The sequence below is a fragment of the Glutamicibacter sp. Je.9.36 genome, from assembly GCF_051129975.1.
Taxonomy (GTDB): Bacteria; Actinomycetota; Actinomycetes; order Actinomycetales; family Micrococcaceae; genus Glutamicibacter.
Genome location: NZ_JBCPSN010000003.1, coordinates 115,344 through 173,014, shown reverse-complemented (window position 1 = coordinate 173,014; position 57,671 = coordinate 115,344). Strand labels below are relative to the sequence as shown.

Genomic DNA, 57,671 nt, shown 5'->3' with positions numbered 1-57,671 from the left:
TCAGCATCTCGGGGCCTTCACCATGTCGTGATTTGAAAGAGAAGTGGCTGAATTCCTTTTCATCGCCTCGTCGACATGGCATTCTCAATGGATGACCCTGGAACACAGTGCGCCACGCAAATCCATCGAGGCTGCCTTGACTGCGGGCGAGGATCCGACGCGCAAAGCCCGAAGCTTGAAGTCCCTGCATCAGCTCTGGGCCGAAGGTGCGTGCATCCCTGAAGTAGTGCGGCCAGTGGTGGCTCGTTCATGGTCCAGGGCCGGCAAGCTTGGAACAGATATCGTTCCTTTGGATACTTCTGAAATACGCGAGCGCAGGCAGGCCAACGAAGAACTCAACGGACTGGTCGAGCTCTTCAAGGAGCGTTTGCTCTCCTTGGCCACCCAGGCGGGAAACCAGCTGGTCATCTCCGACGGGCAAGGATTCGTGCTCTGGGTGCTCGGGCCCTCTGCGGTACGCCGCCGAAGTGACGGCATCGGATTTGTCGCCGGTGCACGCTGGCGCGAAAGCGACGTGGGCACTAATGGGATCGGCGCGGCAATGGCCGAGCGTGCCCCGGTGCAGATTTTCGGCCCGGAGCATGCCCGGGAAGAACAGCACAACTGGGTCTGCACATCGGCGCCGGTCATGAATCCTGCCACCTCGGCTCTGATTGGCACGATCACGCTGGCAGGCTCGTTCCGCACGGCGCATCCGCACTCCTTGGCTCTGGTCTCATCCGTGGCCCGAGAAGCAGAATTATTCCTGCAAACCGAGCATGCCTTAAAAATGCAGAAGCTCCAGCTTTCCACCCAGCTGCCCGAAGGCGAGTACGTCCTAGTTGACGTGCAAGGCTCCATAGCCGCCGCCCAAGGCTACAGTGTTGGATCCAAGCTCAATTTGCCGATGTCCATGGAAGAAGGGCGGAACTGGATTTCCGGGCTGGGATCAATTGATGCGCGGCGGACACCGGGAGGCTGGCTGCTGCAAAGGGCAGAAGGCCAGGTGAGCCTCCAGCTGTACGCAGGAGCTTCTCTGCAGGCTATTGTCCATTCGCCCGGTGGGGCGACGCGCATCAACTTGAGCGCGAAGCATTGGCAGATCCTTGAGCTGCTGGCTGCGAACCCTCACGGAGTGAGCTCAGCGCAGTTGGCGACCCTGTGGCCTGCGGATACGCCGAACGTCACCATCCGTGCCGAGATATCCCGCTTGCGCTCCAAGCTGCGTGGCCTGATCGCCTCACGTCCCTACCGGATCGTGGTCCCGGTGAGCAGCCACTAGCAATCCCGGAGCAACTGCAACCTATTGCAACGGTTTTCTTTTGTGACGCAGATCATATTCTTTCATTAGTCGCGGAGGGCCCGAACGGCCATCCATTGAATCCCGATGAAGAGATGAGATGCAAATGCCTGACAACGATTGGTTCTTGCAAGCCCGGAGCTGGTTCCATTCCTTGCAGATAGCGTTGGAAGCGGGTGACGCGCCAGCAGCTGTGCAGCTATTTTCGGAGGAGTGCTACTGGCGGGATCTGGCCTCGATGACATGGAACCTTCACACCAGCGAGGGCCGTGACGGGATCGAGAAGATGCTGCTTGGCGTTGAACGAGGCGCGTGGCCGCGGAACATCGAAGTCACCAGCGCACAAGAGGCTGACGGCGTCATTGAAGCCTGGTACACGTTCGAGAACGACGCATTCAACGGGCTTGGATTACTCCGCTTGCGCGATGGGAAGGCCTGGACCCTGCTGAGCACCGCGCAGGGCCTGCGCAAATTCCCTGAACCTGCTGGACCGCGCCGCGAACTGGGCGCCGAGCACGGCGTAGCGATGAGCAAGGAAAACTGGCTTGATCGACGCACCGCGCAGCAGCAGTCCCTGGGGATCACCGACCAGCCCTACACGCTGATTGTCGGCGGCGGCCAAGGCGGCATAGGCTTGGCCGCTCGGCTCAAGCGCATGGGTGTTCCTGCCTTGGTCATCGATAGGCATCCGCGTCCCGGTGACCAATGGCGTTCGCGCTACCATTCCTTGGCGCTGCACGATCCGGTCTGGTATGACCATATGCCCTACATTGATTTCCCCGACCACTGGCCGGTGTTCACGCCCAAGGACAAGATGGGGGATTGGCTGGAAAGCTACACCAAGCTCATGGAGCTGGACTATTGGTCACTGACTGAAGCGACCAGCGCCCGGCAGGATCCGGAAGGAGAGGGGTGGATCGTCGAGGTAGTACGCGACGGAGTACCGTTGACCCTGCGTCCCACCCAGCTGGTGCTGGCCACTGGCATGTCCGGTATTCCGAACATTCCCCAGTACCCGGGAGCCGAGATCTTCAAAGGCGAGCAGAATCATTCCTCCAAGCATCCAGGCGGCGAACGGTACGCGGGCAAGAACGTCGTGGTTATCGGCGCCAACAACTCCGCACACGATATCTGCGCGGATCTGGTGCAAAACGGGGCCAAGTCGACTATGGTGCAACGTTCCAGCACGCATATTGTGCGTTCAGAATCGCTGATGAAGCATGTGCTGGGCGGACTGTACTCGGAAGAAGCCCTCGCTGCCGGCATAGACCACAACAAGGCAGACCTGATCTTCGCCTCCATCCCGTACAAAGTCCTCCCGGAATTCCATAAGCCGGTCTTCGAGAAAATCCAGCAGGAAGATGCGCAATTCTACAAGTCGCTGGAGGATGCGGGATTCGAGCTGGACTTCGGCGACGACGGTTCAGGGCTGTTCCTCAAGTACCTGCGCCGCGGCTCGGGGTACTACATCAACATCGGTGCCAGCGAGCTGGTGGCCGACGGATCGATTGCTTTGGCCCATGGCGAGGTATCGCACTTGACCGAAGAATCGGTGGTGCTGGCCGATGGCACTCGGCTGCCGGCGGACGCGGTGGTCTACGCCACCGGTTACGGGTCGATGAACGGATGGGCGGCGAAGCTCATCTCCCAGGAAGTCGCGGATGAAGTCGGAAAATGCTGGGGCCTGGGGTCGGGAACCGCCAAGGATCCGGGTCCATGGCAGGGGGAACTGCGCAATATGTGGAAGCCCACCAAGGTCAAGAACCTCTGGTTCCACGGAGGCAACCTGCACCAGTCCAGGCATTATTCGAAGTATCTGGGCTTGCAGATCAAGGCACGGTACGAGGGCATCGGAACTCCGGTGTATGCGCTCGCCGAAACCTATCATCAATCCTGATAAAACCGTTTCCCTGCCCGTGAATCGGCTTCCTGGACCCGGAGCAAGCGCTGTATGGCGCTTCCTCCGGGTCACCCGCGCGTCTGCCACGTGGCGGTTTTCGAGCCTTATCCGGACGTTTCGTTCAACTGCAACGGCATGGAAATCGCACAACGAATTGAACGGAAAGCCGGATGAACCATGATTCCCATGCTCCTGGCACCTGCGCAGTTATTGAATCGGCGCAGATCGAGGATGCCGCAACAGCGCCGGTGCACCTGCCAGCGCGCCGCAGCCAAGCCAGCTGCACCATGCTTCCGCGTAAGCCCCGCCATGGGTGCTGGCAAGTACAAATCGGCGGGGAACTGGCACCCGACTGGGATGTCCTTTGCTGGCAGCGACTCAACGAAACAGAACCCTGCAGCGCCCACCATCTATCCAGGGGCCCGCATCCGGCCCCGGGCACGCAACACGATTCCGCGCAAGCCCTTGAATTTATTGGGAAGTGGCCGAAAGCTGTAGCATTGATTAAGGCCAATTTTGCGGCCAAAACCCATTTGATTTTGCATAGCTAGTCGGCATCCGAAAATATTTCTGAAGTCGACGGACGGAAAAGGACACCCCGAGTGGTTTTGAAGCTTTCCACTACCTTCTTGCGCACCTTGCGTGAAGATCCGGTTGACGCCGAAGTCGCCAGCCACAAGTTGTTGGTACGCGCCGGTTACATCCGTCGTGCGGCCCCGGGCATCTACACCTGGTTGCCGTTGGGTTTGAAGGTCCTTGCGCGCGTTGAAGCTATTGTTCGCGAGGAAATGAACGCTATCGGCGGCCAGGAAGTCCACTTCCCAGCGCTGCTGCCACGTGAACCTTACGAACAGACCGGCCGTTGGACCGAATACGGCGAAGGCCTGTTCCGTCTCAAGGACCGCAAAGATGCAGACTACCTCTTGGCACCAACCCATGAGGAAATGTTCACGCTGCTGGTGAAGGATCTGTACAACTCGTACAAGGATCTTCCGGTCTACCTTTACCAGATCCAGAACAAGTACCGCGACGAAGCACGTCCACGCGCGGGCCTGCTGCGTGGCCGCGAATTCATCATGAAGGATTCGTACTCCTTCAACATCGATGATGAAGGCCTGGACGAAGCCTACATGGCTCACCGCGGCGCCTACCTGAAGATCTTCGAGCGCCTGGGACTGGAAGTTATTCCGGTCTTCGCGCAGGCTGGTGCCATGGGCGGCTCCAAGTCCGAGGAATTCCTGCATCCAACGGCTATTGGCGAGGATACCTTCGTCCGTTCGGCCGGCGGTTACGCAGCCAACGTGGAAGCTGTCACCACCGTAGTGCCAGCGTCCATCGATTACGCCAACGCGCCTGCGTTCGATGTTGTCGATACCCCGGATACCCCGACCATCGAGACGCTGGTTGCCGCGGCCAACGAGCTGCGCCCACGCGAGTCCGGTGCTTGGGAAGCCAAGGACACCCTGAAAAACGTTGTCCTGGCGGTGACCGATCCAGAAGGCAACCGCCAGTTGGTAGTCATCGGTGTTCCAGGCGACCGCCAGGTGGACCTGAAGCGTGTCGAAGCTACCGTGGGTGCCCCGCTGGGCATCATCGGCGAGGTCCAGGTTGAAGCCGCTAGCGGTGAAGACTTGGCCAAGCACCCGGAATTGATTGCCGGCTACATCGGCCCAGGCAACGGCCTGGATCAGGCTGTTCTGGGTACCGAAGGCACCAGCGGCATCACCTACCTGGTTGATCCTCGCGTAGTATCCGGTACCTCGTGGATCACCGGCGCCAACGAAAAGGGCAAGCACGTTTTCGGCTTGGTGGCCGAGCGCGACTTCGGCTTTGACGGCACCATCGAGTCGGTCAACGTGCTAGAGGGCGACCCGGCACCGGACGGCTCCGGCCCATTGCGCACCGAACGCGGTATCGAAATGGGTCATATCTTCCAGCTTGGCCGCAAGTACGCTGAGGCTCTGGATCTGCGGGTCCTGGACCAGAACGGCAAGCTGAAGGTTGTCACCATGGGCTCCTACGGCATTGGCGTCACCCGTGCGGTAGCAGCACTGGCCGAGGCTTACCATGACGAAAACGGTCTGGCATGGCCAAAGCAGGTTGCTCCAGCCGACGTCCACATGGTCGTTACCGGCAAGGGCCCAGAGCTGCTTGAGGCTGCTGCGAAGTTGGCCTCAGAACTTGAATCGGCCGGTTTGGAAGTTATCTTGGATGACCGTCCAAAGGTTTCCGCGGGCGTGAAGTTCTCGGATGCAGAACTGATCGGCATTCCAACCATCGTTGTTGTGGGCCGTGGACTTGCTGAGGGCGTAGTTGAGGTCAAGGATCGTGCCACCGGCGAACGCCGCGATGTCAAGGTCGAGGACGTTGTCGCTGAGCTGAGCGCCTAAAAGGCTGTAGCCAATAACTGAATAGGGGAGTAGCGCGGTGCAAGAGATCTTGGAATTGCTGTCCGTCAACGGTGAACCCGTCTCCTTCTGGCCCCTGGTGCTGCTGCTTCTTGCAGCCTTGGGCGCTGGATGGATTGACGCGGTAGTTGGCGGTGGCGGCCTGATTCAATTGCCCGCGCTGCTTCTTTTCCCCGGCATCACGCCGGTGCAGGCGCTGGCCACGAATAAGCTGGGCTCAATCTTCGGAACGGCTACCAGCGCGGTGACGTACTACCGGCGCACCAGCCCGGATTTGAAGACCGCTATTCCGATGGCATTGACTGCCATGCTCGGTGCCTTCGGCGGAGCTGCGCTGGCCACAATTCTTCCCTCTGGAGCCATTCAGCCCATCATTATCGCAGCGCTCATTGCGGTGCTGCTGTTCACGATCCTGAAGCCCAAAGCCGGAGAGCTGTCACGCCTGCGCTACGCCGGGCATGGGCATTATCTTCGAGCCATCCTGATTGGGCTGCTGATTGGCGGCTACGACGGGATGATCGGTCCCGGGACTGGATCGTTCTTGATCATCGCCATGGTGACAGTGCTGGGCTACAACTTCTTGCAGTCCTCCGCCAAGGCGAAGATCGTCAACCTTTGCACCAACGCAGGTGCTCTGCTGCTCTTCATCCCCACGGGGCACGTCCTAGTCGCATTAGGCCTGGCCATGGGCGTGATGAATATGCTCGGAGGCTATCTCGGGGCGCGCATGGCGATCTCAAAGGGCAGCGCCTTTATTCGCATTGTTTTCGTGATCGTCGTTTCGGCACTGATCATCAAGCTCGGCTCTGACCTGATCCTCGCCGGCAAGTGATAGCTTTAGCGGCCGCTAGCTGCTGATGTGTCGATTGGCGGGTATCCGGCGTAGTGCTGGACATGCTGGGGTTCAATGGCATGGACCATGGAACTCGTCGCCATTTGCGCGATCCTGAAAGTCAAGAAGCTGGAACCCATTGCAGTTTTGTAGAGTTGGGAAACCGTAGTGTGGCTTGCCAGCGGATCTACAACCTTCAACGCTGTGCAACCGATGGATACATACAGGAACCACAAATCGTTGTTCTCCGGATCGAGAGTAGCGATCAGAGCTGGCGGCTGGTGCGCGGCCACGAGCGACATGACGTCGTTGACTGTTTCCTCAGGTTGCGCAATGACAATAGGCATTCCTTGGACCCAACCATGTGAACTGAGTTGCGCCCGACCTTGCCTTGAACCGATCACTTCGCTGACCAGTTCTGCTGTCTTCGAACGCATGAATCGACCTGACATTACCCAACCTCCAATTGACGACCTAGCCACAAGTTGTTAGTTCCCCAATAAGTGGAAGAAAGCGGAGAATTCCGCTCCGTGTTATGGGAGCCAAATTCCGTATCTCAAGCACTTGTTATTCACGATAGCCCCTTTCGGCGCGAATATCGAGAGCAAGTGAATAGGAACGAGATTCATATATCTTTGAAATCATTCCATGGCAGAGGAAATGGTGGTCGTTGATAAATTGGTTTCGAGTAATATCGCGCAAAACCCGCATGCCATATGCCGGTTATATCTTATGGCGCGGATGGAAATTACGGACCATCCGTGAATTTTGGTGCGCCTTGCGCTGTTTTGGCTCTACCTGAGCCCGTTCTCTATTTCGGCTCAGGGCAATTAGCAGTCGTGATTATTTCGTGATAATTCAACGAAACGTGAAATACGGCTAAATTCCAGTTGAATCCAAAACTATTTCCCGACTTCGCCAGTCTCCAAGATGCGGTATTCATCATTCGATCCCTGCTGGCCATTGAGGGCCTGGAAAGCGACGGCGGAAATTTTTGCGCCGGCAGCTCCATCGCTAACGCCCGCTGCTACGACCAATGCATCAGCAAAATCCCCTTCGGCTTCCGCGGATAGGGCAGCCAGGTCTTCGAGGCCGCCTTCGGGTAGCGCATAGGCGGGTTCACGCAGGTCTGCGCACTGTTCGTCAACGGCCGCACGCAGGCCGCGAAGCTGGCGTCCCAGCTCGCTGCGTCGAGCTTCGACGGCTTCCTTGGCGCTGTCGGCACCACGTGCAGCCGTGAGCTGCAGAAGGAAATCCAGTGCATAGCCGCGGTCCAGGGCCCGGGCGACGGCCGTTGGTTCGATGTTCTGCGCTTCGGTGATTTCCTTCGCGGGGTCCAGCAGCTCCTCATTAGGCAGGCAGGCTACTGGCTGGTCTTTCTGCTCTTCTTCACCCGAGACTGCACTCAGTGGCAAGGCCAAGTCCACATCACGCTCTTCTCCCAAAGATGCAACAGCACTGCGGGCGTCCAGGTTGATCTGGAAAGCAATCTGGGCCAGCTTCGAATCCCTGGACAGCGACGGTTCTGCAAAGGCAGGCATCGCTGACGATGCGTCGGCGACATTCGTGGCAAGCGCAACCAGCGCGTCGGGGGAGAAGCTTTGCGGCAATGCCGCAGGCTCTTGGTCGTCGAAGCGCAATTCACCGAGCACCGCTGACCCCTGCGACAAGGAAGTCGCCAGTGCGGATAGCCTCGAAGCGTTATCCTCGGGTGCCAGCTCGGCCAAGGCTTGGGCCTGAGATGCCAGATCTGCCAGCTTTGCTCCGTATTCCCACATCATGCGGGCATCGGCGCTGGCCTCATTGACCTGTTCGGGCAGGCCCCGCTCCACCAGGGCGCCTCGGAAGACGGTGCTGCCAATGCCCCACGTCACGGCAAGGGCAACTGCACCAGCCAGTACCGGAGCAATCCAGCCTGGAGCGCGGCGTACTTGCCTGTCGGTGCGACGGGCGGAATGGGGCGATTTTTCAGTCATAGCGTTTCGATCATGCCATGATCAATGCAGGTAAAGAGGGCAATAGCGGTGTCGAGCGCCACGATGGATAGAAAATGGGCGTGAGTTCCTTCACCTGTGCCCGTTTAGATGTTCTCAATGAGCGGAACGCAATATAGGCTTAACGGACAACATCGAATAGCGTGGGAGGATATCCATGACCGGAATGCCGGCCGATACCGAACAGGAAGCGCAGCGTCTGACTGCATTGCTCTCCAAGGAAGTAGAATCCCACGGGCTTCTCCTGGAGGAAGTCGCCTTGCGTCCCTCCGGCAAGCAGATGATCGTGCAGATCATCGTCGACAAGGCCGACGGTCACGAAACGCTGACTCTCGATGAACTTGGTGAAGTTACCACCACCATCTCCAACGCTCTGGACAAGGACGCCGTCTACGCATCGTCGGCTCCTTACGAACTCGAAGTCAGTTCCCCAGGACTCTCCCGCCCATTGACTGCCCAGCGCCACTGGACCCGCGCCCTCAACCGCATGGTCAAGATTTCGCTGGCCGACGGCACGAAGCTTCGCGGGCGCTTGCTTGAGGTCAACGACGGCGACGTGTTGATTGCTGAGCACCGCGAGCCGGCCAAGAAGGGCATGAAGGTCAAGGTGCTCGATCCTGCGGCCTATGCCTTTGAAAATATCCGTAAAGCTGTTGTCGATCCAGAGCTGAACTTCGATGACGCACTATTTGACACTGCCGATACTGAAGATTTGGAGGGCTAAGCGTGGATATCGATCTGAATGCGCTGCGCATCCTGGAAAAAGACCGCGACATCCCAATGGATATTTTGATTCCGACCATCGAGTCGGCACTGCTGCTGGCTTACAACAAGACCGAAGGCGCCATGCCTGGCGCCCGCGCGCACATTGAGCGCAGCAACGGCCATGTGGCGATCCTGGTAGAGGACCGCGACAACGCCGGCGTGCTGCTGGGCGAATTCGACGACACCCCGCACGGTTTCGGCCGCATTGCCGCCTCCACCGCCCGCCAGGTAATCATGCAGCGCCTGCGTGAAGCTGAAGATGCGCAGGTTGTCGGCGAGTTCGCGGCCCGCGTTGGCACCCTGATCTCCGGCGTCATCCAGCAGGGCTACTCCTCGCATATGGTGCAGGTCAAGATCGGTGATCTGGAAGCGCTGCTGCCACCAGTTGAGCAGTCCCCAGGCGAGAAGTACCAGCACGGAAACCGCCTGCGCGCCTACGTTGTTTCCGCTGAGCGCGGCAACAAGGGCCCAGCCGTTACCCTGTCCCGTTCCCACCCGAACCTGGTTCGCCTGCTGTTCGAAATGGAAGTTCCAGAAATCGCTGACGGCACCGTCACGGTCGAGGCACTGGCTCGTGAAGCTGGCCACCGTACCAAGATTGCTGTGCGCGCAACCAAGGCCGGTGTCAACGCCAAGGGCGCTTGCATCGGTGAAATGGGAACCCGCGTGCGCGCCGTGATGAACGAACTGAACGACGAGAAGATCGACATCGTTGACTACAACGAGGATCCAGCGAAGTTCATCGCCGCGGCCCTGTCTCCATCGAAGGTCGTCTCGGTAGAGATCCTGGACGAAGCCGAACGCCGTGCTCGCGTGGTTGTTCCCGACTCCCAGCTCTCGCTGGCAATCGGCAAGGAAGGCCAAAATGCTCGCCTTGCTGCCAAGTTGACCGGCTGGCGCATTGACATCCTGGCTGCCTCGGGCGGCAAGGAACCGCAGCTCTAAGCAGCTGCGGGAAATAATTCCAGTTCAGCGTGTTGGAAGCCTAGCTGCGTGTGAGCCACAACTCATGCGTGCTATGGCGTCCAAACGCGCTAGACTAGTAGATGGCTCGTAATAACTAGGGAAGGTGGCGACGGCGCTCGCATGAAGCTGCATCAGCAACGCACGTGCATTGGCTGTCGAACCGTAACCAGTAAAAATGAGCTGCTCCGTTGGGTCCTGAAAGACGGTACACCGCTGCATGCGGTGAGTTTGGATCAACAGGGTTCCGCTTCAGGGCGGGGCACTTGGACCCACGGGACCGAAAAGTGTGTGCAGCAAGCGGTGCAGCGCCGGGCGTTCGCGCGGGCCTTCAGGTCTGCGGTAGACGATTCGCAGGTGCTGCAGGAATTCACTGCATACGAAGATCAGCTGGCAAGCAACCAGCTATCTGGCAAACATGATGAAAGCGGGTCAGAAATCTGATGGCAACCCGATGAGTCGGCAATGCTGAGCGCACAACGATGAACAATCAGTTCTGCGTGATCCACCGTGCGACGGAAGAATTTCACGAATTACACAGCTGATCTGCCAGACCGCTGATCTAAAGATTTATCTTTTGATACCGGGGTTTGAGCAGATCACATCGACACAGGAGAGATGTGGCTAAACCCCGCGTTCACGAGCTCGCTAAAGAGCTCGGAATCACTTCAAAAGAAGCACTAACCAAGTTGCAGGACATGGGCGAATTCGTTCGCTCGGCATCCTCGACCGTTGAACCGCCAGTAGCGCGCAAGCTGCGCGACGCATTCCCAGGTTCCAACGGTGCCGCTAAGCCAGCAGCTGCTGCCAAGCCAGCCGCCGCCAAGCCAGCGACCCCTGGAGCACCGAAGTCGGCTTCCAAGCCGGCTGCTACCCCAGGTGCCTCGGCCCCGAAGCCAGGCGTTAAGCCAGCTGCGGCAGCTCCGGCTCCTGCAGCCCCAGCTGCCCCAGCCGCACCTGCGGCTCCTGCAGCTCCGGCCGCGAAGGCAACCCCTGGCGCTCCATTGCCAGGTGCAGCCCCGGCACCGAAGCCAGGTGCCAAGCCAGCTCCGAAGCCAGGCGCTCCACGCCCAGGCAACAGCCCGTTCTCTTCCCAGCAGGGTATGCGCGGCGCTGAGTCCGGCGAACGCCGTGGTGGCGGCAACCGCGAAGGCGGTCGTGCCCCACGTCCAGGCGCACCTCGTCCGGGCGGTCCACGCCCAGGCAACAACCCGTTCTCCTCGCAGCAGGGTATGCGCGGCGAAGGCGGCCAGGGCGGTCCTCGCCCACCACGCGACGGCCAGCGCGGTCCACGCCCAGCTGGTGCCGGCGGTCCACGTCCGGCTCGTGACGGCCAGGGCGGTCCACGTCCGGCACGTGACGGCCAGCGCGGTCCACGCCCAGCAGGTGCCGGCGGTCCACGCCCAGCAGGCCAGGGCGCTCCACGCCCAGCCGGTGCAGGTGGCCCACGCCCAGCAGGTGCCGGCGGTCCACGCCCAGGCGCTGGCGCAGGTACCACTGCAACCCCGCGCATGATGCCTAACCGCACCGATCGTCCAGCGCCAGCAGGCGGCGGACGTCCAGGTGCAGGTGCCGGCGGCCGCGGTCGCCCAGGTGGCGGCAGCGGTGGCGGCAGCGGTACCGGTGGCGGCTTCCGCCCAGGTGCACCACGCGGTCGCGGTGGCGTTGGCGGTGCTTTCGGCAAGGGAGGCGCCGGTCGCGGCAAGCAGCGCAAGTCCAAGCGCGCAAAGCGCCAGGAATTGGAGCAGATGAGTGCTCCGTCATTGGGCGGCGTGAATGTTCCACGCGGCAACGGCGACACCGAGATCCGTCTGCGCCGCGGCGCGTCGATCACCGACTTCGCCGACAAGATTGGCGCGAACCCAGCAGCACTGGTGACCGTACTGTTCCACCTCGGTGAAATGGCTACCGCCACGCAGTCGCTGGATGAGGCAACCTTCGAGGTACTCGGCGACGAGCTGGGCTACAAGGTGCTTGTCGTCTCCCCTGAGGACGAAGACAAGGAACTGCTCGAAGGCTTCGGCCTGGACCTGGATGCCGAACTTGAGGCTGAAGGCGAAGACGTGCTTGAAGAGCGCGCCCCAGTCATCACCATCATGGGCCACGTCGACCACGGTAAGACCCGACTGCTGGATGCTATCCGCAAGTCGAACGTTATCGAGGGCGAGCATGGCGGCATCACCCAGCACATCGGTGCGTACCAGATCAACCACATCCATGAGGGCCGCGATCGCGCAATGACCTTCATCGATACCCCGGGCCACGAGGCGTTCACCGCCATGCGTGCCCGTGGTGCCGAGGTCACTGACGTGGCCGTGCTGGTTGTCGCCGCGGATGACGGCGTCATGCCGCAGACCGTGGAAGCACTGAACCACGCACAGGCTGCCGGCGTGCCGATCATCGTCGCAGTGAACAAGATCGATAAGGAAGGCTCCAACCCTGACAAGGTCATGGGCCAGCTGACCGAATACGGTTTGGTTCCAGAAGAATACGGTGGCGACACCATGTTCGTGAAGGTTTCGGCACTGCAGAAGCAGGGCATCGACGAGCTGCTGGACGCTGTCCTGCTGACCTCGGACGTGCTTGAGCTCAAGGCCAACCCGGACAAGTCCGCTCGTGGCGTGGCCATTGAAGCGAACCTGGATAAGGGCCGCGGTTCGGTTGTTACCGTCCTGGTCCAGTCCGGCACCCTCTGCGTTGGCGACACCATGGTGGTGGGCACCGCCCACGGCCGCGTGCGTGCAATGTTCAACGAGAACGGCGAAAACCTCGACGTGGCACTGCCATCGCGTCCGGTACAGGTCCTGGGCATGTCCTCGGTCCCGCGTGCTGGCGACGGCTTCCTGATCACCGAAGACGAGCGCACCGCCCGCCAGATCGCTGACAAGCGCGAAACCGCAGAGCGCAACGCAATGCTGGCCAAGCGCCGCAAGCGCATCACCTTGGAAGACTTCGACAAGGCTGTTGCCGATGGCAAGATCGATACCCTGAACCTGATCCTCAAGGGTGACGCTTCCGGTGCTGTTGAAGCACTGGAAGACTCGCTGATGAAGATCGAGGTCGGCGACGATGTGCAGCTGCGCGTGATCCACCGCGGTGTCGGTGCGATCACCCAGAACGACGTCAACTTGGCAACCGTGGACAACGCCATCATCATTGGCTTCAACGTCCGCCCAGCCGAGCGCGTGGCAGAACTGGCCGACAAGGAGGGCGTCGACATGCGCTTCTACTCGGTCATCTACTCCGCTATCGACGACATCGAGAATGCGCTCAAGGGCATGCTCAAGCCGGAGTTCGAAGAAGTGGCCCTCGGCACCGCCGAGATCCGCATGGTCTTCCGCTCCTCGAAGTTCGGCAACATTGCCGGTTCGATCATCCGCTCGGGCACCATCAAGCGCAACACCAAGGCTCGCCTGGTACGCGACGGCAACGTCGTGGGCGACAACCTGAACATCGATTCGCTGCGCCGTGAAAAGGACGATGTCACCGAGGTCCGCGAGGGCTTCGAATGCGGTATCGGCCTGGGGTCGTTCAACGACATCAAGGAAGGCGACATCATCGAGACCTTCGAGATGCGCGAAAAGCCACGCGACTAATTGCCGACAAGCAATTAGCAGTGTGACTCACTGATTCGTGGGCGTTTGACCGATAAGCTTTGGTCAAGCGCCCACGAGTTTTGAACCATTAGGAGAAAACCATGGCTGATTCAGCCCGCGCCGCACGCCTGGCTAAGCGCGTACAGGTCCTCATGGCCCAGTCGCTGCGCAACGTCATCAAGGACGAGCGCATTGACAACGTCACCGTGACCGACGCTCGCGTCACCAACGACCTGCAGCACGCTACGGTGTACTACACCGTCTTTGGCGATGACGAGCTGAAGAAGGACATCGCTACCATGCTGGAAAAGCGTGGCGGTGCCCTGCGCAAGGAATTGGGCCGCAATCTGACCATCCGCCTGACCCCGACGCTGGCATTCGTCGCCGACGAAATCCCCGAGGGTGCCTCGCATCTGGAGGAATTGCTGGCCAAGGCCCGCGAGAAGGACGCCGAGGTTGCAGCTCTGCGCGAAGGCAAGGACTTCGCCGGAGACCAGGACCCGTACAAGAAGGACGAGGACGCCGAAGAAGCCTAAGGGTTTCTGGGCTTCATCCTGACTGGAGCAACGCCCCGGCCAGCACGCATTGCGTGCTGGCCGGGGCGTTATGCGTTGGCCTCGATTACCCTCACAGCGAAGCGCGAATCCCTGCCGAAGGCTGGTCGCCGGGAAGATGGTGGGATAGCGTGATCAGAAACCGCCGGATCCGACCAAAGGTGCAGCACATGCCAGAATTCACCACAACATTGAGCGCAACCGGCGGGAACAACGTGGGCATCGTGGTTCCCGATGGCATCGTGCTCGGATTCGGCCGCGGCAAGCGTGTGCCGGTCATCGTGTGCATTGACGGGGACTACACGTACCGGAACAGCATTTCCTCCATGCACGGGCAATTCCTCATTTCCTTCAGCTCCGAGACCCGTGCTGCCACGGGCAAGGGTGCGGGCGATGAAATCAGCGTGAGACTCGAACTGGACGAGGAACCGCGCACCGTCGAAATCCCCGAACCGCTGGCCGTGCTGCTCTCCGCCGAGCCCGAGCTGCTGGACGCCTGGAACAAGCTGTCCTACAGCAAGCAGCGCGGCCATGTGGACCCCATCGTGGCTGCCCGCGGCGAGGACACCAGGACGCGCCGGGTCGAGAAGGTCATCAAGACGCTGCGCAGCCACTAGCCTGCCGGGGCCATGCCCGCTGAGCCAGCAGGCCAGCCAGCCCCGGTCGCAGTCGGCAGCAGCGTGAGCAACCCACCGGTGCCCCGGAGCTACTGCACGGTGAATTGCAGGCGCTGCCAGCCGCTGGCGCCATTGGGCACCGGGTTGGCTTTCTCGCTGGTCTGCAGCTTGCCCTGTGCATCATAGGCGCGGACGGTTGCCGAGTGCGTTCCGGGTGCTGCGTCCTTCCATACGAAGCGCCACTGCCGCCAGGTATCCAACGAGGCTTCGGTCGCCAGTTGGGCATCTGCCCACGGTCCGTCATCGATCTGCACCTGCACACGCGAAATGCCCCGGGTCTGCGCCCATGCAGTTCCGCCCAAGACGACTTCTCCGGCAGGCACCTGGGCGAACGGGCGAGGGGTATCGATGCGGGAAGACATCTTGATTGGACCGCGTTCGGACCAGCCGCGAGTAGTCCAGTAGGCCGCCTTGTCCTGGAACCGCGTCACTTCCAAATCGACCACCCATTTGGTGGCCGACACGTAGCCGTAGAGACCTGGCACCACCATGCGCACCGGGAAACCATGCTCGAAAGGCAGCGGCTCGCCGTTCATGCCGATGGCCAGCAAAGCCATCCGGTCGTCGGTGAGCGCTTGGAGCGGGGTGGAGGCGCTGAAACCGTCATGCGAAGTCGAAAGCACCATATCCGCGCCGGCCTGCGGAACCGCGCGCTCCAGCAGCTTACGCAGCGGGTAGCCCAGCCATTTCGCGTTGCCTACCAGATCGCCGCCGACGGGATTGGACACACAAGTGAGCGTCAGATAGGTTTCCACGAGTTCTTCGCCCAGCAGTTCGTCGAAGTTCACGGTGAATTCCTTCTCCACCATGCCGTGCACGCGCAGCGACCACTGGTTCGGGTCGATCTGCGGCACCGAAAGCGCGGTATCGATGCGGTAGAAATCCTGGTTGGGAGTCACGAAGCGGGGCATGTCCGCTACTTCTACCTGCACCCCTTCGGGCAGGGGTTCCGCCTTGGTCCGGGCCGCAGGCAGGCGCAAGGCCTTGCGTGCGGCGGCGGCCATATTCCGTGATGCCGACAGCGAGGTGGAAACACCGGTGGAGACGGCCGCGGCGGCCAGGGACAGGGCTGCGCCTATCAAGAACTTCCTGCGGCTTGGACCCGTCGCGGTGGCGCCCTCGTCCTGCCTAGGGGCCGCGGCCGCAGCCAGCCGGGTCAGCCACTGCAGAAGCCCTATACCGGCGATCGCGCCCAGTACCGTCGGGATGATATCCAGCAGGCTGGTGGAAGCACGAGCGGCCACGGCACTGGAGAGCAGCACGGCCAAGCCGATGATGGCCGTGCAGGCCAGCGCAAAACTTCGCTTGGCGATCAGGCCGATCATCGCCGCCAGGACTGCGGCGGCTGCACCGATGGAAATGAATAACGCCAACTTGTCATTGGTCCCGAAGGTCGCGATGGCGAAGTCCTTGAGCCATGGGGGAGTCAGGTCGATGATGGCTGAACCCAGCGCGAAAAACGGCGAGGATGCATTGTTGAAAAATGCCGAGGCGAATTGGGCCACGGCAAACATGATTGCGGCCGAGCAAATTCCAGCCACCGCGTGGAATACGAGTTTACTGCTGCTGCGCTTCTGCCAAATGCCCACTGCCACTCACCTCATGCGTTGCGGTCCATGTTCCCCTGCAGAATGCAGGGGGAACAACTTCTCACAGTGTTTTCGGAACGGGCAGCATTGCGGATTGGAACAGGCTACAAGAACTTCCGCACGCTCACAGCGATTGGACCATGATGGGGTCTGTTGTCGGAGCCGGGGAGCCGGTGGCCGGCTCGACCGTGATCCCGAAGTGGGTGATGCCCTTCATTGGATCCGAAACCATGATCATGCCGTTGGCATCGCCGCCGGTGAGCATTCCCGCAGGAACCGCCCCTTCTGCCGAGATCAGCCACAGCTCGTAGCCCTTGTCGCTGGACAAGGCTGGCATGCCCGAGGTGGACACCGCCATCAGGCCTTCGTCGGCAGAATAGGACAGCGTGATTCGCGCGCCGTCGTCCAGTGTCTGCGTTTTCGACTTGGCATCTGGGGCAGCCAGGATGCGGCTGAGCTCTTCTTGATGCGAGGCCATGGCGGCCATCTGGCTTTCCAGCTCGCGCTGCTGGGAATTCTGGTTGATGGCCAAGCCGCCCAGAGCCACCGCTGCGAGCAGCAGGACGCCGGCGGCCAAGGCGAAGAAGCGCTGCGGGCCGCGTTCTGCGCCAGCTTGCGGGGCCTGGTGCGTTGCAGCGGTTTCGGTTTCCCGTTCAGCAGGAGCAGCTGGTTCAGCAGGAGCTATTGGGTCCTGTGCCTGGGCGCCGTCGTGATCGAGGGCCGTCTCCTGCACAGGTGCCAATTGCTCGGTAGTGCGGATAGCGGCCATGATGTTGTTCTTCAGCCGGGCCGGAGGATTGACCGGTTGCGCTGACAAGCCGAGCAGTCCAGCAGTTTCCTGCAGGGCATCCAGTTCCCGGCGTGCCTGGGCAGAGTCGGGACCCCCATGCTGGAGGGCTTCGCGTTCCTTGTCTTCCAGAGCATCCAGGGCGAAGCTGTCGGTCAGCTCGTTCTCGTGCTTGTCCATTACGCCGCTCCCATCAGTTCTCGAAGTTTGCCCATTCCATCGCGTATTCGCGTTTTCGCGGTTCCCACCGGTATTTTCAGCAGCTCTGCGACTTCCGTGTGGGTGTATCCGCCGAAGTAGGCCAGGTGTATCGCCTCGCGTTGCGGGGCGGTGAGCCGCTGCAGGGCTTGGGCTACGCGCATGGTCTCGTCGTGCAAGATGGCATTCTCTTCCACGTCGTCGTAGCTGTCCTGGAATTCCTTGATTCCAACGCGCAAATCCCGGTCCTGGCTCGCTTGGCTTGCTCGCACCCGGTCGACGGCCCGGCGGTGGGCAATAGTCAGCAGCCATGATGCTGCCGTGCCACGCGCCGGATCAAAGCGCCTTGCCTGTTGCCACGCTTCGACAAACACTTCCTGGGTGACTTCTTCGCTCTGTGCATTATCGCGAAGCACCCGCAGCACGAGTCCGAAGACCCGTGAAGCCATGGCATCATAGAGCGATTCGAAGGCAGATTCATCTCCCAGCGCGACCTGTTGCAGCAGGACGTCTGGCGTTTTCACGGAATCGTCTTCCATGGCATCGAGTCTATTGGAACTCATGAATCCTAGGGTCTCATGCATCTGTGGCTAAGCGGCTATCTGCTGTGGCGTGGCGTTTTGCGAAAAGATCCGTCCAAGGGAACCAGGTTCCCGTTGCACCGGCGAAGGTGATGCCTGGAAGGTATTCCATGCACCACCTTCATGCCAGCGGCTTTGATGATTCTGGCGATACTACTTCTTTGCCGGTGGCATCAGGACGGTGTCCACCAGGTACACGGTTGCGTTGGCGGTCTGCACGCCGCCGCAGATGACCGAAGCCCCGTTGACTTCCAGATCGTCGCCGCTACCGGTGACTTCCACCTCTTCGCCCTGGACCGTTGCGTGGGTTCCGGGAAGATCATCTGGTGCAATCTGGCCGGAAACGACGTGGTAGGTCAGGATGCTGGTCAGGGTGTCGGCATCCTTGGCAACTGCGGACAGGTCATCCTTCGGGATTGCCGCGAAGGCGTCGTCAACCGGTGCGAAGACGGTGAATTCGCCGCCATTGAGGGTATCGACGAGATCGACATCAGGATTCAGCTCACCGGAGACTGCAGAAGTCAGGGTGGTCAGCAGCGGGTTGTTCGAGGCAGCGACGGCCACTGGATCCTGGGCCATTCCGGCTACCGAGCCATCACCGGTCGGGACTGCTTCGGCGTAGGCCGCGCAACCCTTGCCCACAAGATTGCTTGCTGGATCCATTGCCGATTCGCTGGCCATGGGCGAGCTGCTTTCCGAGGCGGACGCCGTGGGCGATTCCATGGTTTCCGAACCGGTCGAGCAGGCGCTCAGTCCCATGGCGGCGACTGCGATGAGCCCGAATGCTCCAGCGACTTTGCTGTATGTGCGCTTCATGATTTTCTCCTTGCTTCGCCGCGACTGATGTCGTCGGTCCTTTTCCTGTCCGTGCGGATCAGGTTGTCAATGAGCATTCGGGGCAGGTTGCCCGACGGATTGGATTCTCTTGGAAATTTTTTTTCGTCTTGCTGGCAGGCCGTGAAGCTGCCGGATCCGCGGGCTGGCGGGCCCTGTCCCGGAGCATTGCCGGCTCATGGAAATAGGCTGCAAGTGGGATCTGCCACGCTTGGAACCAGCGACAGCCTTATTCTCCGCACAAGCCATATACTGGAAGGCGTGAGTAAAGCCGGGCAGAACACGCAAGAGCAGGCCTCAGGCCTCGTATTAGTCGACAAAGAGCAGGGAATGACCTCCCATGATGTGGTCGGTCGCATCCGCAGACTTGCAGGGACTCGGAAAGTCGGCCACGCCGGCACCCTGGACCCCATGGCCACCGGCGTGCTGGTTATCGGCGTGAACAAGGCAACCCGGCTGCTGACCTACATCGTCGGCCACGACAAGACCTACACCGCCACCATCCGGCTGGGGCAGAACACCGTCACGGACGATGCCGAAGGCGAAATCATTTCCGAGCGCATCGCCGCGGCGGTCAGCGACGAAGACATCGAGCGCGAGATCGCCCAGCTGCGCGGAGACATCGAGCAGATCCCGAGCTCGGTCTCGGCCATCAAGGTCGGTGGCAAGCGTTCCTACGCTCGCGTGCGCGCTGGCGAACAGGTAGAACTCAAGGCCCGCCCGGTCACCATTTCGCGGTTCGAGATCCATGAGGTGCGCCGCGAAAACGGCGGCAAGATCCTCGACGTCGACGTCACGGTATCGTGCTCTTCTGGAACCTACATCCGGGCGTTGGCCCGCGACCTGGGCGAAGCATTGAACGTTGGCGGGCACCTGACGGCGCTGCGCCGTACCGAGGTGGGCCCATACAAGATCGAGCTCACCCGCACCCTGGAGCAGCTGGCCGGGGAATTCGAGATTCTCCCAATCGAAAAGGCTGCTGCCGCGCTGTTCCCGAACCGCACGGTCAGCGTCGACGAAGCCGTGGAATTGTCTTTCGGCCGCACCATCCCCGCCTCGCATCTGGGCATGGACATTGCCGAAGGCCAGACCGTTGCGGCTTTCGCTCCCAATGGCGTGCTGGTCGCACTGCTGGAAGACAAGGGCGACAAGGCGCGTACGGCCTTGGTCTTCACCGCTAAGTAATCCCGAAAGGAACTGGCTTGATTGCCGTCAATGGATTCTTCATCGCCGGAGCGGTGGTCTGCGCACTGGCATTGCTGGTGGCAGTTATCGCAACCGCTATCCGCAAGCACCCGGATGACTGGGCGCTGATCGGTGCGGTGGCCACCGAGCTTTTCCTGATTGCCTACGGCATCGCGGCCGCGATCCGCCAGGTCGGGGGAAATGCGGTGCAAGGCGACCCGGTGGAATTCTGGGGCTACTTCATCACAGCGCTGATCATGCCGCCGGTGGCCTTCTTCTGGGCGATCAGCGAGAAGAGCCGTTGGTCCAACGCCGTGCTGGCCGCGTCGGCCGCCGTCACCTTCGTAATGGTGTTCCGCATGGAACAGATCTGGCAGTAGGAGTACTCACATGGGTGAAAAGCCGCGAAATTCGCGAATCATGCAGGCCGCTCAGGCGCGCAGCACCAATAAGGCCCCCAAGCCAAGCCGGTCCACCGGACTGGGCCGGGTGATCATTGCCGTGTACGGCATCCTCGCCCTGGCGGCGAGCGTGCGCGCGGTGTACCAGATCATGAGCAAATTCGACGAAGCGCCGATCGCCTACAGCCTGTCGCTGTTTTCTGGCCTGGTCTATATCCTTGCCACATTCTCGCTGTCTTCAGCCAAGCGTGGTGCCTGGCTGGTTTCGCTCTGGGCGGTAGCCGTTGAATTGGCAGGCGTGATCGTGGTCGGCATCTTGTCGCTGACCCACCCCGAAGACTTCGCCCATCCGTCGGTGTGGAGCGGTTTCGGCGAAGGATACGGCTACGTTCCACTGGTGCTGCCGATTGTCGGCTTGTGGTGGCTGTACCGTAACCGTAATGAGCGTCACGCCTAAAGACGTGCAAGAATTACCACGGTGGGTTTTCCATCCACCGCAGCAGAATTTCTGAAGGAGCAAAGTGCACTATTGGAAGGGCTTGGATGCCGTCCCCGCGGATATGGCTCCCACTGTCGTGACCATTGGCAACTTTGATGGTGTCCACCTGGGCCATTGCGAGGTGCTGGATGCAGCTGTCGCGCAGGCCAAAGCACGCTCGGCTCAATCGGTAGCGATCACTTTCGACCCGCACCCGGCGCTGGTGCACCGTCCCGATGATGCTCCTGAATTGATCATGGGTCTGGCTGACCGCGTGGACACCTTGGCCAGCGTTGGCCTGGATGCCACGCTGATGATCCACTACACCCTGGAATTCGCGGACCAGAGCGCTGAAGAGTTCGTTCGCTCCATCATCGTAGAGAAGCTGAATGCCGTGGCCGTTGTGGTCGGGCATGATGTGCGTTTTGGCCGCGGCAATTCCGGGGACTTCAGCTACATGCAGGAACTGGGCACCAAATACGGTTTTGAAGTCATAGGTGTCGAAGACGTAGGGGACAAGCGCCGCTTGTCCTCGACCTGGGTCCGTGAAGAACTAGCCGCCGGCAATGTCGAAGCTGCCGCCGCGATCCTCGGCCGGCCGCATCGCATGCGCGGAGAAGTAGTCCATGGCCATGCCCGTGGACGCGAGCTGGGATTTCCCACCGCGAATCTGGACACCGAAGCCACCGGCATCATCCCCGCCGATGGGGTCTATGCCGGCTGGGTGATCGACGAGGCCGAGGTGCGTTGGCCAGCAGCAATTTCCGTCGGGTCGAACCCCACCTTCGATGGCGTCTCCCGAGTGGTTGAAGCCCACGTGATTGACCGCCCCGAAGAAGGCGTGGAAGATTTCGATCTGTACGGACAGCAGATTGTCGTTGAGTTCATTTCCCACCTGCGTCCGATGGTTGCCTACCGCGGCATCGAAGCCCTCATTGAGCAGATGACCGAGGACGTTGACCAGGCCCGTGCGGTGCTGGCTATAGAACGCCACTAGGAATCATGGCTGAGATACCATCATTGCCGCAGAGGGCTTTCGTCGTGGGCGCCCAGCGCCGCGATGAATTAGCTTCCGCTTTCCAAGCCGACGCCGAAAGCTACGACAAGATCCGTCCTTCCTATCCGCAGGAAGCCTTGGAATTCACGCTGCAGCACCGACCGGTGAGTGCCATTGACATCGGTTGCGGTTCGGGGATCTTCACCGAACAGCTCATCCGTGCAGGCCTGGAAGTCAGGGCGGTGGACCCATCGGCAGAAATGCTCTCGGTCCTGTCCAAGCGGCTGCCGGCGGTCGAGGTAACCTGCGCCGCAGGTGAAGCGACCGGCTTGGAGGCCGATAGCGCTGGCCTGGTGACCTATGCCCAGGCATGGCACTGGGTGGACCACCCTCAAGCCAGTGCCGAAGCGGCCCGATTGCTCCATGATGGCGGTTGGCTCACCCTGCTGTGGAATCAGCTGGATGTCGCCATTCCCTGGGTTCACCGCTTGGCACGCATCATGCATGCCGGCGATGTGCACCGGCCCGAGCTGGAGCCGCCGTTGGGACCCCAGTTCCAGAAGCCGGAGCATGGCATCTGGCATTGGTCCATGGCGCTGGATTTCCACGAGATCGTCGAGCTGACCAAATCCCGCAGCTACTACCGCAAGTCTTCGGAGACTACCCGCGCCAAGGTGGAAGCGAACTTGGCCTGGTATTGGCACGAGCATCTGGGGCACGAGCAGGACGCAAAGGTGCAGGTGCCCTATCTCACCCATGCCTGGAGGTCCCGCCGGCGCACCCGTCGGTGATATGATTGACGATGGTTCTCGCTGCAGTCCGCGGTTGCGAGTTTCCGCCGTGAGCGTCTCGACGTTCGCACCGACTTATGAACGCGGTCCAACTCTAGGAGTTTGTTATGGCATTGGATGCCACTATCAAGAACGAAATCATCAAGGCTTACGCTACCCACGAGGGTGACACCGGTTCGCCTGAGGTTCAGATTGCCGTCATGTCCCGCCGTATTTCGGACCTGACCGAGCACCTGAAGATGCACAAGCATGATCACCACACCCGCCGTGGCCTGATGGCTCTGGTTGGTCGTCGTCGTCGTATGCTCGGCTACCTGAAGAACACCGACATCGAGCGTTACCGTTCGCTGATCGAGCGTCTGGGCCTGCGCAAGTAGTCCTCTGCTTCAGAGCAAGAAATTCCCCGTCTCCGCTTCAGGAGTCGGGGATTTTTCTTTGCCTCCGGACCTTGGCAACGCCGCTCATGCGTTCGCGATATGCCGGCACGAATCAAGATCAGTAATCGACAGAGGCAAGAATTGGATGAATTTCTGCTCTCCCAGGCTCATCCCGCAGGCAAGCACATGACGGAACAGGCGTCGGAGAGGCCTTGGACGCTCCCGCTAACGTTTCCCCGGATTAAATTCCGCCCCGAATATCTCGGTATCTGACCTTCCTGTGGAGCCACATACCGTTGGGCTAAGGCTAATGAGCCATCCCGCGACATCTTCCGAAACCTGAAGGTCACTTTGACCTCAGGTTTCTTCTCGTTTCTCCAGTTTTCCATGCCCTTTCCGCGGCGTCGCCCAAGTGGTTGCATGGCTACCAAGCACGGAAAAAGCGCGAAATAGAGGGGAACAGGGATGAATAATTTCAAACGGTTGAACTTTCGAAGCATGGGCACGGCGGCGGGGCTGACGGCAGCAGCATTCTTTTTAGCCTCATGCACTGCGTCAGCTCACGGCACGGATCTTGAGAACCCTGACGGCACAATAACCGTCCGCTACGAAGGAAGCGCCAATACCGTGATCCTTCCGGAGCTGGCTGAAGACCTGGGCTACCTTGACGGTGTGTCCTTGGAATGGGTTGGCAACAACTCCAGCGGGCCCTCGGCGATCCAGAACACGGCCACCGGTGCCACCGAGATCGGCAGCGCGTTCTCCGGAGCAGTGGTGAAGCTGCAGGAAGCTGGATCGCCTGTCACCGCGGTGGTCTCATCCTATGGTTCCAATGCAGACTACTTTGTCGGGTTCTACACGAGCGAAGACAGCGGCATCGAAGAACCGAGGGACCTCATTGGCAAAACAATTGCAGTCAATACTTTGGGCGCTCATTCCGAAGCGGTCGTTAGTAGCTATCTGAAATCCGAAGGCCTGACGCCGCAAGAGATCGAGCAGGTGCAGCTGGTCGTATTGCCACCTACCGACACCGCACAAGCCGTTCGCACCCATCAGGTCGACGTTGGCGCTCTTTCCGGGGCTTCCCAAGTGCATGCAGTGAAGCAGGGCGGCTTGCGAGAAGTTTTCAGGGACACGGAAGTCTTCAGCAACTTTGATGCCGGAGAGTACGTCCTTCGGGATGATTTCATCGCTCAATACCCTGAAGCAGCGCATTCCCTGGCCACTGGCATTGCCAAAGCAGCGGACTGGGCTTCGACGCATCCGCGCGAAGAGGTCATCAAGAGATTCACCGCAATCGTTGAATCCAGGGATCGCGGAGACGACGTTGAAGCCCTGCAGTACTTCAACGGCTATGGCTTGGGCGAACACGCAGCCATCGAAGACGAGGACTTCAGCAGATGGGCGCAATGGCTCAACGATGCGGGGATTCTCGAAGGAGAAATCACCCCCAGCGAGTACTACACCAACGAATTCAACGACCTCGCAAACGAAGGGCAGTAATCGCGCATGTCTACCATTGAGATCAAGAACTTGGGCAAGAAATTTCTCCGCTCCGGATCGAGTGAAGATACTGCCGTCACGGCCATTGAATCACTGGATCTCCGGATCCAGGACGGAGAATTCTTCACCCTTGTCGGCCCCAGCGGATGCGGCAAATCCACTCTTCTGGATATCTTGGCCGGGTTGGCCGCGCCAACTTCGGGCGAAGTTCTCGTTGATGGCGAGCCGGTCTCCGGTCCCAGCCTGGAACGTTCAGTAGTCTTCCAGCAATACGCGCTCTTCCCATGGCTCACGGCAGTGGCCAATGTCGAGGTGGGGCTGGAGAGCCAGGCCCGTCGCGGTCGGGGACTGGACAAATCGGGAAGGCGGATCCGCGCTAACGAGTATCTGCGACTCGTTGGCCTGCAGGGTGTGGAAGACAAGTACCCCCATGAACTATCCGGCGGCATGCGTCAACGCGTGGCCATAGCCCGTGCCTTGGCCCATGAACCCAAGGTGCTGCTGATGGATGAGCCGTTCGCCGCCCTGGATGCCCAAACACGCGAGCAACTCCAGGACTTGCTGCTAGATATCTGGAATCGCACCCGAACCACGATTGTCTTCATTACCCACGGCATCGAAGAAGCCGTGTACCTGGGGCAGCGGGTAGCGGTGATGTCCTCCAAACCCGGACGAATCAAGGAGATCATCAACATTGAACTCGACGGGCGCCACAGTGTTGATGACATCCGCTCGACTCCCCAATTCAGCGATTACCGCCATCGCATCTGGACGCTGCTTCACGAGTCCGCTCCCAGTGCCGGAAATTCGCCGGTGAGCCGCAAGTCGCTCGTTTCTCCAGGAGTACCAGCATGAGTACCCTAGCCGTACCGGACCAGCGCCTGCAGGGCTCCACCGGGGAGTTAAACCGGCCCTCTCCTTTCCTGCGTTTGGCCGGAAGACTGCGGTCAACGCTGTACCGTTCGGGTGCGATCATCGGTTTTCTCCTGGTGTGGGAGCTTGTCCCGCAATTCGTCCTGGAACCATCTTCCCGGGTCTTTCTTCCTCCCTTGCATGAAGTCCTGCAGGCACTGGGGAAGATGATTGCCTCAGGGGATCTGGGCACGCACATCCTGGCAAGCCTGGGCCGGGCGGCCGTAGGATTCACGCTCGCTGTCCTCATCGGCGTGCCAGTCGGATTGGTCGTCGCGTGGTTCTCGAAAGTCGGCGATTTCCTCAATCCGTTGCTGGAGGTATTCCGAAATACCGCGGCCTTGGCGTTGCTTCCGGTCTTCACGCTCCTTCTCGGTATCGGCGAAGTATCCAAGGTATCGATTGTCGTCTACGCGGCGTTCTTCCCGGTGCTTCTCAACACCATCCTTGGAGCACGCAGCGTAGATCCCTTGCTGATCAGGGCGGCAAAAACCTTGGGACTCACCAGCTACGAGATCTTCGCGAAAGTCGTCCTGCCCTCGTCCGTACCCATCATCTTCACCGGCGTCCGCATGGCAGGAACATCATCCGTGCTGGTGCTCATCGCCGCCGAAATGATCGGCGCCAAGGCTGGACTGGGTTTCCTGATCACCAATTCGCAAGCCAGTTTCCTGATCCCGAAAATGTACGCAGCCATACTCACTGTCGCCATCCTAGGCTTCACGGTCAACGCAGCACTTGTAGCGCTGGAGCGCCACTTCTCGCGCTGGGCTCGCGCCTAGACAATCTTCCTACCGAAGGGACTACAACCATGACACGAACTTTGACTCTCAACGCGTTCTTGATGACTACCGGGCATCATGAATCCTCATGGCGCCTGCCGCTCAGCGACCCCCATGCCGGAACGGACATCGGCCACTACATCCGTTTGGCGCAGCTGGCCGAGAAAGCGAAGCTCGACGCGATCTTCTTCGCAGACGGCCCAGTGCTTCAAGGGCCGGTCGCCCAACGACCTGCAGGAATCCTCGACCCTGTGACAGTGCTTTCTGCCATCGCCCCGTTGACCAAGCACATTGGGCTGATAGCGACCGCATCAACCAGCTACAACGACCCCTATAATCTTGCCCGCCGCTTTGCAAGCCTGGATGTGATCAGCAATGGGCGTGCGGGCTGGAACGTCGTCACCACAGCAGGCGATGCAGCGGCGAGGAATTTCTCCCAATCCGCCCAATTAGACAGCTCGCAACGATACCGTCGCGCCGAGGAATTCCTGGAGGTGGTGAAGAAGCTCTGGGACTCTTGGGAGCCGGATGCAGTCGTTGCTGACAAGGGAAGCGGGATCTGGGCGGATCCGGGCAAGATACACCCCGCGGCCCACATCGGGGAGCACTTCCAGGTTGCTGGAGCGCTCAATGTCCCGCGGTCGCCCCAGGGGCATCCGGTGATTGTCCAGGCGGGAGCTTCGGCCGCCGGCAAGGAATTCGCCGGGCGATGGGCTGAAGCCATTTTCACCGCTCACCAATCATTTGAGTCTGCCAGGGACTTCTACCAGGAAATCAAGGACAAGGCAGCAGGCAACGGCCGAGCAGCGCATTCGGTCAAAGTCCTTCCAGGAATTGTTCCCATCCTTGGTTCCACGGAAGCCGAAGCCAATGAATTGGCGGATTCCCTGGATGAGCTCATTCTGCCGGAATACGCCAGGAATACGTTGGCCCAGCAGTTGCATGTGGAGCCGGCAATCCTTGAACTGGACCGAGAACTTCCCGCCGGGCTGGAGAATACCGTGGCCAAGGAGAAATCCACCTCCCGAAGGGATCTCATCTTGGATCTGGGTTACCGAAGGAAGCTCACGGTTCGCCAGATCATCCGGGAGCTAGGTCCTGGCCGGGGACACCAGACGTTCTCGGGTACGCCGGAGCAGCTGGCGGACCGGATCGAGTACTGGTTTAAAGCCGGAGCGGCCGATGGATTTAATATCATGGCTCCGGTCTTGCCGGCAGGTCTCGAAGTATTCACGGAGCAGGTAGTCCCGATTTTGCAGCAGCGCAAGCTTTTCCGTACCGAATACGAGCAGAGTACGCTTCGCGGAAACTACGGGTTGCCAGTACCGGCAAATAATCGCCTGGACTTGGCATTCTAGAGCCTGATAGTCGTGTACCGAAGGACGAGAGCCATTGCTCTCGTCCTTCGGTTGCCGGTGGGATCAGGCCCGGGTGGATACCGGTTGCTGGTTCAGCTGCGTCCTCCAGGAATGCCTTGGGCGATCAGCATGGAGAAACCGCAAGGAAAGTACTGGCGAGGGGAGCCGCACGAAGTTGATTCGAGAGGGCTCCCACCACGGGCAGCAGCTGGTGAAGAGCAAATCGAAGTAGCGCGATTACTACCCGGCATCGCGCAAGAGCACTAAGAGCTTCATCAGCATCAAGACCCTGGCCAAAATCAAGGCTGTCACCCGAGGCAAGAAGGGCAACGGCATTTGGGCGCTTTCCAGAAGCAAAGCAAAATCACTAGCTGCAGCTACTAAGGACGGCAAGGCGCCCGTTGGACCCGAAATCAGTGGAGGATCCAAGAAGGGTACCTGTGGCACTGCCACCCCAACAAGCGGACCCCTGACATTCATCTCTTCTACGGAAGCTCGACCTGGGAAAGAACTTGCAAGAACTATTGGTGCCGCCAGCTACCGTTGGCGGCACCAATAGTGCTTGAATTGGGGAACTATGACTGACTACCAAGAACTCTTGCAGGCTGCTCGTGCACACTACGGGGTTGGCGCTGCTCCACGCGTGTCGGAAGCTGCAGCACTTCTCACCTCGTTGGGTGGCAAGACCTTCGACTACTCCAGGTTCGCCGGCAACCTCATCGATGAATATGTAGACTCGGCACGTGTAGTTGCAGCCTACGATATTTCCGACCCGGAGCTCCTTGCTTCCCGGTCCTTGCCGGTTGAACGCGAAATGATGGAATGGCCTCCCGAAGAAGATGAAGACAGCTACGACGTTGTGTTCACTAAGGATGAAGAGCTGTGGAACGTCATTCAGGACGAGCTCGGTGGGATGAGGCGAGCAATTGTCTTGCTTGAGCATGCTGAAGGGGATGCAGGCGCTGTAGGCAACTTCCGTGTAGCTGGATTCGCACAGTGGCTAAGGGAGACGCTCTGGGCTGCTACCGGTGTCGTTCCGCGGGATCCAGGCTGGCCGGATGAGAGCGCCACTCTGTATGAGAAGGCTTTTGCGATGCAGGGACGGCCAGGTTGCGAACCAGACCCAATCGATTGACGAGTATTGTCGGGTCAATCCGAGACACTTTCCAAGCTGCTTGCATCACCAGCCACGCTTTCGGCAAGGTGTGCATGGCGTTGCATGGAGTACGGAATGCGTCATATAAAGTCCAGTAGAAGTCGAAAACGCTTGGATCCGCGAAGCTACACGGATCCAAGCGTTTTTTATGAGATTTCGGGCTGGGTTACGACTTAGCTCATTGTGCCTCGGACTCGGACTCGGACTCGGCGGCTGCGGCTTCAGCGGCCTTCTCCTGATGGATCACTTCAGCCAAGAGTTTTTCCATTTCCTTGGCGACACCTGCGGCGGAAGCTGGGTTCTGTCCGGTGACCAGGCGTTCGGAGACTTGTACATTCTCTTCGAAGTTATCGGCGGCGATATGCGTGGCGCCTTGCTCGGTGAGCTTGTCGGCCAGGAAGAACGGAATGATCTTGTCCTTGCCTACGGCCACTTCCTCATCGTTGGTGAATGCTGCAACGGTTTTGCCACTTAAGAGTTTCAAACCATGATGCAGCTCGACATCGAGCAGACCGGCCGGGCCGTGGCAGACTGCACCGACAACGCCGCCCTTGTTGTAGATAGCGCCGACCAGCTTTTGCAGGCCCTCATTATTGGGGAAGTCCCACATGGTGCCGTGGCCTCCCACGAGGTACACGGCGTCGTACTGTTCGGGGTCGACGACTTCAACCCTTGCGGTGTTGTACAAGCCGGCACGGGTCGTTTCGTCCTGGGTGAACTGGACCTGGACCGGGTCGTCCTGGTCCACTGTGTCGCGCGGGGGTTGTCCGCCCTTAATGGAAGCGAAGTCGACGAAGTGCCCGGAATCCCGGAACACCTTCCATGGATGTGCGGCCTCGGCGACGTTGTATCCGGTAGGTTCCTTGTCATCACCGATTTCGGAAACGCTGGTCAGGACCATGAGGATTTTCTTCAAGGTGTGCTCCTTTCGCATTCGTCCTTCCACCCTTGTACAACAGGCAGGCTGTCGCAAGGGCGATGCGCAAGTTGCCAGTTTGCTTTCCGGAATCGTGCTCCGGAGGGAGAACAAATGGGACGTGGTTCCTGTTTCTAGCCCCGGAGCGAGTTTGGCGTGCGTTGCCAACTAAGCATGCGCTTAAAGCCAACGCCCTTGGGGCGGACTTTGCGAGAATGAATGCACCGGCCGGGATATGCCGTGCATCACTTCTTGAACCTTGGAGAGCCATCCCGGATTGGTATCTTTCGAAAGGATTGCACTCGTGAACACCGCCCCTAGCCTTCTCTTGGTCAACGGCACCATCCATACGCTGGATCCGCATGAACGCATAGTCAATGCGATGGCCGTCCGCGCAGGAAAGATTGTCGCGCTCGGAGAGGATGCGCTGGCGCTGCGTGGGCCGGAAATGGAAATTATCGATCTGGACGGGGCCACGATCATGCCCGGGCTGATGGACGTGCACAATCATCACATGCTTGCCGGGCAGATGGACCTGTTCGAGCTCAACGTTCCGCCAACTCTCAACCTGGACGAGTTCCTGGAGGCAGTCGCGGTCTGGTCGGATAAGCTGGCTGCGGACCAGTGGGTCATCGGTGGCAGCTGGGGTTCGGGCCTGTTGAGTGAGATCAATACGCCTCAGGCACTGGCGCGGCTGGATCAGGCCACCGGCGGCCGGCCGGCCTTGCTCAAGGATGATGCTAAGCACAACCGATGGGTGAACAGCCGTGCCTTGGAGCTTGCGGGCATCACCGGCGCGACCCCTCACCCCGAAGGCGGGGAAATCATGCGGGATGCCGAAGGCCGAGCCACCGGAGTGCTGCTGGAAGCCGGCGGGGTCATTGTCGAACAGGTCCGCGAATCAATGAGCCCCACGCCGACGTGGCAGTTGGCCGAAGCGGCATCGCGGGGCATGGAAATACTGCATTCTTACGGCATCACTGGTTTCCAGGATGCTGCCGCCTCCTTGCAACTCATGCAGGCCTTGAAAGAACTCGATGAATCCGGGAATCTGCACGCCTGGGTGGTTTCCAGCATGCAGGCCAATGACTTCATTTTCGGGACCCATCCGCTGGGCGAGGGGATCATTGCCGAGCGCGAGCAAACCAGGTCAACTCATCACCGCCCGGATTTCATCAAGATCTTCCTTGATGGCGTTCCGCCGGCAGGGACCGGAGCCTTCATCGAACCGTATCTGGAGGGTGCGGGATTCCCTGAATGCCATTGCGGCAACACCACAATGCCTCCAGAAGAACTCGCGGGCTGGCTGATGAGCACGGCGCGGCGGGGCATTTCCGCGAAGATCCACTGCACGGGCGATGCTTCGGTGCGCCTGGTCCTGGACACAGTCCAGAAGGTGCGCGAGGCAGGTCTGGGCGAGCCGAAATACCATATCGCCCACGGCCAGTTCATTCACCCGGATGACCTGCCGCGCTTTGCAGAACTGGGAGTCACCGCCGATATCTCGCCGTCATTGTGGTTCCCCGGGGTGATTACCGAAGCCATGAAACTCGTCCTTCCCGCCGACCGGGCATCCAAGATGCACCCGAACAAGACCTTGCTGGCCACCGGGGCGCTAGTTGCCGGCGGCTCGGACTGGCCGGTGAGCGTTTCCCCGAACGCCTGGGAGGGAATTTACGGTCTGGTCACCCGCAAGGATCCTACCGGAGCTTTCCCCGGAACGCTCTGGGAGGATGAAGCCGTGACCTTGGCGGATGCCTTGCGCATCTACACGATCAATTGCGCCAAAGCGATGGGACTGGATGACCTGACCGGGTCGCTGGAAATCGGTAAGTCCGCTGACTTCATCATGCTCTCGGCAGACCCGTTTGAGGTGCAACTCGAAGAGCTGCCGCAGATCACTGCACAGCAGACCTGGTTCAGCGGGCAAAAGGTCTACGACCGACTCGGATCCTCGAGCGTGCCGGTGCGCTAATCGCCTGCCCAGCACGTTGTTCTCAGCCGGCCAGGGTATCGGCCGGAGCATCCATCATTTACCCGCGGCAACTCGCCGCTGTCTCGAAGGAAAGCCATGGACTCGATACTGGCTGGCGCGCGCACAAAAACAGGCGGCGACCGCGGAACCTACATCTACATCGGTGCCTACAGCGCGGTGCTGTACATGGTGCTGCTGACCGCACCGGTGATCGCCTCCAAGCTGGTGGCGCAATTCGACCTGACGGCCACCCAAGTAGGCGGGCTGCTGTCCATGGAGCTCGGGGCCTTCAGCTTGGCGACTATCCCCGCCTATCTGTGGCTCAAGCGCGTCAACCTCGTGACGGCAACTCGTGTCTTCACGCTGGTTGCCGTGGCCGGAAATGTGGTCTCGGGCTTTGCGGACAACTACGCGCTCTTGGCGGTGTGCCGCATTGTGACGTCCCTGGCTGCTGGCTCGATCACCGTGGTGATCCTGAGCTTGAGCGGCAGGAGCGCGAACCCAGGACGGGCCTATGGGTTATTCGTTGCGGCCCAGCTGGTCATGGGCGCCGTGATTCTGGCGCTCTTCCCGGTGCTCTTCGCGGATTCCGCGGTGTCTGCGATCTACTGGACCATGGCTGGGCTAGCCCTGTGCTGCATGGCGGTTGCGCACCGCATCGATGGCAACGTGCTGTTGGGAAGCGCCGCTGACCCGGCTGCCGATAGTGCCAACTACGGGCACCGGCCGGCCCCGAGATCCAAGGCGTTTCTGGCCCTGGCGGCGGTAATGCTTTTCTACGTAGCGTTGAGCGGGGTGTGGTCGTTCATGGGGCAATTCGCGGCGGCCGCGCAGATCAATTTGGGTACGACGAGCCTGATTCTCGCTGTTGCGACAGTCCCGGGAATTGCTTCCTCCTTGCTGGCCACATTCCTGGGCGACCATCCGCGCCGCCCGCTGTTCCTCATTCTCGGTTATCTGGCGATGCTGCTGTCCATCGGCTTGCTGTTCGGGTTGAGCGGAGCCGTGCAGTTCGCGGCCGCGGCGATCATCTTCAAATTCTCCTGGACCTTCATCCTGCCCTACTTGCTGTCCACGGTCTCCGACCTGGACTCCAGCGGCCACCTGATGAATTCCACGAACTTGATGATCGGCACCGGGTTCGCGCTTGGACCAGTTCTAGGCGGCATGCTCATCGAGGCTGCCAGCGGCTTTGGCGTGCTTCTCGTCGCCTGCAGTGTCGGAGTGCTGCTGTCCATGACCTGCGTGGTTCTCGTCCAGGGCCGCAATCAGCACGGCTTGCCCCAGCGCGTCGCTCCAATGGGAATTCCTGAATAGCAGTGCACGGTCCACCACCGGCACATGCCAACCGGTGGAAATCAACGACTTTCCAGGACCTGCGCCGCTGGTAAAGGTGCCGAGGCACCTTCCGGGACCACAACGATTCGCCCAGAGCGCCATGAAGCCCCAGCCGGTGTCCTCGATCCTGTAAGGTTCACGGACACCCGCTGGGGCCCAGGCGCGCTTTTCCGATTGGCGAGGCGCTAGACTGCCAGCTTGCGGCGGATGAATCCGGACGCTTGGTCAACGACGATGATCAGAATCAGCACGATGATGATGTGCGTAAGCATCGTATCGAACTGGAACGACTTGATCGCCTGGTTGATGAGCAAGCCGATGCCGCCAGCACCGACCAGGCCCAGGACCAGTGACGAACGGACGTTGACGTCGAAGCGGTACAAGAGCAAGCCAACGAACTGCGGGATCACCAGCGGCAGTGCGCCATGGGTAAGTTGCTGAACCCGTGATGCGCCGGTGGTGGACAGCGCTTCCTGCGGGCCCTGATCGGTTTCTTCCAGGGACTCGGCCCAGAGCTTTCCCATCACTCCCGTGTTGTGGCAGATCAGCGCCAGCACACCTGCGAAGGGACCCAAGCCCACGGCGGTGACGAAGATGAGCGCAAAGACGATATCCGGTACCGCGCGGAAGAAGGACAAGATGCTGCGTGCTGCTTGGTAGGCCAGCGGATGCGGCGTCGTGGTGCGGCATGCGAGCACAGCGAGCACCAAGGCCGTAGGAATGGAGAAGGTCGTACCCAGCAAGCCGATCCACAAGGTGACCAGCGTTGCCTCCAAGCCAGGAAGTATGACCTTGTCCCAGCTCAGATCCGGCGGAAATGCGTCGCTGACGAATCGTGCCATCCCGCGCCAGCCATCCACGAGCAGCGCCGGATCAAAATCAGTTCCCGCGATGGCCAGCAGATGAAGGGCGGCAATCACTGCAACTGCGGTGATCCAAAGGGTACGCCGGGCGGCCTTGTGCGGGTCCCTGGGCAGTGCTGGGACGGATTTTCCAGCGATCATGTCCGAAGTGCTTTCCACTGCCTGCTCCTTGATGCGAGTCCGGGTATGGAGGCTCATGCTGCAATCCTCTCGGGAGAGTAGAGAACGTCCAGGAAGTCGTCGCCGAGATTCTGGACCGGACCGTTGAAGGCGATACGTCCATGCAGCAACCCGATCGCCCGGTCTGCGTAGCGTTGTGCAAGCTCTGGCTGGTGCAGAACCGCGGCGACGGCAAGGTTTTCGTCGTGCGCCAAGGTAGCGAGCAATTCCATGATGTTCTCGGCCGCATGCGGGTCCAGAGCAGAAACCGGCTCATCGGCAAGCAGCACCGACGCGCGCTGGCACAGGGCCCTGGCGACGGCTACGCGCTGCTGCTGTCCGCCAGAAAGGCGTCCGACCTTGTCCAGGGCGCGGTCGGCCATGCCCACCCGGTCCAGGCAGGCCATTGCTTCTTCCCGCAGTTCGCGCGAGAAGAAAGCGGGGGAGAGAGAGGCCAAGCCGGTGACACGGGCCAGGGCGCCTGCGCAGACATTGTCCAGTGCTGTGCGGCGGGGCACCAGATGGATCTTCTGGAACACCATGGCTGCCCGGGATCGCGCACGGGCTAGATCGCGGCCATGGAGATCGGCCAGGTGGATGCCATCCAATTCGATGCTTCCCGAATCCGGTGTGGTCAATCCCGCGACGCACTTGAGGGTGGTGGATTTTCCGGAACCGTTGGCACCCAGAAAGGCCACGAGCTCGCCGCGGTTGACGGTGAAATCGACATCATCAAGCACGCGGCGCTGGTTGAAGGACTTGGCCAGGGACTTCACCGAGAGGGCCGGACGGGTCAATTGCGTGGTGTCCATGGCTAGATATCGTCCTCGGTGAGGCCCATTTCGGAAGCCAAGTCGAACAGCGGGCCGTAGGTTTCCTTGGTGACTTCCAGCAATGGGCCCGGAGGGGTCACATCCAGGAAAGCTCCTACCTGGGCGATATCTTCCTCCGGCAGGTTCAGCAGCGCGTGCTTAACGGCTTTCTTCAATTCCGGGTCGGCATCGGCGCTGATGGTGATCGGGTCATTCGGGATGGGTTCCGAGGTCCAGATCTGGCGGTAGTCTTCCGGGTTGAAGGTACCTTCTTCTTCGGCAACTGCCTGGGTCTGCGAGTTGAGCTGGGCGGCGTCGACGGTTCCGTTGGCCAGGGCCAGCAGTGATTCAGGATGCCCTCCTGCATAGTTCAAGTTGACTTCGGACTCGGCAATGCCGGCAGTCTTCAGCGCGTAGCGCGGCAGGACATCTCCGGAGGTTGAGCCCACGCCGCCAAGTGCGAAGTCCTTTCCGCGCAGGTCTTCGAGGGTCTTGATTTCTGAATCCTTCGCAACCCAGATGCCACCGGTGTAGGTGCTGAGCTCGCCCTGGGCGGTCCCGAAGGACACGAGCGGTTCAGCGCCGGCCTGCTGGCTGGCGAACACGTATCCCACGGGACCGAACTGGCCAAGATCCAGTTTTCCATTGCGCATTGCCAGTACCTCTGCGGCGTAGTCCTCGACAACTTGGACCTCGACTTCGCATCCGAGCTCGCGCTCCAATGCGTCGGCGAGCACGCCGTACGCCGGTTCCAGCTTGGCTGGTGCCTCGTAGGGCTCGATGCCGAAATTGATGGGCCCATCGGCGCAGAACGCGGGGGCAGCGGAGTTAGCTTGCTCATCCGCCTGGGCGGACCCGCAAGCGGTGAGGGCCAGCAGGCCCAGCGAGACGGCAGAGAATTTAAATGCCTGGGAGATCTTCATGGTTGCTCCAATGCGTGGTGTAGCTAAGCTAGGCGGTGATCGACGAAGCCATGGACGGCTTGGCGAGGTTTTTGATGTTCTTGTCGGCGAGGCCGAAGGACAGGGTCATTCCGACTCCGGCGGTCACGGAGACGACGGTAATGGCGTCGGCGGCATTGCGGATGAGCAAGGGGCCGATAGCGCTGGAGGCATAGATTCCTTGCCAGCGTTCAATGACTTTCAGCTCGGTGCCACTCATGTAGCCACCAATGGCCGAGAGCAATGTTTGCGAGGTCGCTTCCTTGAGGAAGGGGGCTTGGGTTGCGGCGTAGCTGTGCGAATCTCCCATGAGCAGGGTGCCGTCGGGCCTTTGGGTGAACATGACATTTGCCTGAATATCCAGCAGCTCCGGGTGCTCGGCGAGAACTTCAGCCTGCAGGGCCTTGGCTGCTGGCACTTCGGTGAAGGCCTCGTAGCGCAGCATGGAGGTGGCGGTGAGGACGGCCGGCTTCAATTCCAGGTCTTCGGAAGCTTCTGCGCGGAGCATCTGCAGCGCGCACCGGGTGATCTGGTGCTCCTGCGCGATCTGCGGGAAGAGGTAGTCCACGTCGTGGCCGACGCAAACGAAAACCTGGTCGGCTTCGAAGGCGCCGCGATTAGTTTGCACGCTGGCCCGGCGATGCCGGCCGGTACCGAATCCCAAGGCGCTGGTGCTGAACTGGACGCTGCCAGCAACATGGGCGTTGACCCACTGGGCCAGCTTGGCCACCGTGGTGCGCGGGTCGACGCGCAGGTCATCACGCAGGAACGCGCCGCCGAGAAATCCTTCGGTGCTTTCGCGTCCGAGCTGTTCTGCGATGTCCTGCGCGTTGAGCATCTCGACCTGCCCGGTTTCGCGGCGTGCGGACAGTTCGCGCAGGACCTGCAATTCCGTTTCTGTCGAGGCCACCACGACAGCTCCCGATTCAACGGCCCAGAAGCCAGCGCGTTCAGCGTAGTCAAGCCACAAGGGACGTCCTGACTGCGCCAGGTCGTAGAGTTCGCCGGACTGCGCGGTGATGCAGCAGTGGCCGAAGTTGCGGACCGATGCGCCGATGGCCTCATGGTCACGTTCCATGACGATTACCGAGAGGCCGGCGTCCAGGGCACGAGCAGCATGGGCCAGGCCGACAATGCCGGCGCCGATCACCAGCACATCTGCGTGGTTGGCGACTGGCTGGGTCTGCGGGAAATTTTTTTCGTTGCTCACGACAGTGATCATCCATGCCCGGGATGCGCGGATTCAACCCGAAATGGCACTTGTTTGAACAAGTTTTCCTAGAGTTCAGAATGGGGTCCGTCTATTCACTTTCAGTTCACTGGAATGTCTTGTGAATCGCTGATTTCTCGATAAAACCACTTGTATGATCAAGAGGTGATGGAGAACAAGAAGCAACCCAAGTACCAAGCCCTCACCACCTGGTTGCGGCAGGAAATAGCGGCTGGCACATGGCACGAAGGAGATGTCCTGCCCAGCGAGGCAGAACTCTGTGCCCGCGCCAATGCCTCGCGCGGCACGGTCCGGCATGCGCTCGCCCAGTTGCGTTCGGAGGGCCTCATTGCGGGGGGACAAGGCAAGCCGCCAATCGTGGCGCAACAGGTGCAATCCCAATCGTTTACCACCTTCATGTCCTTTACCGATTGGGCACGCTCCATCGGATTGGAGGCTGGCCAGGAAACGCGGGAATTGGCGCAGCGCCCGGCCGATGCTCTCGTGGCCGAGCAGCTCGAACTCGAAGAAGGTGCCAAGGTGGTGCAGATCCTGCGACTGCGCTTGCTCGATGGGAGCCCGGCGATGCTGGAGCGGACTAGCTTTACCCAAGATGTCGGCCGGCTGCTCTTCGAATTCGATGCGGATGACGGTTCGATTTTCGAGTACTTGCGGGAGCAAGGCGTAGACCTCTACCGAGCCAAGCACACCATTGACGCGGTGGCGGCCGATGAACTGGACGCGCAGCTGCTGGGTGTCCGGCTCGGCGCCCCGCTCTTGCGCGAACGGCGCGTGACTTCCTCCAAATCGGGGCAGAAACTTGAGTACTCCGATGATCGGTATTTGCCGGATCTGGCCAACTTCACCATTGAAAACACCAGCGAGCATCGCGCCTCATTGAGCCGTGTGCGAAGCATTGCTGTCTGAACAGGAAAACACGATGAAACGAGAAGACATGTTTGAACTCATTGCCTGCGATATGGCTGGAACGACCATTGACGAGCATGCCGATGTGTACCGGGCTCTGGAGAAAGCGGTGTGCGAATTCGGTGTTGAGGTCAAGGAGGAAGATCTGCAGCATTGGATGGGCGCCGAGAAGAAGGAAGCGATCAAAGCGCTGATTGAACTTGGCGGAGCTGTTGCCAGCGATGAACAGGTGCAAGTGCAGTTTGGCCGTTTCCGCGATCTGCTGCTGGGATATTACCGGGAGAATCCGCCCGTCGCATTGCCAGGTGTCGTGCAAGCGCTGGAACGCTTGGCTGCCAGCGGCAAGAAGATCGCATTGACAACGGGGTTCTCGCGCGATGTTGCCGATATTATCCTCGATGGCTTGGGGTGGAAGGTCGGTCCTGGCGAGCTTCTCGACGCAGTGGTTGCCGGCGATGAAGCCGCAGCGGGACGCCCTGCGCCGTACATGATTCATCGAGCGATGGAGCTGACGGGAATTCGCGATGTAGCCAAGGTTGTTGCCGCAGGCGACACCGCCAACGACCTGCTGGCCGCGCATCACGCGGGAGTGCATGGCATCGGTGTGCTGACCGGGAAGCTGGGCCGCGAAGAGCTGGACCGGTTCCCTCATGCCGCCATCCTCGAATCCGTGGCGGAGCTGCCGGATTATCTCAAGGCGATCGAGCCCGCGGCCGTGTAGTTCGACCCGAGTAATTTTGCAATGCGGAAGATATGTTTCGTTTCGGATTGGGATGCGGGATATGCTGAGCTCTAGTTGGAACATCCCATTGAGATGAAAGAGAGTCGTCATGAGCAAGACTGTTCTTCAGCGCCACCTGTTCGGACCGGGTCCATGCAACCCGTATCCCGAGGCAACGGCAGCGCTCGGCCTTCCGCTGCTGGGCCATCTGGATCCGGAGTTCATTGCACGCATGGATCGCGTTGCTGATGGTTTGCGTACTCTCTGGGGAACCGGAAACTCCCGTACCTTGCCTTTGAGCGCCACGGGCTCAGCTGGCATGGAAGCCGCTTTCGTCAACACCGTCAACCCAGGCGACGTAGCGGTCATCGCGATCAACGGCCTATTCGGCGAGCGCATGTGCGAAGTTGCCGCGCGCGCTGGCGCTGAAGTCATCCGTGTCGAGCATGAATACGGCACGCCGATCGATGCCGAACGCGTTGCCGCGGCGCACCCGAACCCAACCGTCATTGCCGGCGTGCATGCGGAAACCAGTACCGGAGTTGTCTCCGATATTGCCGCGCTGGGCGCAATCAAGGGCGATGCACTGCTGATCACCGATGCAGTGACCTCCATTGGCGGCATGCCGGTGCTGGCTGATGAGTGGGGGATTGACGTTGGCTATGCGGGCACGCAGAAATGCCTCGGCGTGGCTCCCGGATTGGCACCATTCACCATTTCAGACCGTGCTTTCGAGCGCCGCGTCCAGAAGCCCCAATCCTGGTATCTGGATCTGGGCTTGCTCGGCGGCTACGCCACAGGTTCCACCGGGGGCCAACGCACCTACCACCACACCGCGCCGGTCTCGATGGTCGCATCGCTGGAAGCCGGCATCGACCGCATCCTGGCTGAGGGCCTGGACGCGGTCACCGCCCGCCATCAGGAAGCGGGAGGCTTGCTGCAAGATGGCTTGCAGGAAATGGGCCTGGAGCTATTCGCCCAGGAGAGGTACCGCCTGCCGCAGCTGACAACGGTCTACGTTCCTGAAGGCGTTGATTCGGCGAAGGTCCGTGGATACCTGCTCGACCGCTTCAATATTGAAATCGGCGGCGGTGTCGGCAAGTACGCGAGCACCGTATGGCGTATCGGCATGATGGGCCCCAACGCTAATCCGGGATCGGTGGCGCTGCTGCTGGCTGCGCTGAAGGAAGCGATCGACAAGGCCTAAGCCCGCAAGGGCCGTGGCCTACTGAGCGCAAAGCAAGGCGGGGCCAACCAGGAGATTCTGGTTGGTTCCGCCTTTTGCCGTGGCCCTGGGGCTAGCCCAGCTGGTCTTGTGAATGCGCAAAGTGCAGCTGCACCGAATCTTCACCGGTCGAAAGCCTGGCGTAGCCGCCAATCGGCAAGGTGAACATCGGGGAAGTATGGCCGAAATCGAGGTTGGCCACAACCGGGATGCGCTGCAGGATCGGGTGCTTTGCGATGACTTGCTCCAGCAGGCTACGGGTGATGCCGGATTGCCGCTGGAAACGCCCGATGGCCAGCCCGGTCAGGCCAGCGGCGCTAGGGGACTGCAGGAAAGAGGCGAGCTTCCGGGCGATTTCGTGGATGTCTTCGGAGGAGTCTTCCTCGATGAAGAGCATTGCCCCGTGCAAGGATGGCATGAATTCGCCGCCCTGCAACAAATGCAGCGTGCCCAGATTCCCTCCAATCACCGTGCCCGTGGCCGCTCCCTGATTCAGGATCCACGGTCCGCCGGATGCCTGGACGGACCTGTTGTCTTGATCCATGAACCACAAATCGTCGGTGAATTCGCTGGCGTGCTCGATGGTCCACGCGTGCTCGTGGGTTGCGGTCCGGAACCACTGTCCGGTTGGTTCAAAATGATCACGCATGCCGAAGCTGGACCAATGCGCGCCGACATAGGTAACGAGGCCGGTCTTGGCATGCACGGCGTTTGCCAGCGCGGTGAAATCCGAGTAGCCGCAGAAGACCTTGGGATTGGCGGCAATGAGATCCCAATCGAGGTAGGGGAGCAGCTCGTTTGCATTGAAGCCGCCAATGACCGAGATGATTCCGGCGACAGATGGATCGGCAAATGCGGCGTGCAGATCGGCCACGCGCGACGGGATCGGCGAGCTGTCGAAGTCATCGTTCTCGTCTACGTGATCTCCGAATTCCTGCTTGAGCCCCATGGCCTCGAAGCGTTCAGTGATCCACTTCGTATTGTCGAATTCCATCACGAAGGCACGGGAGCACGATGGCGCAATGGCCCTGATGGTGTCTCCGGATTGCAATCGGGCGGGGACAATCGTCGGCTTCTCATGGCTTGTCATGCAATCAGTCTAGGGTCTGGGTTGGCAGGGGATAATAACCTGCACGCAGCCGCAGGCGACTAGTTGGCGAAATTTTCGCAACAAATGACGATATTCCGCTCCAGCTACTGTGAGAATTCTGCGAAATTCGATAACGTGGGCGGGACAGCGCAATTTCTCTAAAGAAAGAAGCAAATAAGGTGAAGTCCCTCTTCGACTTGGAATTCAAACAATTCATCACGCCGTCGATCATCAAGATCGTTTACATCCTGATCATGGTCCTGTTGGCGATCGGCTACCTCGGAATCGTGATTTCCGGGTTCATGGCTGATGCAATGCTCGGCTTCCTCATGCTCCTGATCGTGGGTCCTTTGGTATCCCTGGTCTATTTGGTCCTGGTCCGTGCAGGACTCGAATCCTTGCTGGCACAGATCCGCACTGCGGAGAACACCACTGAACTCGTTCGTCTGGCCGGTGGCATCCCGCCGGCAGAAGGCGGCTACCGCCCGCACCCGGGTAATCCTTCTGCTCCCCAGCAGCCGCAGGATCCAACCGCCAATGGCGGCACTCCGCCAGCCAACCCTTACCAGAAGTAAGTCCATCGGCCGTTGTTGTGCGAACAGCGTGCGGGACTACCAGCCGCTGGACGCTTTGAGCGACAGCACCGGGCAGGAGGCCTGGAGCAGAATCCTTTGCGCGTTGCTCCCCATGAGGAACTTGCCCATTGCCGTGCGCTTGCGCAGGCCGATCACGATCAGCTCGGCTCGTTGGGCCTGGGCTATATGCAGGATCTGGTCTGCCGCATCGGCACCCTGGGTGTGGCGCTCAATCCAGAAATCGATGCCGGCATCTGAAAGGCGGGCTTCCAGCTCGTGGTACTGCTTCGCGTCAATGAGCCTGTCGTCAACGAGCTGATCACCCTTCGAAGAGTTCACTACGATCAATCGCACCTCGCTGCGCTTGGCTTCGAGAATGGCTCGTTCCAAGGCGGCTTCGCCTTCTGGCGAGGGAATGTAGCCCACTACGATCGTCATGATTCATTCCTTTCAGCAGCCTTGCTGTTCTCATTTCCGTGGCCAGGATTCGCCTGTTCCGGCTCGTGGCCGCCAGCTGCATCGTCGCCCAGCAGGGCCTCGGCGGCGGCAGACGCTGTCCCGCGCTTGCTCCGAATAACGGAGATCAGCACTGGCAGCAGGAGCAGGACGGCGATGAGCACGTAGATGCCCACGGCCAGCGGCTCGCTCCAGAGACCTGAGACTTCACCAGCAGAAAGCTGGAAGGTCTTGCGCAGCTGTTCCTCGGCCATGGGGCCGATGATGACACCAAGGATCAGCGGAAGCACTGGCAGACCGAAGCGGCGCAAGGCAAAGCCCAGCAAACCGATCAGCAGCAGCAGCCAGAGATCAGCTACCTGCATGTTCACCGAGAAGGCGCCCAGCGTTGCGAAGAACAAGATGCCTGCGTACAGGTAGGGGCGCGGGATCTTCAGCAGCTTCGCCCACAGCGGCGCTAACGGCAGGTTGATCAGCAGCAGCAACGTGTTGCCAATGAACAAGCTGGCAATCAGGGCCCACACCAGGTCTGGTTCATTCTCGAAGAGCAGCGGGCCGGGCTGGATGCCCTTCATGGTCAAGAACGCCAGCATCACCGCAGCGGTGGCATTGGTGGGCAAGCCCAAGGCGAGCATTGGAGTCAAGGTGCCAGCGGCAGAGGCATTGTTCGCAGCCTCCGGGCCGGCAACGCCCTCAATGGCGCCGTGGCCGAACTCCTCAGGATGCTTGGACAGCTTCTTTTCGGTGACGTAGGACAGGAAGGTCGGAACTTCGGCACCGCCGGCAGGCAGCGCGCCGAAGGGGAACCCGAAGGCGGTACCGCGAAGCCAAGGCTTCCACGAACGCTTCCAATCTTCCTTGCCCATCCACGGGGCACCCACCGGAATGGTGCGGGCCGGGCTGGTGCGCAAGTGCGCGGCAATCCACAGTGCCTCGCCAATGGCGAAGATCGCCACGGCGACTACCACGATGTCCATGCCGTCCACCAAGGGCGCGAAGCCGAAAGTTAGTCGCTGCTGCCCGGAGACCGGGTCCATGCCGACCAGGCCAATGGCCAAGCCCAAGCCCAGGGAAGCGAACCCGCGGATCTTGGAAGAGCCCAAGACTGCGGTGACAGTTACCAAAGCGAGGACCATGATGGCGAAGTAGCTCGGTGCGCCAAGGCTCACCGCGAACTTCACGACGATCGGGGCGACGGTCACCAGCAGCGCGGTACCGATGGTTCCTGCAACGAAGGATCCAATGGCCGCGGTGGCCAAGGCCTGTGCCGCCCGGCCGGCCTTGGCCATCTTGTGGCCTTCGATGGCCGTGATGACTGTTGCCGATTCCCCCGGGGTATTGAGCAGGATCGAGGTGGTCGACCCGCCATACATCCCGCCGTAGTAGATGCCGGCGAACATAATCAGTGCGCTGGAAGTTTCCATGCCGAAGGTCAATGGCAGCAGCAGTGCCACAGCCATGGCCGGGCCGATGCCCGGGAGCACTCCTACAGCGGTGCCCAGGATGACACCGGCGAAAGCGAAGAGCAGGTTAACCGGGGTCAGCGCCGAGGCGAAGCCGCCCATCAATAGATCCAGAGTTTCCAATTAGAGCACCCCCGAGAGGATTCCGGCCGGAAGCTTGATGCCCAGGCCCAGATAGAAGCCGTAGAACGAACCAAGCGCCAAGGCAAGTGAAATAACCAAGGTCAATACCCAGCGCCGCGCACCCAGGCAGGTAGCCGCGCCGAAGAACATGATGGTTCCCGAGATGACCCAGCCAGCCCAATTCACGATCAGCAGGTTCAGCACGAAGATGCCGATCAGCGGGAGCAGGACTTTCCAATCCGAAGGCTGGCTCAGGTCCACGTCTTCGCCTTCTTCGCCCGCGGCAAGGTTGCCACGCATGACGGTGATGGCCAAGGCAATGGACGAAAGAATGAGAATGCCCGAGACGACGTAGGGCAGGGCCTTGGGACCTACAACGTCTGCCTGGGAGTACGTCACATGAAGCTGCGACGCGTCAACAAACACGATGATTCCGACGATAAGAAGAAACGCGGCGAACAGGAGTTCGACGCGTTTCTTCTTTGCGGTGGCTACTTCGCTCACGCCAGGCCCAGGGTCTTCAGGACGCTGGCAACTCGCTCGTCCTGGTCGGTGAGGAAGGCGGAGAATTCGTCGCCGGTCATGAAGGCGTCGCTCCAGCCGTTGGTCGCCAGGGCTTCCTTCCACTCGGCCGAATCATGCATTTCGGTGACCAAGTTGACCCACTTGGCCTTGTCCTCTTCGGAAATCTCAGGTGGAGCAACCAGGCCGCGCCAGTTGGAGAACACCAGATCAATATCCGATTCCTTCAGGGTCGGGGCATCTACGCCTTCCAGGCGCTCTTCGCCGCTGGTGGCCAGTACGCGAACAGAGCCCTCTTCGATCTGCTGCATGTACTCGCCGGCACCGGAGGCTGCGAAGGCCAGCTTGTTGCCCAGGATGGCCGGCAGCAAGTCGCCGCCGCCATCGTAGGATACGAAGTTCACGTCCTTGGGATCAATGCCCACGGCTTCGGCCAGCTGCATTGGCAGCAGATGGTCCGGGCCGCCAGGGGAGGAGCCGCCACCGACCGAGAGCTTGCTTGGGTCGTCCTTCCAGGCCTTGACCAGGTCGTCAATGGTCTTGTATGGAGAATCCTTGGAAACCATGATCGCCCCGGGCTCTTCGATGAGCTTGGCAATCGGGGTGGTATCGGTCAGCTTGGAGTCCGTTTCGTTGGTGTAGCTTGCACCCACCACGCCCAGGCCCATGAGCATGCCCAGATCGCCATTGCCCTTCTCATTGACGATCCGGGCCAAGCCGACGGTGCCTCCGGCACCGGCAAGGTTGAAGACTTCCGGGTTGCTGGCCAGCGATGCGTCATCCATCACCTTGGCGGCAACACGGGCAGTGGTGTCGTAGCCGCCGCCTGGGGTGTTTGGCACCATGATGCGGAGGTTCGCGATGGGGCCCTTGGACTCTGCGGCGTCAGTGCTGGAAGACTCTGATGTCACGCCGCAGCCAGTGGCGGTCAGGGCCAGTGCAGCGGCAGCTGCCAGCGCGCTCAGCGCACGGAACGACTTGAAGGGTTTCATGGGGATTCAGCCTCTTTGCTTTCATCGGGGTTGCGAGTGATACCAACTTACGTGCCATCGTGAGCCGGGTCACTCTTGCGTACTCAAAGAAAATACTGTTCATTGTGTAACCGGAAATTGTGATCTGAACCATTCGAATCTTCGGTAAGGTAGCACAGTGCCCGGGTGCAGGTGCCAGCAAGGACCTGCCGGGTGCGACGTGGATTTCTGGAATATTGGGGGCGAGGCAATGGGTGCCGTGCGTTTCTGGCTCGCTAATCTGTACACGCGCCGCAAGCTGACCCTTGCAGGGCAGTACCTGATACTGCAATTGCTCATTATCGCGGTGGTGCTGGCCGGGGTCATCACGGTATCGCTGACCCAGGCCACCAATAACTTCGAAAAAATCGAGGGGCGCCGCAGCCTCTCGGCCGCCGAATCGCTGGCTGCAAACCCCCTGCTGCGCGTGCTCCTGCCCGAGGCGGAGCCGGAAATGGGTTCGGCGTTGCCTGCCATGGGCGAATCGGTGCGCAGCACCTCGGGTCTCCAATTCGTGACCATTGCCGATCCCCGGGGAACGGTCGTCACCTCCAGTTACCCGGATGAAGTCGGAACCTCGATACTGCACCCTGAATCCGCCGTCACCGAAGGCCGCGGATGGACCGGGGAAATCTGGCGCAATGGCAACCACGTATTGATTGCGCAGGTTCCGGTGCTGGATGACGAGGGGAAGATGGTCGGCATTGTCAGCGCCGGCCAAAGCTATCCCAGCACCGGCGAGATGATCCAGGAGATCGCTCCCAACGCCCTGTTCACCCTGGTCATTTCCCTGCTGCTGGGCACCGCCGGCTCAGTCTTGCTGGCCCGCAGGGTCAAGCACCAGACCCGTGGGCTTGAACCGCGGGAAATTGCAGAGCTTTTCGAGCATCGCGAGGCCCTGCTGCACGGAGTCAAAGAGGGAATCATCTCGGTGTCGCCGGATAGCCGGGTGATGCTGGCCAATGATGTCGCCATCGAGCTGCTCCAGCTGCCCAGCCACTGCGTGGGCAGGACCCTGGACGAATTGGATGTTGTTCCGCAGGTGCGCCATGCACTGACCACCAGCCAAGAGCTGCCCGACCGGCAATTCCTTGTCGGCGAGCGGGTATTGGTCTTCAACCGGATGCCGGTCAAGACCGCCAGGCGGGATTTGGGATCGGTCACCACCTTCCGCGACAAGACCGAACTGACCCTGCTGGAACAAGAACTTGGAGACAGCAAGGCCACCGCCGACATGCTCAGGGCGCAGACCCATGAATTCGCCAACCAGCTGCACGCAATTTCCGGGTTGATCCAGCTCGGGGAATACGACGAGGTCGTGGGCTTCATCGATGGCGTGAGCTTCAGCCGGAGCAAGATCTTCGAGGACGTCTCCGCGTGCATCGCCGAACCCACGATTGCCGCGTTGCTGATTGCCAAGTCCAGCGTGGCCGCCGAGCGGGGGGTGCACCTGAAGATGGCGCCTAGCTCAACCTTGGGCAGGTGCGAGGACCAGCTGGCGCGGGATCTGACCACCGTGATCGGCAATCTCGTCGATAACGCGATGGACGCGGCCGCTGCGGCTGCCAATCCGGAAATCCAGGTCGGGATCGAGGAAACCAGCGAGCTGGTGCGAATCACCGTGAGGGACAATGGAGAAGGCATCGCGGAAGATGCCATGGACGAGATCTTCACCCAAGGTTTCTCCACCAAGGACAGCGCGGTCTCCGGCGGCAGGGGCTTCGGCCTTGCCATCAGCCGCCTGGTTTGCCGCCGCCGCGGTGGAGAGCTGGCCGCGGCCAATGCCCAAGGCGCCCGGTTTACCGCCACGCTCAGGAAGTAGGAAGCAAGAAGTGATCAAAGTACTGGTGATCGACGATGACTTCATGGTCGCCAAGGTGCACGCTGGATTCGTCAACAGCGAACCGGGGTTCACCGTGGTCGGCGTGGCGCACTCCGCCGGTGACGCGATCAAGGCCGCCGGCGCGCTCTCGCCGGATCTCATCTTGCTCGATATCCATTTGCCGGACATGAACGGCCTGGACCTCTTGCAGCGCCTGCGCGAAGTCCAGCCGGAGCTCGATGTCCTGGTGATCAGCGCGGCGCGGGAAATGGATACCGTGCGCCGCGCGCTTCGTGGCGGCATCGTCCACTATCTGATGAAGCCCTTCTCGCGGGATGACCTGCGCGAACGGCTGGAGCACTACGCAAAGGCCTACCAGCCGCTGGGCGAAGCAGCGGACCAGGAATTGCAGCAGGCCGATGTGAACATGCTCTTCGGGCTCGGCGGACAAAAGCGCCGGCCTCTTCCCAAAGGCTGCAGCGCCGAAACCATGGAGCTGGTTGAGAGCATCGTCAAGGAAGCTGCCGAACCCATCTCGGCCACCGAAACCGCGCAGAAGCTGGGCACGTCCCGGGTGAGCGCTCGCCGGTATCTGGAATACCTGGCAGAGGAAAACCTGGCTCAGGTGAACCTGCGCTACGGGGGAGTCGGCAGGCCCGAACGCCGCTATTCATGGAGGGGCTAGTTGCAGCGGATCGTCCAGCCGCCCCCGGACGCAGAAAGCCGGGGCAGGCCTAGACGAAAGCTGCCGAACCCCGTTGGCGATGCTCGCTGGCCGCGTACGTGCCGAGGATCTTGATTTCCCAGGTGAAGAATTCCAGTTCTTCCAACGCCAAGCGCACAGGAAGGTCTTCGGGGTGGCCCTCGATGTCGACCATGAAGGTGGTAGCGGCGAAGGACGAACCGACCATGTAGCTTTCCATGCGGGTGAGGTTCACGCCGTTCGTGGCAAATCCGCCTAATGCCTTGTACAGCGCGCTGGGCACGTTGCGCGCCTGGAACACCAAAGTGGTAATCACCGAGTCGGGGAGCTGGGAACGGTGCGGCAGTTCGTGCCTGCGGGCAAGCACTACGAAGCGGGTCGTATTCGTTTGGTCGTCCTCGACACCGGAGGCCAGCACCTCCAAGCCGTAGAGTTCGGCCGCCATGGGCGGAGCGAGCGAGAGCTTGGCAGGATCGTTCCATTCGCGCACTTCGCGGGCCGAACCTGCAGTATCACCGGCAATCACCGGGGTCAGGCCGTGCTGGCGTATGATCTTGCGGCATTGGCCCAGCGCATGGATGTGGCTGTGCACCTCGGCCGCATCCGCGATGGTGCTGCCAGGCAGTCCGAGAAGGTCGAAGCGGATCCGCAGGTAGTGCTCGCCGACAATGTGCAGTTCCGACTCGGGGAGCAGGACATGGATATCGGCAACGCGACCGGCAATGGAGTTCTCTATCGGAATCATCGCCAGCTCTGCTTCACCGTTTTCCACCATGGCGAACGCGTCCTCGAAGCTGGCACAAGGCACTGCTTCCATGTCCGGGAAACGCTGCATGCAGGCCATATTCGAGTTGGAGCCGGCTTCGCCCTGGTATGAAATCTTCTTGCTCATTGAATCAAGATATCCCAGCGCAATGGCTGGGCAGGAATCCACGAAAGCAGATGACGCCAAGACGCACGGACTGCTGCCAAGGCAACTGCGCGCGCTCCAAAAACGGCGGCTGCCTTCCCGGCCAACTAGTTCTGGTAGTGCTCCGCCAGCTTCTCCAGACCCTCGTCAATGCCCACCGCAGGTTTCCAGTCCAGGACTTCATGGGTTTCGCGCTGGTCGAACCAATGCGCGGTAGACAGCTGCTCGGCCAGGAAACGGGTCATCGGCGGCTCATCATGAACCAAGTTGCGCGAACCAGCTGCCAACCACAACTTCTCGATCACCGAACCGGCGCCACGAGCTAGCCAGCCCGGAACGTTGAGCTTCGGAGCCGGGGCGCCGCCAGCCTTGCAGATGCCGGCGATCAGCTCGCCCACCGGCCGAGGTTCGCCATTGGTGACCACCAGGGCTCGCCCGTGGGCGTGGTCCATGCGTTCCAGGCCGCGGACAATCGCCGCAGCGGCATTGTCGATATAGGTGGTGTCGATCAGTGCTGCGCCCTGGTCCAGCAGGGGCAGCCGCCCGGCCTTGGCCCGCTGGATGACGCGTTCCACCAGCTGGGTATCGCCAGGTCCCCACACAACGTGCGGGCGGATGGCGGTGACGCGAAGTGCTGGCGAATCGGCGCCCAGGGCATTGAGCTCGGCCGCTGCCTTGGAGCGTGCATAGAATCCATGCGCCTTGGCCGGATCGGCCTCGCCCGCACCTGCGCCCGCCAGCGAATCGCCGAAGTGCGCCACGGAAGGGGAAGAGACGAACACGAAATCCTTGATTCCTGCGCGCTTGGATGCTTCGAGCAGATTGCTGGTTCCCGCGATATTAGTGGCGGCGAAGTCTTCCCATGCACCGGTGAAGGAGACCTTGGCTGCCAGGTGGATGACCGCGTCCATGGACTCCACGGCCGCGGCGACAGCCTGCGGATCCGTGAGCGAGCCGCGGACTTCATCGATGGCTGATGCCGAGCTGCCGCGCTGGAAGGTGCGCACATGGTGGCCCTTGTCGCGCAACAGCTGGGCTACAGCGCCACCGAGCATGCCGCTGGCGCCGGTGACCAGAACGCGACGGGCAGCGTCTTCATTTTTCGATGGGCTCACGGATTGCGGATCCTTCCACCTGCGAGGGTCGCGGCAGCCCAGTGGGCGAGCGCGGCCCGGTCAATCTTGGAGTTGTGCCGGATATCGGTGGGCAGGCTTGGGACTACCAGGACCGCTGCCACCTCGGTGCCAGTGGCCGCGACCGCGGCGCGAACCTGGCGGGCCAGATCGCTGGCGGCCGGACCGGATTTGCGGGCCGCGGGCACCGTTTCCATGACGACCACCGCGGCCTGGGTTCCGTCAGGTCCCACGCCGACCAGCGCGGCACGGCCCGCGCCAGCAACCGACTCGACAGCGTGCTCGGCGGCTACCGGGGTAATCGCGCCCTTGGCGGTGCGCAGCACGTGGCCAAGGCGTCCCTCGACCCACAGGCGTCCCTGCTCATCCAGGTGCCCGACATCGCCGGTGCGATGCCAGCCGGGGATGGAGACGCTGAGCTGTTCGGTGATCCACAGCCGGTCGTAGCGGTCCTTGACGTGCGGGGCGCGGACCAGGATTTCGCCGGTGGCATTCGGGGTGTATTCCGGCTTGTCTCCGGCCACGCCCAGGGCATCAATCGGTGCGATGGCAACGGTGGCTCCCGCAACGGCGGTGCCCACGCACACGCCATTGCCCGCTCCGGCAGCGCGGATGCCGGCCAAGTCGATATCGGTGACCGGCAAGGCCTCGGTCATGCCGTACGGGGTGTGGACCCGGGCATTGGGAACCAGATCCTGCACCTTGGCCAGCAGATGCTCGGGAATCGGGGCGCCGGCGGACAGCATCAGCGAGACGCCTTCCAAGGTTTCCCGCTGAGCCTGGTTCAGCGCATCCTGGGTTTCCAGGACATTAGCCAGCGCGGCGGGGGAGGCAAAGACGGTGGTTGCATCCACCGCGAGGGCGGCATCTGCCAACGCAGCGGCAGTCAAGGTCCGCGGTGCGGTGACGTCCATGTCCGGGGTGACCGAGGTGGCACCCAAAGCAGGGCCCAGCAGCGCGAACGGCGCGAAGCCTGCCACCAGCGCAGAGCCGGCCTTGAGGTTGTAGGTTTCACGCAGGGTATCGCGCATGGCGGCCAGTTCGCGATGCGTGTACACCACTCCCTTGGCCGGACCGGTGGAGCCGGAGGTGAACAGGACCGCCGCATCGGCATCCGGATCGGATGGCTCGAAAACCCGGGACCCGGAAGCGGCCTGGCTGCCGGCTTCATAGAGCTCGGGCAGGGTATGGGCTACCCCCAGCAGCTTGCGCTTCGCAGCAGGCAGGTCTCCAGCGGCAATCCTGGTTCCCGGCCAGCCGAACAGCCGCGCACCGGTGAGCGCACGGTCGATGCCAATCAGGTAGCTCGGGCCAGCACCCTTGATGGCTCGGCCCATGCCCTTGGTGCCAAGGCCGGCATCGGCCACCACAATGACCGCGCCCAGGCGCAGGCAGGCGTAGATCAGGGTGGTCAGTTCAATTCCCGGTGGAACCAGCAGGTTCACCCGGTCGCCGGCCTGCACTCCGATCTGGCGCAACCCTGCGGCCAGGGCATTCACGCGCTCGCCCAGTTCGGCCCAGGACAGCGATCGCGCAGGATTGATGTCCACGACCGCGGCCGATTGGTCCTCGGTGCGCGAATCGAGTTCGGCAAGCATCGGACGGTATTCGCCCAGGGATTGGGCACGCGAGGTGTTCTTGGAACTCTTCTCGCCGGCAAGCCACTGGAAGATCGGGGTGGCAATATCGTTGTCTTCGCCCACCAAATGGCTGGAGCCTTCAAAGCGGTGAACCTGGGCGTGGGGCAGTCGCGACATCAAATCGCGCAGGTAGCGGTCGGAGAAGACCGGGTCCTTGGGTCCCCAGAGCATCAGGGCCGGGACTTTCAAGGAGCGCACTGCTTCCGAGATCTCATCCAAGGCCGGACGGCTTGGGTGATCCTGGGAGAACGGGATATCGGCGACAAAGTTGGCTACGCCCTCGCGCTTTTCAGCGTTGGTGTACGGGGCCATGAAGGCCTTGCGGATATCCGGGGCCAAGGCCGGCTGCGCCAGCGCGTGGGTTACCTGCAAGAAGGCAGGGGAAGTCTTGGTGCCCCAACCGTGCACCGCAGGGTGGGACGCGAGTTTCAGCGCGGCGGGAAGCTCGAAGCCTGCAGGGTGGATTGCGGTGTTGGTCAACACCACGTTCTCCAGCTGGTCCGGGTGGGAAACGGCCCAGCCCAGGGAGATGATGCCGCCCCAGTCATGGCCCACGGTGGTGATTTTGCCGGTCAGCCCCAGTGCGCCAGTCAGATCGCCGAGATCGTTGACGCGGTCGGCCAGGCGGCGGAACTTGCCGCTGCGCTCGGAGAAGCCCATGTCCAGCTGGTCCACTGCCACCACTCGCCACGGCAGCCCGTGCTCGGACACGTGGTTCAGCAGGCTGCGCCAGAGGTAGGACCAGGTGGGGTTGCCGTGCACGCAGAGCAAGGTGCCGGCCGGCTCGATTCCGCGTTGCTTCAGTTCTTCGTTGTTATCCAGGACGTGCCACCGGTGCCTAGTGCCCGGGGAGTCCACCTGCGAAGTGGACGGTACTTCCAGATACTTCGAATAAATGGCATCTACACCGGGGAAAAGCTCGGTCACCAGGCAATCTCCATCATCGCGGTGTTCAGGCCGGAACCCACACCCATGCACAGCACCCGGTCGCCCTTCTTCAGCGAGTCGGCTTCTTGGGACAGGGTCATGGGCAGGGAAGCCGGTCCGACGTTGCCCCACTTGGAGAAGGTGATTGGCACGCGGTCCTTGACCAGGCCGACGGCCTTGATAATGGCATTGGTGTAGGACTTGGAAACCTGATGGGTCACGTAGCGGTCCATGGACTTCCAGTTCCATCCGGATTGATGGGCTTCATCCCAGGCATCCACGACCAGTTCGAGGCCGTTATCCAGCAAGCCCTTCGTGTCCGTGTACATGCCCGAGGGTCCGCCGACACACAGCTCGTGGTGCTCGGTGCCGGCACGCGATACGCCGCCGACGATGCGGTGCGCTTCCGGGTGCGCATCCGCTGGGCCAATGACCGCAGCGGCGGCGCCGGAACCCAAGGTCAGCGTGGCGAATTCGCGCATGTAGTCATCGCGCGTGGAAGTTTCGGCGTTCAGCCGCTGGAAAGTGGTTTCCTGCGTTGGCTTGGCGTCTTCGCCCGCAACAATCAGGGCGTACTTGATCTGGCCGGAGTCGATCATGTTCGCTGCCAGGCTCATGCCGTTGACGAAGCCGAGGCAGGCGTTGGCCACGTCGAAATTCATGGCGGAGGATGGCAAGCCCAAGCCGTTGTGCACCTTGGAGGCCACCGACGGCTCCAAGTTGCGGCGGGTGACCGAAGTGTTGATCAGCAGGCCGATTTCGCTGGCATCGACACCGGCCTGGGCCAGCGCCTTCTTGCCGGCAAGAATTGCAGCGTCGTCGAATTCAACGCCATCGGACCACCAGCGGCGTTCCTTGACCCCGGAAACTCGTTCCAGAAGCTTCTTGGACAGGCGAAGGCGTTTCAGGCTAGGAGCAAGGCGCTCGTCGAATTCTGCAGAGCTCACCACCTCGGGTGCGAGGACGCTGTTCACTGATAAAAGCGCAACGTTGTGGTGCTTAAAGGTGGCATTGCCGTTCAAAATGGTGCCTTCGTTTCTGCTGGACTATCTATGTGCTGCGTGCTGCATTGAAACGTCGTGGCCGATGGGTGTGCGCCATCGGTTGCGTATGTGTTCTCCCTAGGTTATTCCCTGCATGACGCCAAGACCTATTTGAGCGCGTGTTTTCAGCCGAAAGCTGGAATTAGTACCTATGCAGACTATATCGATCCTACAGACTGGTCCTATGAGAATCATGGCAAGTGGGGGCTATCGTTCTGTGGGCCTGCTTTCATCTGCGCAGCCACAAGAAGTGCGCAGTAGCATTCATCTGCGCGAAGTCTGAAACTCCGGACAAGAAAAGCGATCCCCGTCACATTGCCGGGCCCGAGTCGCGTTATATGGATATCGCATCAAATCACGCTGATGCCCTCGCCCTCATCGACAAGGCGGTATCCAATGACAACTTCAAGCGTTGAAGCGAAAAGCACGTTTCCGGTCGTTCTGCGATTCGTGATCTATAGCCTTATCGGTATCTTGTTCTTCTTCCTCCCCATCACCATCAACGGCAAGAGCACCATCCCGCTGGATCACTTGGTGACGTGGATTCAAACTGCCGCGGCACCGGTCGTTCCGTACATTATCTTGCTGATGCTCATCTGCGGGACAGTTATTCCCTTCGTCACCGGAGGATGGAAGGCATCCAAGGTACGTGGCATATTCGCATTCCTGAACATCTTCGGGCTAGCTGTCGGCTGCTCGCTGCTCTTCAACTTTGCCCCGGCGTGGCTCAGCGATCCGGACATGGGTCCTTTTCTGCTGGACAAATTGGTCATTCCCGTTGGCTTGATCGTTCCAGTAGGTGCCATCTTCTTGGCCTTGCTAGTTGGCTACGGGCTGATGGAGTTCCTTGGTGTCTTCTGCCAACCGGTCATGCGTCCAATTTGGCGCACCCCAGGACGTTCGGCCGTGGATGCCGTGGCGTCCTTCGTGGGAAGCTACTCGCTGGGCCTGCTGATCACCGACCGCATGTACCGTGGCGGCCGCTATACGGGTCGCGAAGCTGCCATCATCGCTACCGGTTTTTCCACGGTGTCAGCCAGCTTCATGGTTATTGTTGCCAAGGCACTGGACCTGATGGACCACTGGAGCCTGTACTTCTGGCTGTCGCTGGTCGTCACCTTCGCGGTAACCGCCATTTCGGTGCGCATTCCACCTCTGAGCCGGATTCCAGACACGACATACCTGGGCATGGAACATGACAAGGAAAAACTGGTCACGGGCAATCGTGCACGCGTTGCCTGGAGCGAAGCCATGGGAGCCTCGCGGCGAGCGCCATCGCTGCTCAAGAATGTCGGCGCCAACGTATGGGATGGGCTGAAAATGGCCATGGCAATTTTGCCGTCCATTCTCTCTGTCGGATTGCTCGGACTGGTGGTTGCCCGCTTCACTCCAGTTTTCGACTGGCTAGGCTACCTGTTTGTCCCATTTGCCTGGATCGTCGGGCTGGATGACCCGTTGCTGGCTGGCAAGGCTTCGGCTACCGGAATTGCTGAAATGTTCCTTCCAGCAACCCTCATTGCGGGACACGAATCCATCGAGCTGCGCATGGTGATCGCCATCGTTTGCGTCTCTGCAATCATCTTCTTTTCAGCATTGGTGCCATGCGTCCTGGCGACGCAGATTCCGCTGAACATCCCGCAGATGGCAGCTATCTGGTTCGTGCGCGTTGTCCTGACCATCCTCATCGCGACACCAATCGTGCGCATGCTGCTATAGGCCGGCTGCGCTGGCGCACGGCAGCTTGCGAAACCAATGGGTTGAACCGAGTGATGCTTTCCGATTCGACGCGACCACGCCATGTCGCGGCACTGTTGCAGCTTTGCGATTCCTGAATGCCGTTGCAAGGCGGAGACGATCCGTCGTTGAATGGTCGAACCGATACGACGGAAAGCAGGTTCCAATGAATCACTTACACGAATCAGGTACTCCGGTGCAGGGTGATCCGAGTATTCCCGACCAGCCAGAACCGCCAGCGCAACCGCCGACACCAGATGCTCCGCCAAGCCCGGCGCAGCCGGACGTACCACCAAGCCCTTCGCATCCGGATGGACCGATCCCGCCCCCGGGCCCGCAGGATCCCACGGAGCCGGCGCCGGGGCACCCAACTGACCCCACGACTCCGCCACCGCCTGCATTCGCCTAGGCGCAGCGACCGAGGCTGGCGACATCCAATGCCCTGCAGGACCCTGGTTCCTGCAGGGCATTGGCCGTAACTGCAAGAAGTTGGATCAAACGCCTATCGAGTTCAAGGAGATCTGCCTCCGCTCGGCTATGCCCGTGAGCGCGCGTGCAGCAAGCCGGGACAGCGACGAAGCCAACCAGGTGAGCTATTACCGAAGTCGGGATCGCAGGTAGAAGCGGAACAGTTATCGTGACCGCATCAATGTCCTCGTTCGCTATTCCGGTCGACGACGCAAGGACGCAAATCAACCGTGAGAACGCTACCGGGGCCGCTCAGGTAGCCCTACTGTCGGTGCGCATCAGTACAGTGGATCCAAGCAGTAGTACTCTGCATTGGCGACCACCCTGTGAAAGGCGCAAATGGCACATTCAGTACAGGTGAAAGATCGAATTCGTGGAGTCCTGACCGGGATGGCTGCCGGAGATGCCCTGGGCGCGGGCTACGAATTCAACGCACCGTTGCCCGAATCCGCCAAAATTTCCATGATTGGTGGCGGGTTGGGCGATTTTGCGCCCGGGGAGTGGACCGACGACACCTCAATGGCCATAGTCATTGCCCAGGGCCTGCTGGGTTCCAACGGCAAGCTTGATGGTGCCGCGAGCAACTACATGGTTCGGGAATGGGCCAAATGGGCCACGAACGCACCGGACGTCGGCAACCAGACGCGGGCTGTCCTTGCCCACGCCCAGCATGTTGCGTCTGCTGACGGAAGAGCCGAGCCGACCGCTGATGATGCGCTAGCTGGTTCTGAACAGATTCACCGGAGAACTGGCCGTTCCGGCGGGAACGGCAGTCTCATGCGCACAGCGCCCGTGGCGCTGGCTTATCTGTCTGAACCGCCTGCTGCCGCATTCGAAGCTGCGGCAGCTATCAGCAAGCTGACCCATTTCGATGATGAAGCCGCTGAGGCCTGCGGGCTTTGGACAGTAGCCATTCACCACGCTGTGCTCACCGGCGAACTAGATATTCGCAGTGGTCTTGCGATGCTTGAACCAGAACGCGCACAAGCATGGGAGCAGCGCATCCACCAGGCCGAAAACCATCGACCTCGGGACTTCACAAATAACGGTTGGGTCGTTGAAGCGTTCCAAGGTGCTTGGAGCGCGATCGCCACCGCCGAACCGGAAGACGGGAACGATCGCTTGGTTCCGGTACTGGAAGCGGCTGTTCGCGGAGGCGTGGATACCGACACCGTGGCAGCCATCGCCGGATCGCTCATTGGCGCAGCTTCAGGGTTCTCGAGTGTTCCGGCGCAGTGGGTGGATATGGTCCACGGTTGGCCCGGAATGAGGATGCAACAGCTTGTCGATATTTCGAGTGAGCTCGCGGGCTAAGTTCTCCTGCGGGATCTTGCTTCTAGTCCCGGGCAGGGCGTCGAGCTTCCAGCTTCTGTGGCGGCACGACGCTGACTTCGTGGCGCACCCCACGCGCACCGAGGCCAGTCAGATCAATCGCTAGAAACCAGGGTCCGGAATGGGGCACCTTGATTCGGTATGGAGCACGGCGTGCCAGTCCACCGTATGCTTCGAATTCTTCTCCGTCCTGGAATGCCGCGAAATTCTCCGGATCCATCAACCGCAGATGAGCCGGTCCACTGAGAGTCACTACCAAGATGCTTCCCCGCTCAATGAAATCCCAATAATGTTCAGCAAAATTAGGCTCCGTCAATGCCAGCCTCCTCGATCCCAGATGATCCGCCGAGCAGCGGACCCAGACCCATTAACTCAAATTCAGGCCAGTGTCGCCAACGCACCCAAGGCAAGAGCACTGTCCCGGTTCAGGCATTTGCAGCGGCAAAGCTGCAGGACTGTGGCGAACAAGGCCAGCTGGTCTTTGGGGTGCGTCGCGTTGCCACCTCCACCGATGCCAGATCCGCGATCGCAAGAGGGCTAGGGGCAATTCCCATTCGAGCTGCCGGCAGGCGGGATGAGCCGATCGCTGCATTGGACGGGCCGGAGGCCATCGGCTATTGGGTCCCGGATACCGGGGCGAGGAAGCAATATGACGACTCGAACGATTCGATCTCAACCGGATTGACGTGCTAGGCGGCAAATAATCCGCTGCTCGCGATAGCGTACCTAAGTGGGA

52 protein-coding genes are annotated in these 57,671 nt (G+C 60.7%); 31 read left to right on the top strand and 21 right to left on the bottom strand.

Going from position 1 to position 57,671, the window contains the following annotated elements; all coding sequences use genetic code 11:
- The first annotated feature begins 43 nt into the window (after positions 1-43).
- The 4 genes from AAZQ98_RS09100 (at position 44) to AAZQ98_RS09085 (ending at position 6,419) form a co-directional block, all read left to right on the top strand.
- Complete coding sequence (locus AAZQ98_RS09100; protein WP_434691569.1) at positions 44-1,261, top strand: GAF domain-containing protein; 1,218 nt, start codon at positions 44-46, stop codon at positions 1,259-1,261.
- A 124-nt stretch (positions 1,262-1,385) separates the two neighbouring features.
- The gene (locus AAZQ98_RS09095) at positions 1,386-3,176 is read left to right on the top strand and encodes an NAD(P)-binding domain-containing protein (RefSeq protein WP_434691568.1); all 1,791 of its coding nucleotides are present in this window, start codon (positions 1,386-1,388) and stop codon (positions 3,174-3,176) included.
- Positions 3,177-3,781: 605 nt separating this feature from the next.
- Positions 3,782-5,569 (top strand): proline--tRNA ligase, encoded by a 1,788-nt coding sequence (locus tag AAZQ98_RS09090; protein ID WP_434691566.1) that lies wholly within the window; start codon positions 3,782-3,784, stop codon positions 5,567-5,569.
- A 37-nt stretch (positions 5,570-5,606) separates the two neighbouring features.
- Positions 5,607-6,419, top strand: coding sequence for a TSUP family transporter (locus AAZQ98_RS09085; RefSeq protein ID WP_434691564.1), 813 nt, complete (start codon positions 5,607-5,609; stop codon positions 6,417-6,419).
- A 5-nt stretch (positions 6,420-6,424) separates the two neighbouring features.
- Here the strand turns inward: AAZQ98_RS09085 and AAZQ98_RS09080 are convergent, their stop codons facing one another.
- Together AAZQ98_RS09080 and AAZQ98_RS09075 are read right to left on the bottom strand one after the other, a co-directional pair.
- Positions 6,425-6,766: a hypothetical protein gene (locus AAZQ98_RS09080; protein WP_400290375.1), complete on the bottom strand. Its 342-nt coding sequence runs from the start codon at positions 6,764-6,766 to the stop codon at positions 6,425-6,427.
- Between the two features lie 555 nt (positions 6,767-7,321).
- Positions 7,322-8,395, bottom strand: a complete 1,074-nt coding sequence (locus AAZQ98_RS09075; protein WP_434691561.1) for a hypothetical protein — start codon at positions 8,393-8,395, stop codon at positions 7,322-7,324.
- Positions 8,396-8,570: 175 nt separating this feature from the next.
- Between AAZQ98_RS09075 and rimP the strand changes: the two genes are divergently transcribed.
- The 6 genes from rimP (at position 8,571) to AAZQ98_RS09045 (ending at position 14,908) form a co-directional block, all read left to right on the top strand.
- Positions 8,571-9,137 (top strand): ribosome maturation factor RimP, encoded by a 567-nt coding sequence (gene rimP, locus AAZQ98_RS09070; RefSeq protein WP_434691560.1) that lies wholly within the window; start codon positions 8,571-8,573, stop codon positions 9,135-9,137.
- Positions 9,138-9,139: 2 nt separating this feature from the next.
- Positions 9,140-10,123 carry a transcription termination factor NusA gene (gene nusA, locus AAZQ98_RS09065; RefSeq protein ID WP_434691558.1) on the top strand — a complete coding sequence of 328 codons (984 nt, stop codon included), beginning with the start codon at positions 9,140-9,142 and terminating at the stop codon, positions 10,121-10,123.
- Between the two features lie 141 nt (positions 10,124-10,264).
- Entirely contained in the window at positions 10,265-10,585 is a 321-nt protein-coding gene (locus AAZQ98_RS09060; protein ID WP_105657280.1) for a YlxR family protein, read from the top strand.
- 176 nt (positions 10,586-10,761) lie between these two features.
- Entirely contained in the window at positions 10,762-13,737 is a 2,976-nt protein-coding gene (gene infB, locus AAZQ98_RS09055) for a translation initiation factor IF-2 (RefSeq protein ID WP_434691555.1), read from the top strand.
- 101 nt (positions 13,738-13,838) lie between these two features.
- Positions 13,839-14,273, top strand: a complete 435-nt coding sequence (gene rbfA, locus AAZQ98_RS09050; protein WP_434691552.1) for a 30S ribosome-binding factor RbfA — start codon at positions 13,839-13,841, stop codon at positions 14,271-14,273.
- A 188-nt stretch (positions 14,274-14,461) separates the two neighbouring features.
- Positions 14,462-14,908 (top strand): YdeI/OmpD-associated family protein, encoded by a 447-nt coding sequence (locus AAZQ98_RS09045; RefSeq protein ID WP_400290382.1) that lies wholly within the window; start codon positions 14,462-14,464, stop codon positions 14,906-14,908.
- Positions 14,909-14,997: 89 nt separating this feature from the next.
- Here the strand turns inward: AAZQ98_RS09045 and AAZQ98_RS09040 are convergent, their stop codons facing one another.
- From AAZQ98_RS09040 to AAZQ98_RS09025, 4 genes are all read right to left on the bottom strand, one after another.
- The gene (locus AAZQ98_RS09040; protein ID WP_105661832.1) at positions 14,998-16,482 is read right to left on the bottom strand and encodes a molybdopterin-dependent oxidoreductase; all 1,485 of its coding nucleotides are present in this window, start codon (positions 16,480-16,482) and stop codon (positions 14,998-15,000) included.
- Positions 16,483-16,681: 199 nt separating this feature from the next.
- Positions 16,682-17,524 carry an anti-sigma factor domain-containing protein gene (locus tag AAZQ98_RS09035; protein WP_105657284.1) on the bottom strand — a complete coding sequence of 281 codons (843 nt, stop codon included), beginning with the start codon at positions 17,522-17,524 and terminating at the stop codon, positions 16,682-16,684.
- Positions 17,524-18,105: an ECF RNA polymerase sigma factor SigK gene (gene sigK / locus AAZQ98_RS09030; protein ID WP_286134161.1), complete on the bottom strand. Its 582-nt coding sequence runs from the start codon at positions 18,103-18,105 to the stop codon at positions 17,524-17,526. Before sigK ends, AAZQ98_RS09035 begins: the two co-directional genes overlap by 1 nt.
- Before the next feature lie 171 nt (positions 18,106-18,276).
- Entirely contained in the window at positions 18,277-18,939 is a 663-nt protein-coding gene (locus AAZQ98_RS09025) for a fasciclin domain-containing protein (protein WP_105657286.1), read from the bottom strand.
- 279 nt (positions 18,940-19,218) lie between these two features.
- On the opposite strand from AAZQ98_RS09025, the gene truB reads away from it, so the two are divergent.
- The 11 genes from truB (at position 19,219) to AAZQ98_RS08970 (ending at position 28,876) form a co-directional block, all read left to right on the top strand.
- Positions 19,219-20,142 carry a tRNA pseudouridine(55) synthase TruB gene (gene truB / locus AAZQ98_RS09020; protein WP_434691548.1) on the top strand — a complete coding sequence of 308 codons (924 nt, stop codon included), beginning with the start codon at positions 19,219-19,221 and terminating at the stop codon, positions 20,140-20,142.
- 17 nt (positions 20,143-20,159) lie between these two features.
- Positions 20,160-20,522 carry a hypothetical protein gene (locus AAZQ98_RS09015; RefSeq protein WP_105657288.1) on the top strand — a complete coding sequence of 121 codons (363 nt, stop codon included), beginning with the start codon at positions 20,160-20,162 and terminating at the stop codon, positions 20,520-20,522.
- 10 nt (positions 20,523-20,532) lie between these two features.
- Positions 20,533-21,000, top strand: a complete 468-nt coding sequence (locus tag AAZQ98_RS09010; RefSeq protein WP_181148828.1) for a hypothetical protein — start codon at positions 20,533-20,535, stop codon at positions 20,998-21,000.
- Positions 21,001-21,064: 64 nt separating this feature from the next.
- Positions 21,065-22,018: a bifunctional riboflavin kinase/FAD synthetase gene (locus AAZQ98_RS09005; RefSeq protein ID WP_105657289.1), complete on the top strand. Its 954-nt coding sequence runs from the start codon at positions 21,065-21,067 to the stop codon at positions 22,016-22,018.
- Between the two features lie 5 nt (positions 22,019-22,023).
- Positions 22,024-22,809 carry a class I SAM-dependent methyltransferase gene (locus AAZQ98_RS09000; protein ID WP_434691544.1) on the top strand — a complete coding sequence of 262 codons (786 nt, stop codon included), beginning with the start codon at positions 22,024-22,026 and terminating at the stop codon, positions 22,807-22,809.
- A 107-nt stretch (positions 22,810-22,916) separates the two neighbouring features.
- Positions 22,917-23,186 carry a 30S ribosomal protein S15 gene (gene rpsO / locus AAZQ98_RS08995; protein WP_013348393.1) on the top strand — a complete coding sequence of 90 codons (270 nt, stop codon included), beginning with the start codon at positions 22,917-22,919 and terminating at the stop codon, positions 23,184-23,186.
- Positions 23,187-23,813: 627 nt separating this feature from the next.
- Complete coding sequence (locus AAZQ98_RS08990; RefSeq protein WP_434691541.1) at positions 23,814-24,689, top strand: ABC transporter substrate-binding protein; 876 nt, start codon at positions 23,814-23,816, stop codon at positions 24,687-24,689.
- Positions 24,690-24,695: 6 nt separating this feature from the next.
- On the top strand, positions 24,696-25,544 hold the full coding sequence (locus AAZQ98_RS08985; RefSeq protein WP_434691538.1) for an ABC transporter ATP-binding protein: 849 nt from the start codon (positions 24,696-24,698) through the stop codon (positions 25,542-25,544).
- Positions 25,541-26,383, top strand: coding sequence for an ABC transporter permease (locus AAZQ98_RS08980; protein ID WP_434691536.1), 843 nt, complete (start codon positions 25,541-25,543; stop codon positions 26,381-26,383). The genes AAZQ98_RS08985 and AAZQ98_RS08980 overlap by 4 nt, the downstream gene beginning before the upstream one ends.
- A 29-nt stretch (positions 26,384-26,412) precedes the next feature.
- A complete protein-coding gene (locus tag AAZQ98_RS08975; RefSeq protein ID WP_434691534.1) occupies positions 26,413-27,741 on the top strand; it encodes an LLM class flavin-dependent oxidoreductase in 1,329 nt (442 codons plus the stop codon).
- A gap of 577 nt (positions 27,742-28,318) precedes the next feature.
- The gene (locus AAZQ98_RS08970) at positions 28,319-28,876 is read left to right on the top strand and encodes a hypothetical protein (protein ID WP_131090346.1); all 558 of its coding nucleotides are present in this window, start codon (positions 28,319-28,321) and stop codon (positions 28,874-28,876) included.
- A 199-nt stretch (positions 28,877-29,075) separates the two neighbouring features.
- Here the strand turns inward: AAZQ98_RS08970 and AAZQ98_RS08965 are convergent, their stop codons facing one another.
- The gene (locus tag AAZQ98_RS08965; RefSeq protein WP_434691532.1) at positions 29,076-29,813 is read right to left on the bottom strand and encodes a type 1 glutamine amidotransferase domain-containing protein; all 738 of its coding nucleotides are present in this window, start codon (positions 29,811-29,813) and stop codon (positions 29,076-29,078) included.
- 304 nt (positions 29,814-30,117) lie between these two features.
- Here AAZQ98_RS08965 and AAZQ98_RS08960 point away from each other — a divergent pair, with 304 nt between their 5' ends.
- Together AAZQ98_RS08960 and AAZQ98_RS08955 are read left to right on the top strand one after the other, a co-directional pair.
- Positions 30,118-31,788, top strand: a complete 1,671-nt coding sequence (locus AAZQ98_RS08960) for an amidohydrolase (protein WP_434691531.1) — start codon at positions 30,118-30,120, stop codon at positions 31,786-31,788.
- Positions 31,789-31,884: 96 nt separating this feature from the next.
- A complete protein-coding gene (locus AAZQ98_RS08955; RefSeq protein ID WP_434691529.1) occupies positions 31,885-33,105 on the top strand; it encodes an MFS transporter in 1,221 nt (406 codons plus the stop codon).
- A gap of 206 nt (positions 33,106-33,311) precedes the next feature.
- Here AAZQ98_RS08955 and phnE read toward each other — a convergent pair whose 3' ends face one another.
- Genes phnE through AAZQ98_RS08935 form a run of 4 tightly spaced genes read right to left on the bottom strand, consistent with a single transcriptional unit; the run spans position 33,312 to position 37,111 of the window.
- Entirely contained in the window at positions 33,312-34,187 is an 876-nt protein-coding gene (phnE, locus tag AAZQ98_RS08950) for a phosphonate ABC transporter, permease protein PhnE (RefSeq protein WP_434691526.1), read from the bottom strand.
- Positions 34,184-34,960 carry a phosphonate ABC transporter ATP-binding protein gene (locus AAZQ98_RS08945; RefSeq protein WP_434691524.1) on the bottom strand — a complete coding sequence of 259 codons (777 nt, stop codon included), beginning with the start codon at positions 34,958-34,960 and terminating at the stop codon, positions 34,184-34,186. The genes phnE and AAZQ98_RS08945 overlap by 4 nt, the downstream gene beginning before the upstream one ends.
- A gap of 2 nt (positions 34,961-34,962) precedes the next feature.
- Positions 34,963-35,883 carry a phosphate/phosphite/phosphonate ABC transporter substrate-binding protein gene (locus AAZQ98_RS08940; protein ID WP_434691521.1) on the bottom strand — a complete coding sequence of 307 codons (921 nt, stop codon included), beginning with the start codon at positions 35,881-35,883 and terminating at the stop codon, positions 34,963-34,965.
- 28 nt (positions 35,884-35,911) lie between these two features.
- Entirely contained in the window at positions 35,912-37,111 is a 1,200-nt protein-coding gene (locus AAZQ98_RS08935; protein WP_434691520.1) for a TIGR03364 family FAD-dependent oxidoreductase, read from the bottom strand.
- A 168-nt stretch (positions 37,112-37,279) separates the two neighbouring features.
- Between AAZQ98_RS08935 and AAZQ98_RS08930 the strand changes: the two genes are divergently transcribed.
- The 3 genes from AAZQ98_RS08930 to AAZQ98_RS08920 all read left to right on the top strand — a co-directional run bounded on the left by AAZQ98_RS08930 (position 37,280) and on the right by AAZQ98_RS08920 (position 39,966).
- Entirely contained in the window at positions 37,280-38,038 is a 759-nt protein-coding gene (locus AAZQ98_RS08930) for a GntR family transcriptional regulator (RefSeq protein WP_434692134.1), read from the top strand.
- A 13-nt stretch (positions 38,039-38,051) separates the two neighbouring features.
- Positions 38,052-38,759: a phosphonatase-like hydrolase gene (locus AAZQ98_RS08925; RefSeq protein ID WP_434691517.1), complete on the top strand. Its 708-nt coding sequence runs from the start codon at positions 38,052-38,054 to the stop codon at positions 38,757-38,759.
- A gap of 109 nt (positions 38,760-38,868) precedes the next feature.
- Positions 38,869-39,966: a pyridoxal-phosphate-dependent aminotransferase family protein gene (locus tag AAZQ98_RS08920; RefSeq protein ID WP_434691514.1), complete on the top strand. Its 1,098-nt coding sequence runs from the start codon at positions 38,869-38,871 to the stop codon at positions 39,964-39,966.
- Positions 39,967-40,057: 91 nt separating this feature from the next.
- Here the strand turns inward: AAZQ98_RS08920 and AAZQ98_RS08915 are convergent, their stop codons facing one another.
- Positions 40,058-41,074 (bottom strand): S66 family peptidase, encoded by a 1,017-nt coding sequence (locus AAZQ98_RS08915; protein WP_434691512.1) that lies wholly within the window; start codon positions 41,072-41,074, stop codon positions 40,058-40,060.
- Positions 41,075-41,253: 179 nt separating this feature from the next.
- Here AAZQ98_RS08915 and AAZQ98_RS08910 point away from each other — a divergent pair, with 179 nt between their 5' ends.
- Positions 41,254-41,649, top strand: a complete 396-nt coding sequence (locus AAZQ98_RS08910; protein ID WP_434691509.1) for a DUF4282 domain-containing protein — start codon at positions 41,254-41,256, stop codon at positions 41,647-41,649.
- 36 nt (positions 41,650-41,685) lie between these two features.
- Here the strand turns inward: AAZQ98_RS08910 and AAZQ98_RS08905 are convergent, their stop codons facing one another.
- From AAZQ98_RS08905 to AAZQ98_RS08890, 4 genes are read right to left on the bottom strand one after another with little or no spacing between them, the layout of a single operon-like run.
- A complete protein-coding gene (locus AAZQ98_RS08905; RefSeq protein WP_434691506.1) occupies positions 41,686-42,087 on the bottom strand; it encodes a universal stress protein in 402 nt (133 codons plus the stop codon).
- On the bottom strand, positions 42,084-43,670 hold the full coding sequence (locus tag AAZQ98_RS08900; RefSeq protein ID WP_434692132.1) for a tripartite tricarboxylate transporter permease: 1,587 nt from the start codon (positions 43,668-43,670) through the stop codon (positions 42,084-42,086). Before AAZQ98_RS08900 ends, AAZQ98_RS08905 begins: the two co-directional genes overlap by 4 nt.
- A gap of 21 nt (positions 43,671-43,691) precedes the next feature.
- A complete protein-coding gene (locus AAZQ98_RS08895) occupies positions 43,692-44,195 on the bottom strand; it encodes a tripartite tricarboxylate transporter TctB family protein (protein ID WP_105658222.1) in 504 nt (167 codons plus the stop codon).
- Entirely contained in the window at positions 44,192-45,205 is a 1,014-nt protein-coding gene (locus tag AAZQ98_RS08890) for a Bug family tripartite tricarboxylate transporter substrate binding protein (RefSeq protein WP_400342806.1), read from the bottom strand. Before AAZQ98_RS08890 ends, AAZQ98_RS08895 begins: the two co-directional genes overlap by 4 nt.
- 229 nt (positions 45,206-45,434) lie before the next feature.
- Between AAZQ98_RS08890 and AAZQ98_RS08885 the strand changes: the two genes are divergently transcribed.
- Both AAZQ98_RS08885 and AAZQ98_RS08880 read left to right on the top strand, forming a co-directional pair.
- Entirely contained in the window at positions 45,435-47,045 is a 1,611-nt protein-coding gene (locus AAZQ98_RS08885; RefSeq protein ID WP_105661847.1) for a sensor histidine kinase, read from the top strand.
- Between the two features lie 10 nt (positions 47,046-47,055).
- Positions 47,056-47,730, top strand: coding sequence for a response regulator (locus tag AAZQ98_RS08880; RefSeq protein ID WP_102598037.1), 675 nt, complete (start codon positions 47,056-47,058; stop codon positions 47,728-47,730).
- Between the two features lie 49 nt (positions 47,731-47,779).
- Here AAZQ98_RS08880 and AAZQ98_RS08875 read toward each other — a convergent pair whose 3' ends face one another.
- From AAZQ98_RS08875 to AAZQ98_RS08860, 4 genes are all read right to left on the bottom strand, one after another.
- Positions 47,780-48,640: a prephenate dehydratase gene (locus AAZQ98_RS08875; RefSeq protein ID WP_434691502.1), complete on the bottom strand. Its 861-nt coding sequence runs from the start codon at positions 48,638-48,640 to the stop codon at positions 47,780-47,782.
- Positions 48,641-48,765: 125 nt separating this feature from the next.
- Positions 48,766-49,773 (bottom strand): NAD-dependent epimerase/dehydratase family protein, encoded by a 1,008-nt coding sequence (locus tag AAZQ98_RS08870; RefSeq protein WP_434691499.1) that lies wholly within the window; start codon positions 49,771-49,773, stop codon positions 48,766-48,768.
- Positions 49,770-52,358, bottom strand: coding sequence for an alpha/beta fold hydrolase (locus AAZQ98_RS08865; protein ID WP_434691496.1), 2,589 nt, complete (start codon positions 52,356-52,358; stop codon positions 49,770-49,772). Before AAZQ98_RS08865 ends, AAZQ98_RS08870 begins: the two co-directional genes overlap by 4 nt.
- Positions 52,355-53,380, bottom strand: coding sequence for a 3-oxoacyl-ACP synthase III (locus tag AAZQ98_RS08860; protein ID WP_013348415.1), 1,026 nt, complete (start codon positions 53,378-53,380; stop codon positions 52,355-52,357). The genes AAZQ98_RS08865 and AAZQ98_RS08860 overlap by 4 nt, the downstream gene beginning before the upstream one ends.
- Positions 53,381-53,797: 417 nt before the next feature.
- On the opposite strand from AAZQ98_RS08860, the gene AAZQ98_RS08855 reads away from it, so the two are divergent.
- Both AAZQ98_RS08855 and AAZQ98_RS08850 read left to right on the top strand, forming a co-directional pair.
- Positions 53,798-55,117 carry a YjiH family protein gene (locus tag AAZQ98_RS08855; RefSeq protein ID WP_434691494.1) on the top strand — a complete coding sequence of 440 codons (1,320 nt, stop codon included), beginning with the start codon at positions 53,798-53,800 and terminating at the stop codon, positions 55,115-55,117.
- 825 nt (positions 55,118-55,942) lie between these two features.
- Positions 55,943-56,917 (top strand): ADP-ribosylglycohydrolase family protein, encoded by a 975-nt coding sequence (locus AAZQ98_RS08850; protein WP_434691492.1) that lies wholly within the window; start codon positions 55,943-55,945, stop codon positions 56,915-56,917.
- 22 nt (positions 56,918-56,939) lie between these two features.
- On the opposite strand, the gene AAZQ98_RS08845 is transcribed toward AAZQ98_RS08850, so the two are convergent.
- Positions 56,940-57,251 (bottom strand): DUF1883 domain-containing protein, encoded by a 312-nt coding sequence (locus tag AAZQ98_RS08845; protein ID WP_434691490.1) that lies wholly within the window; start codon positions 57,249-57,251, stop codon positions 56,940-56,942.
- Positions 57,252-57,671: the final 420 nt, after the last annotated feature.

What these genes read in the sequence shown, in the direction of transcription:
- phnE (WP_434691526.1), bottom strand. Translation starts at nt 34,187, where the DNA reads ATGAGCCTCCATACCCGGACTCGCATCAAGGAGCAGGCAGTGGAAAGC.
- AAZQ98_RS08890 (WP_400342806.1), bottom strand. Translation starts at nt 45,205, where the DNA reads ATGAAACCCTTCAAGTCGTTCCGTGCGCTGAGCGCGCTGGCAGCTGCC.
- AAZQ98_RS09025 (WP_105657286.1), bottom strand. Translation starts at nt 18,939, where the DNA reads ATGAAGCGCACATACAGCAAAGTCGCTGGAGCATTCGGGCTCATCGCA.
- AAZQ98_RS08855 (WP_434691494.1), top strand. Translation starts at nt 53,798, where the DNA reads ATGACAACTTCAAGCGTTGAAGCGAAAAGCACGTTTCCGGTCGTTCTG.
- AAZQ98_RS08925 (WP_434691517.1), top strand. Translation starts at nt 38,052, where the DNA reads ATGAAACGAGAAGACATGTTTGAACTCATTGCCTGCGATATGGCTGGA.
- rimP (WP_434691560.1), top strand. Translation starts at nt 8,571, where the DNA reads ATGACCGGAATGCCGGCCGATACCGAACAGGAAGCGCAGCGTCTGACT.
- AAZQ98_RS08850 (WP_434691492.1), top strand. Translation starts at nt 55,943, where the DNA reads ATGGCACATTCAGTACAGGTGAAAGATCGAATTCGTGGAGTCCTGACC.
- AAZQ98_RS08930 (WP_434692134.1), top strand. Translation starts at nt 37,280, where the DNA reads ATGGAGAACAAGAAGCAACCCAAGTACCAAGCCCTCACCACCTGGTTG.
- sigK (WP_286134161.1), bottom strand. Translation starts at nt 18,105, where the DNA reads ATGAGTTCCAATAGACTCGATGCCATGGAAGACGATTCCGTGAAAACG.
- AAZQ98_RS09075 (WP_434691561.1), bottom strand. Translation starts at nt 8,395, where the DNA reads ATGACTGAAAAATCGCCCCATTCCGCCCGTCGCACCGACAGGCAAGTA.
- rpsO (WP_013348393.1), top strand. Translation starts at nt 22,917, where the DNA reads ATGGCATTGGATGCCACTATCAAGAACGAAATCATCAAGGCTTACGCT.
- AAZQ98_RS08900 (WP_434692132.1), bottom strand. Translation starts at nt 43,670, where the DNA reads ATGGGCGGCTTCGCCTCGGCGCTGACCCCGGTTAACCTGCTCTTCGCT.
- AAZQ98_RS08955 (WP_434691529.1), top strand. Translation starts at nt 31,885, where the DNA reads ATGGACTCGATACTGGCTGGCGCGCGCACAAAAACAGGCGGCGACCGC.
- AAZQ98_RS09000 (WP_434691544.1), top strand. Translation starts at nt 22,024, where the DNA reads ATGGCTGAGATACCATCATTGCCGCAGAGGGCTTTCGTCGTGGGCGCC.
- AAZQ98_RS08970 (WP_131090346.1), top strand. Translation starts at nt 28,319, where the DNA reads ATGACTGACTACCAAGAACTCTTGCAGGCTGCTCGTGCACACTACGGG.
- AAZQ98_RS08980 (WP_434691536.1), top strand. Translation starts at nt 25,541, where the DNA reads ATGAGTACCCTAGCCGTACCGGACCAGCGCCTGCAGGGCTCCACCGGG.
- AAZQ98_RS09045 (WP_400290382.1), top strand. Translation starts at nt 14,462, where the DNA reads ATGCCAGAATTCACCACAACATTGAGCGCAACCGGCGGGAACAACGTG.
- AAZQ98_RS08875 (WP_434691502.1), bottom strand. Translation starts at nt 48,640, where the DNA reads ATGAGCAAGAAGATTTCATACCAGGGCGAAGCCGGCTCCAACTCGAAT.
- AAZQ98_RS08915 (WP_434691512.1), bottom strand. Translation starts at nt 41,074, where the DNA reads ATGACAAGCCATGAGAAGCCGACGATTGTCCCCGCCCGATTGCAATCC.
- AAZQ98_RS08975 (WP_434691534.1), top strand. Translation starts at nt 26,413, where the DNA reads ATGACACGAACTTTGACTCTCAACGCGTTCTTGATGACTACCGGGCAT.
- AAZQ98_RS08885 (WP_105661847.1), top strand. Translation starts at nt 45,435, where the DNA reads ATGGGTGCCGTGCGTTTCTGGCTCGCTAATCTGTACACGCGCCGCAAG.
- AAZQ98_RS08920 (WP_434691514.1), top strand. Translation starts at nt 38,869, where the DNA reads ATGAGCAAGACTGTTCTTCAGCGCCACCTGTTCGGACCGGGTCCATGC.
- AAZQ98_RS08905 (WP_434691506.1), bottom strand. Translation starts at nt 42,087, where the DNA reads ATGACGATCGTAGTGGGCTACATTCCCTCGCCAGAAGGCGAAGCCGCC.
- AAZQ98_RS09060 (WP_105657280.1), top strand. Translation starts at nt 10,265, where the DNA reads ATGAAGCTGCATCAGCAACGCACGTGCATTGGCTGTCGAACCGTAACC.
- AAZQ98_RS09080 (WP_400290375.1), bottom strand. Translation starts at nt 6,766, where the DNA reads ATGCCTATTGTCATTGCGCAACCTGAGGAAACAGTCAACGACGTCATG.
- rbfA (WP_434691552.1), top strand. Translation starts at nt 13,839, where the DNA reads ATGGCTGATTCAGCCCGCGCCGCACGCCTGGCTAAGCGCGTACAGGTC.
- AAZQ98_RS09040 (WP_105661832.1), bottom strand. Translation starts at nt 16,482, where the DNA reads ATGTTTGCCGTGGCCCAATTCGCCTCGGCATTTTTCAACAATGCATCC.
- AAZQ98_RS09095 (WP_434691568.1), top strand. Translation starts at nt 1,386, where the DNA reads ATGCCTGACAACGATTGGTTCTTGCAAGCCCGGAGCTGGTTCCATTCC.
- AAZQ98_RS09035 (WP_105657284.1), bottom strand. Translation starts at nt 17,524, where the DNA reads ATGGACAAGCACGAGAACGAGCTGACCGACAGCTTCGCCCTGGATGCT.
- AAZQ98_RS08985 (WP_434691538.1), top strand. Translation starts at nt 24,696, where the DNA reads ATGTCTACCATTGAGATCAAGAACTTGGGCAAGAAATTTCTCCGCTCC.
- AAZQ98_RS08945 (WP_434691524.1), bottom strand. Translation starts at nt 34,960, where the DNA reads ATGGACACCACGCAATTGACCCGTCCGGCCCTCTCGGTGAAGTCCCTG.
- AAZQ98_RS09010 (WP_181148828.1), top strand. Translation starts at nt 20,533, where the DNA reads ATGGGTGAAAAGCCGCGAAATTCGCGAATCATGCAGGCCGCTCAGGCG.
- AAZQ98_RS08940 (WP_434691521.1), bottom strand. Translation starts at nt 35,883, where the DNA reads ATGAAGATCTCCCAGGCATTTAAATTCTCTGCCGTCTCGCTGGGCCTG.